The 56,950-nt window shown below is 63.0% G+C and carries 53 protein-coding genes, 1 tRNA gene and 1 rRNA gene (1 of these 55 cut by a window edge); 35 read left to right on the top strand and 20 right to left on the bottom strand.

The annotated features are described in order from the left end of the window. The 5 genes from AB6809_RS14010 to AB6809_RS13990 all read left to right on the top strand — a co-directional run. Nucleotides 1-850 carry the 3' portion of a succinylglutamate desuccinylase/aspartoacylase family protein gene (locus AB6809_RS14010; protein WP_371026844.1) on the top strand. The gene continues 134 nt to the left of window position 1, outside the view, so only the last 850 of its 984 coding nucleotides appear in the window; the start codon falls outside the window, past its left edge; its stop codon occupies nucleotides 848-850. 40 nt (nucleotides 851-890) lie between these two features. Beyond that, nucleotides 891-1,235 carry a cupin domain-containing protein gene (locus AB6809_RS14005; RefSeq protein WP_029966561.1) on the top strand — a complete coding sequence of 115 codons (345 nt, stop codon included), beginning with the start codon at nucleotides 891-893 and terminating at the stop codon, nucleotides 1,233-1,235. Between the two features lie 315 nt (nucleotides 1,236-1,550). Further along, nucleotides 1,551-2,909 carry an MFS transporter gene (locus AB6809_RS14000; RefSeq protein WP_006049117.1) on the top strand — a complete coding sequence of 453 codons (1,359 nt, stop codon included), beginning with the start codon at nucleotides 1,551-1,553 and terminating at the stop codon, nucleotides 2,907-2,909. Between the two features lie 155 nt (nucleotides 2,910-3,064). Beyond that, nucleotides 3,065-3,259 carry a hypothetical protein gene (locus tag AB6809_RS13995; RefSeq protein ID WP_029966562.1) on the top strand — a complete coding sequence of 65 codons (195 nt, stop codon included), beginning with the start codon at nucleotides 3,065-3,067 and terminating at the stop codon, nucleotides 3,257-3,259. A gap of 85 nt (nucleotides 3,260-3,344) precedes the next feature. Beyond that, nucleotides 3,345-3,674, top strand: coding sequence for a hypothetical protein (locus AB6809_RS13990; protein ID WP_006049114.1), 330 nt, complete (start codon nucleotides 3,345-3,347; stop codon nucleotides 3,672-3,674). Between the two features lie 42 nt (nucleotides 3,675-3,716). Here AB6809_RS13990 and AB6809_RS13985 read toward each other — a convergent pair whose 3' ends face one another. The 6 genes from AB6809_RS13985 to AB6809_RS13960 form a co-directional block, all read right to left on the bottom strand. Beyond that, nucleotides 3,717-4,880 carry an arabinogalactan endo-1,4-beta-galactosidase gene (locus AB6809_RS13985; RefSeq protein WP_029966563.1) on the bottom strand — a complete coding sequence of 388 codons (1,164 nt, stop codon included), beginning with the start codon at nucleotides 4,878-4,880 and terminating at the stop codon, nucleotides 3,717-3,719. A 95-nt stretch (nucleotides 4,881-4,975) separates the two neighbouring features. Next, nucleotides 4,976-6,940 carry a beta-galactosidase gene (locus AB6809_RS13980; RefSeq protein ID WP_371026843.1) on the bottom strand — a complete coding sequence of 655 codons (1,965 nt, stop codon included), beginning with the start codon at nucleotides 6,938-6,940 and terminating at the stop codon, nucleotides 4,976-4,978. Nucleotides 6,941-6,977: 37 nt separating this feature from the next. Then, nucleotides 6,978-7,829 (bottom strand): carbohydrate ABC transporter permease, encoded by an 852-nt coding sequence (locus AB6809_RS13975; RefSeq protein WP_006049111.1) that lies wholly within the window; start codon nucleotides 7,827-7,829, stop codon nucleotides 6,978-6,980. Between the two features lie 18 nt (nucleotides 7,830-7,847). After that, a complete protein-coding gene (locus tag AB6809_RS13970; protein WP_029966567.1) occupies nucleotides 7,848-8,753 on the bottom strand; it encodes a carbohydrate ABC transporter permease in 906 nt (301 codons plus the stop codon). 63 nt (nucleotides 8,754-8,816) lie between these two features. Beyond that, nucleotides 8,817-10,070, bottom strand: coding sequence for an ABC transporter substrate-binding protein (locus AB6809_RS13965; protein WP_029966569.1), 1,254 nt, complete (start codon nucleotides 10,068-10,070; stop codon nucleotides 8,817-8,819). A 133-nt stretch (nucleotides 10,071-10,203) separates the two neighbouring features. Next, nucleotides 10,204-11,343 carry an ABC transporter ATP-binding protein gene (locus AB6809_RS13960; RefSeq protein ID WP_029966571.1) on the bottom strand — a complete coding sequence of 380 codons (1,140 nt, stop codon included), beginning with the start codon at nucleotides 11,341-11,343 and terminating at the stop codon, nucleotides 10,204-10,206. Nucleotides 11,344-11,594: 251 nt separating this feature from the next. Between AB6809_RS13960 and AB6809_RS13955 the strand changes: the two genes are divergently transcribed. Both AB6809_RS13955 and AB6809_RS13950 read left to right on the top strand, forming a co-directional pair. Continuing rightward, the gene (locus tag AB6809_RS13955; RefSeq protein ID WP_029966573.1) at nucleotides 11,595-12,611 is read left to right on the top strand and encodes a LacI family DNA-binding transcriptional regulator; all 1,017 of its coding nucleotides are present in this window, start codon (nucleotides 11,595-11,597) and stop codon (nucleotides 12,609-12,611) included. A 275-nt stretch (nucleotides 12,612-12,886) separates the two neighbouring features. Then, nucleotides 12,887-14,359 (top strand): NAD-dependent succinate-semialdehyde dehydrogenase, encoded by a 1,473-nt coding sequence (locus AB6809_RS13950; RefSeq protein ID WP_029966575.1) that lies wholly within the window; start codon nucleotides 12,887-12,889, stop codon nucleotides 14,357-14,359. 18 nt (nucleotides 14,360-14,377) lie between these two features. Here AB6809_RS13950 and AB6809_RS13945 read toward each other — a convergent pair whose 3' ends face one another. After that, nucleotides 14,378-15,382, bottom strand: coding sequence for an ABC transporter substrate-binding protein (locus AB6809_RS13945; RefSeq protein ID WP_035569488.1), 1,005 nt, complete (start codon nucleotides 15,380-15,382; stop codon nucleotides 14,378-14,380). A 127-nt stretch (nucleotides 15,383-15,509) separates the two neighbouring features. Next, complete coding sequence (locus tag AB6809_RS13940) at nucleotides 15,510-16,979, bottom strand: esterase-like activity of phytase family protein (protein ID WP_035569560.1); 1,470 nt, start codon at nucleotides 16,977-16,979, stop codon at nucleotides 15,510-15,512. 1,023 nt (nucleotides 16,980-18,002) lie between these two features. Between AB6809_RS13940 and AB6809_RS13935 the strand changes: the two genes are divergently transcribed. From AB6809_RS13935 to AB6809_RS13865, 15 genes are all read left to right on the top strand, one after another. Continuing rightward, nucleotides 18,003-18,176 (top strand): Flp family type IVb pilin, encoded by a 174-nt coding sequence (locus AB6809_RS13935; protein WP_006049101.1) that lies wholly within the window; start codon nucleotides 18,003-18,005, stop codon nucleotides 18,174-18,176. 114 nt (nucleotides 18,177-18,290) lie between these two features. Then, complete coding sequence (locus AB6809_RS13930) at nucleotides 18,291-18,473, top strand: Flp family type IVb pilin (protein ID WP_006049100.1); 183 nt, start codon at nucleotides 18,291-18,293, stop codon at nucleotides 18,471-18,473. A gap of 86 nt (nucleotides 18,474-18,559) precedes the next feature. Next, on the top strand, nucleotides 18,560-19,093 hold the full coding sequence (locus AB6809_RS13925) for a prepilin peptidase (protein WP_035569490.1): 534 nt from the start codon (nucleotides 18,560-18,562) through the stop codon (nucleotides 19,091-19,093). A 116-nt stretch (nucleotides 19,094-19,209) separates the two neighbouring features. Then, entirely contained in the window at nucleotides 19,210-20,610 is a 1,401-nt protein-coding gene (locus tag AB6809_RS13920) for an ATP-binding protein (protein WP_371026842.1), read from the top strand. 35 nt (nucleotides 20,611-20,645) lie between these two features. After that, entirely contained in the window at nucleotides 20,646-21,482 is an 837-nt protein-coding gene (cpaB, locus tag AB6809_RS13915) for a Flp pilus assembly protein CpaB (protein ID WP_006049097.1), read from the top strand. Between the two features lie 78 nt (nucleotides 21,483-21,560). Then, nucleotides 21,561-23,405, top strand: coding sequence for a pilus assembly protein N-terminal domain-containing protein (locus AB6809_RS13910; protein ID WP_029966584.1), 1,845 nt, complete (start codon nucleotides 21,561-21,563; stop codon nucleotides 23,403-23,405). A 21-nt stretch (nucleotides 23,406-23,426) separates the two neighbouring features. Beyond that, entirely contained in the window at nucleotides 23,427-23,771 is a 345-nt protein-coding gene (locus AB6809_RS13905; RefSeq protein WP_029966585.1) for a hypothetical protein, read from the top strand. 72 nt (nucleotides 23,772-23,843) lie between these two features. After that, nucleotides 23,844-25,055 carry a CpaE family protein gene (locus AB6809_RS13900; RefSeq protein ID WP_371026841.1) on the top strand — a complete coding sequence of 404 codons (1,212 nt, stop codon included), beginning with the start codon at nucleotides 23,844-23,846 and terminating at the stop codon, nucleotides 25,053-25,055. A 19-nt stretch (nucleotides 25,056-25,074) separates the two neighbouring features. Continuing rightward, nucleotides 25,075-26,442 carry a CpaF family protein gene (locus AB6809_RS13895; protein ID WP_006049093.1) on the top strand — a complete coding sequence of 456 codons (1,368 nt, stop codon included), beginning with the start codon at nucleotides 25,075-25,077 and terminating at the stop codon, nucleotides 26,440-26,442. Between the two features lie 43 nt (nucleotides 26,443-26,485). Continuing rightward, complete coding sequence (locus AB6809_RS13890; RefSeq protein ID WP_029966587.1) at nucleotides 26,486-27,469, top strand: type II secretion system F family protein; 984 nt, start codon at nucleotides 26,486-26,488, stop codon at nucleotides 27,467-27,469. 39 nt (nucleotides 27,470-27,508) lie between these two features. Further along, the gene (locus tag AB6809_RS13885; RefSeq protein WP_029966589.1) at nucleotides 27,509-28,465 is read left to right on the top strand and encodes a type II secretion system F family protein; all 957 of its coding nucleotides are present in this window, start codon (nucleotides 27,509-27,511) and stop codon (nucleotides 28,463-28,465) included. Between the two features lie 79 nt (nucleotides 28,466-28,544). Then, nucleotides 28,545-29,048, top strand: a complete 504-nt coding sequence (locus AB6809_RS13880) for a TadE/TadG family type IV pilus assembly protein (RefSeq protein ID WP_029966591.1) — start codon at nucleotides 28,545-28,547, stop codon at nucleotides 29,046-29,048. A 49-nt stretch (nucleotides 29,049-29,097) separates the two neighbouring features. Next, the gene (locus AB6809_RS13875) at nucleotides 29,098-30,180 is read left to right on the top strand and encodes a TadG family pilus assembly protein (protein WP_371026840.1); all 1,083 of its coding nucleotides are present in this window, start codon (nucleotides 29,098-29,100) and stop codon (nucleotides 30,178-30,180) included. Between the two features lie 180 nt (nucleotides 30,181-30,360). After that, nucleotides 30,361-30,942 (top strand): DUF3005 domain-containing protein, encoded by a 582-nt coding sequence (locus AB6809_RS13870; protein WP_029966595.1) that lies wholly within the window; start codon nucleotides 30,361-30,363, stop codon nucleotides 30,940-30,942. A gap of 126 nt (nucleotides 30,943-31,068) precedes the next feature. Further along, the gene (locus AB6809_RS13865) at nucleotides 31,069-32,898 is read left to right on the top strand and encodes an ABC transporter ATP-binding protein (RefSeq protein WP_029966597.1); all 1,830 of its coding nucleotides are present in this window, start codon (nucleotides 31,069-31,071) and stop codon (nucleotides 32,896-32,898) included. 30 nt (nucleotides 32,899-32,928) lie between these two features. On the opposite strand, the gene AB6809_RS13860 is transcribed toward AB6809_RS13865, so the two are convergent. Further along, entirely contained in the window at nucleotides 32,929-33,156 is a 228-nt protein-coding gene (locus AB6809_RS13860) for a hypothetical protein (RefSeq protein WP_006049086.1), read from the bottom strand. Nucleotides 33,157-33,384: 228 nt separating this feature from the next. On the opposite strand from AB6809_RS13860, the gene AB6809_RS13855 reads away from it, so the two are divergent. The 9 genes from AB6809_RS13855 to AB6809_RS13815 all read left to right on the top strand — a co-directional run bounded on the left by AB6809_RS13855 (nucleotide 33,385) and on the right by AB6809_RS13815 (nucleotide 42,178). Continuing rightward, entirely contained in the window at nucleotides 33,385-34,281 is an 897-nt protein-coding gene (locus tag AB6809_RS13855) for a LysR substrate-binding domain-containing protein (RefSeq protein WP_029966598.1), read from the top strand. Between the two features lie 210 nt (nucleotides 34,282-34,491). Next, nucleotides 34,492-35,241: an SDR family NAD(P)-dependent oxidoreductase gene (locus AB6809_RS13850; RefSeq protein ID WP_029966600.1), complete on the top strand. Its 750-nt coding sequence runs from the start codon at nucleotides 34,492-34,494 to the stop codon at nucleotides 35,239-35,241. Between the two features lie 50 nt (nucleotides 35,242-35,291). Continuing rightward, on the top strand, nucleotides 35,292-36,620 hold the full coding sequence (locus AB6809_RS13845) for an MFS transporter (protein ID WP_029966601.1): 1,329 nt from the start codon (nucleotides 35,292-35,294) through the stop codon (nucleotides 36,618-36,620). 36 nt (nucleotides 36,621-36,656) lie between these two features. Then, nucleotides 36,657-37,520, top strand: coding sequence for a transketolase (locus tag AB6809_RS13840; RefSeq protein WP_006049082.1), 864 nt, complete (start codon nucleotides 36,657-36,659; stop codon nucleotides 37,518-37,520). Then, a complete protein-coding gene (locus tag AB6809_RS13835; RefSeq protein WP_029966602.1) occupies nucleotides 37,517-38,518 on the top strand; it encodes a transketolase family protein in 1,002 nt (333 codons plus the stop codon). Before AB6809_RS13840 ends, AB6809_RS13835 begins: the two co-directional genes overlap by 4 nt. 120 nt (nucleotides 38,519-38,638) lie before the next feature. Next, nucleotides 38,639-39,709, top strand: a complete 1,071-nt coding sequence (gene selD / locus AB6809_RS13830) for a selenide, water dikinase SelD (RefSeq protein ID WP_029966603.1) — start codon at nucleotides 38,639-38,641, stop codon at nucleotides 39,707-39,709. A 186-nt stretch (nucleotides 39,710-39,895) separates the two neighbouring features. Next, on the top strand, nucleotides 39,896-40,963 hold the full coding sequence (gene mnmH / locus AB6809_RS13825) for a tRNA 2-selenouridine(34) synthase MnmH (RefSeq protein ID WP_371026839.1): 1,068 nt from the start codon (nucleotides 39,896-39,898) through the stop codon (nucleotides 40,961-40,963). A 25-nt stretch (nucleotides 40,964-40,988) separates the two neighbouring features. Continuing rightward, nucleotides 40,989-42,044 (top strand): permease, encoded by a 1,056-nt coding sequence (locus AB6809_RS13820; protein WP_029966607.1) that lies wholly within the window; start codon nucleotides 40,989-40,991, stop codon nucleotides 42,042-42,044. Continuing rightward, nucleotides 42,044-42,178 (top strand): hypothetical protein, encoded by a 135-nt coding sequence (locus AB6809_RS13815; RefSeq protein ID WP_006049077.1) that lies wholly within the window; start codon nucleotides 42,044-42,046, stop codon nucleotides 42,176-42,178. The genes AB6809_RS13820 and AB6809_RS13815 overlap by 1 nt, the downstream gene beginning before the upstream one ends. An 81-nt stretch (nucleotides 42,179-42,259) precedes the next feature. Here AB6809_RS13815 and AB6809_RS13810 read toward each other — a convergent pair whose 3' ends face one another. Both AB6809_RS13810 and AB6809_RS13805 read right to left on the bottom strand, forming a co-directional pair. Continuing rightward, entirely contained in the window at nucleotides 42,260-43,570 is a 1,311-nt protein-coding gene (locus AB6809_RS13810) for an MFS transporter (RefSeq protein WP_029966609.1), read from the bottom strand. A 149-nt stretch (nucleotides 43,571-43,719) separates the two neighbouring features. Further along, the gene (locus AB6809_RS13805; protein WP_029966611.1) at nucleotides 43,720-44,463 is read right to left on the bottom strand and encodes a GntR family transcriptional regulator; all 744 of its coding nucleotides are present in this window, start codon (nucleotides 44,461-44,463) and stop codon (nucleotides 43,720-43,722) included. Nucleotides 44,464-44,627: 164 nt separating this feature from the next. Between AB6809_RS13805 and AB6809_RS13800 the strand changes: the two genes are divergently transcribed. Continuing rightward, the gene (locus AB6809_RS13800; protein ID WP_006049073.1) at nucleotides 44,628-45,950 is read left to right on the top strand and encodes an MFS transporter; all 1,323 of its coding nucleotides are present in this window, start codon (nucleotides 44,628-44,630) and stop codon (nucleotides 45,948-45,950) included. Nucleotides 45,951-45,952: 2 nt separating this feature from the next. After that, nucleotides 45,953-46,846, top strand: a complete 894-nt coding sequence (locus tag AB6809_RS13795; RefSeq protein WP_029966613.1) for an amidohydrolase — start codon at nucleotides 45,953-45,955, stop codon at nucleotides 46,844-46,846. 100 nt (nucleotides 46,847-46,946) lie between these two features. Here AB6809_RS13795 and AB6809_RS13790 read toward each other — a convergent pair. The 8 genes from AB6809_RS13790 to AB6809_RS13755 form a co-directional block, all read right to left on the bottom strand. Beyond that, nucleotides 46,947-47,023: transfer RNA gene (locus tag AB6809_RS13790), tRNA-Val, on the bottom strand. Between the two features lie 55 nt (nucleotides 47,024-47,078). After that, the gene (locus tag AB6809_RS13785) at nucleotides 47,079-48,581 is read right to left on the bottom strand and encodes a M81 family metallopeptidase (protein ID WP_029966614.1); all 1,503 of its coding nucleotides are present in this window, start codon (nucleotides 48,579-48,581) and stop codon (nucleotides 47,079-47,081) included. Further along, a complete protein-coding gene (locus AB6809_RS13780; protein ID WP_307258639.1) occupies nucleotides 48,578-49,876 on the bottom strand; it encodes a Zn-dependent hydrolase in 1,299 nt (432 codons plus the stop codon). The genes AB6809_RS13785 and AB6809_RS13780 overlap by 4 nt, the downstream gene beginning before the upstream one ends. 33 nt (nucleotides 49,877-49,909) lie before the next feature. Further along, on the bottom strand, nucleotides 49,910-50,611 hold the full coding sequence (locus tag AB6809_RS13775) for an ABC transporter ATP-binding protein (RefSeq protein WP_029966616.1): 702 nt from the start codon (nucleotides 50,609-50,611) through the stop codon (nucleotides 49,910-49,912). Beyond that, nucleotides 50,608-51,375, bottom strand: coding sequence for an ABC transporter ATP-binding protein (locus AB6809_RS13770; RefSeq protein ID WP_006049068.1), 768 nt, complete (start codon nucleotides 51,373-51,375; stop codon nucleotides 50,608-50,610). Before AB6809_RS13770 ends, AB6809_RS13775 begins: the two co-directional genes overlap by 4 nt. After that, nucleotides 51,372-52,454, bottom strand: a complete 1,083-nt coding sequence (locus AB6809_RS13765; protein WP_029966618.1) for a branched-chain amino acid ABC transporter permease — start codon at nucleotides 52,452-52,454, stop codon at nucleotides 51,372-51,374. The genes AB6809_RS13770 and AB6809_RS13765 overlap by 4 nt, the downstream gene beginning before the upstream one ends. Further along, the gene (locus tag AB6809_RS13760; protein ID WP_029966620.1) at nucleotides 52,451-53,311 is read right to left on the bottom strand and encodes a branched-chain amino acid ABC transporter permease; all 861 of its coding nucleotides are present in this window, start codon (nucleotides 53,309-53,311) and stop codon (nucleotides 52,451-52,453) included. Before AB6809_RS13760 ends, AB6809_RS13765 begins: the two co-directional genes overlap by 4 nt. A gap of 88 nt (nucleotides 53,312-53,399) precedes the next feature. Next, nucleotides 53,400-54,608 (bottom strand): ABC transporter substrate-binding protein, encoded by a 1,209-nt coding sequence (locus AB6809_RS13755; protein WP_029966622.1) that lies wholly within the window; start codon nucleotides 54,606-54,608, stop codon nucleotides 53,400-53,402. Between the two features lie 249 nt (nucleotides 54,609-54,857). Between AB6809_RS13755 and AB6809_RS13750 the strand changes: the two genes are divergently transcribed. Beyond that, on the top strand, nucleotides 54,858-55,721 hold the full coding sequence (locus AB6809_RS13750) for a FadR/GntR family transcriptional regulator (RefSeq protein ID WP_029966624.1): 864 nt from the start codon (nucleotides 54,858-54,860) through the stop codon (nucleotides 55,719-55,721). A gap of 209 nt (nucleotides 55,722-55,930) precedes the next feature. Further along, nucleotides 55,931-56,395 (top strand): hypothetical protein, encoded by a 465-nt coding sequence (locus tag AB6809_RS13745; RefSeq protein ID WP_029966626.1) that lies wholly within the window; start codon nucleotides 55,931-55,933, stop codon nucleotides 56,393-56,395. Between the two features lie 216 nt (nucleotides 56,396-56,611). Here the strand turns inward: AB6809_RS13745 and rrf are convergent. Further along, nucleotides 56,612-56,725, bottom strand: a 5S ribosomal RNA gene (rrf, locus tag AB6809_RS13740). Between the last annotated feature and the right edge of the window lie 225 nt (nucleotides 56,726-56,950).

Genomic DNA, 56,950 nt, shown 5'->3' with positions numbered 1-56,950 from the left:
CGGCAATGAAGTGTGCGGCGCGATTGTTGTCGATGAACTCTTGCGCCTGAAGCTGCGCCCGCGCCGCGGGCGGCTCACGCTCGCGTTTGCGAATGTCGACGCCTACCGGAGCTTCGATCCCGCGAAGCCGGACGCGGCCCGTTTCGTCGATCAGGACTTCAACCGCGTGTGGACCGCGGCGGTGCTCGACGATGCCGCGCGCAACTCGAGCGAACTCGCGCGCGCACGGGCGATGCGGCCGGTGATCGACAGCGTTGACGCGCTGCTCGATCTTCATTCGATGCACGAAAAAAGCAAGCCGCTGATCGTGGCCGGGCCGCTGCAAAAAGGCATCGACCTCGCCGTGCAGCTCGGCACGCCTGCCACCGTGATCTGCGACGAAGGCCATCCCGAAGGCCGCCGCATGCGCGACTACGAAGGCTTCGGCGACCCGGCGAGCGCAAAGAACGCGTTGCTGATCGAATGCGGGCAACACTGGGAGGCGAGCGCCGTCGCAGTGGCGCGCGACACCACCGCGCGGTTTTTGCTGCTCGCCGGCGTGACCGACCAAAGCGATCTGCCGTCGGACTGGCTCGCGCCGTTACCGCCCGTGCAGCACATCGTGCGCGTCACGCAACCGGTCGTCGCGACAAGCATGGATTTTCGTTTTGCCGGTCCTTATACCGGGCTCGAAATCTTTCCCGAAGCCGGCGCCGTGATCGGCTGGTCGAACGGCGAAGCCGTCGCCACGCCTTACGACAACTGCATGCTCGTGATGCCATCGTTGCGGCAATTGCGCCCCGGCGTCACCGTCGTACGACTCGGCAAGGTCGAGCAGACCATTGCGAACTCATCAACCCGCGGCCTGTGAGCAGGCTGCGTGCATTCATCGGATAAAGGCGCTGAAAGCCATGAAGGTTCAACAAATCAAACAGAGCGTGACTCTGCCGAATCTCGAGGATTGGGGCACGGCCGGCTTGCCGGGCACCACGCCGATCCGCGTGTCGGGTGTGCAGCGCGTGCTCAGTAGCGCCGAGGCGATTGACACCGGCATCTTCGAATGCTCGGCCGGCACGTATCGCCGCTCGGTGAAGCAGGCGGAGGTGATGCACATCCTCGCTGGACGCGGACGCTTTACGCCGGACAATGAAGAGACGGTCCATTTCGCGGGCGGCGACACGTTGTTTTTCGAAGCGAATACGGAAGGTCTCTGGGAAGTCGAGGAGACCATGCGCAAGGTGTACGTCATTCTCTGATTTAAACCGCTGTATCTGCTCTTCAGTCGGCGCGCGCGAGCGCGCGCCGCGGCTGCCTCGCCCTTCCCCATTGTCCTTTCGACGCCAACCGGCCACAGTGTCGGGTAATCCCGCGTTGACCCTTCGTCGGGAAATTCCTTACAGTGTCGCTTGTTCGCTGAGAGAATCACAGTTCTATATACGAACAAATCAAAACTGATGGCGACAGGCACACCGTCCGCATACCATGCATGAATGAAGCGGACCGTGCGACGCGCATCGTAAGGTAAGACAAGGCTCGCTCCGACGAGCCTTTTTGCAGTCAGGAGACCCATCATGAATCGCAGCGACGCTGTGAACGTTCAGACCTTCCTCAACGAGCATCCGTTTTCGCCGTTCCAGTGGCTGGTCTTTGCCATGTGTTTCGTGATCGTCCTGCTGGATGGTTTCGACACGGCCGCCATCGGCTTCATCGCGCCGTCGCTGCTCGCGGAATGGGGCATCACCAAACCGGCGCTCGCGCCCGTGCTGAGCGCGGCGCTGTTCGGCCTCGCGTGCGGCGCACTGGCCTCCGGGCCGCTGTCCGACCGGCTCGGGCGGCGCTCGATGCTGCTCGGCTCGGTGCTGCTGTTCGGCGCCGCGTGCCTCGGCTCTGCGTTCTCGACGAGCATCGAATATCTGACGGTGCTGCGCTTCGTTACCGGCGTCGGCCTCGGCGCGGCCATGCCGAACGCGGTCACGATGATGGGCGAATACTGCCCGGACAGCCGCCGCGCGACGATCATCAATCTGATGTTTTGCGGCTTTCCGCTCGGCGCGGCATTCGGCGGCTTCCTCGCCGCGTGGATGATTCCGCACTTCGGCTGGCGCAGCGTGCTGTTGCTCGGCGGCATCGCACCGCTCGTGCTCTTCGTGCTGTTGCTGATCAGGATGCCGGAATCGGTGCGCTACATGGTCGCCAACAATCAGCCGGTCGCGCGCATTCGCGCGGCGCTCGGGCGCGTCTCCAGCACGGCCGCCGACGCGGAAGCGTTCACGATGACCGAGACCGCGCCGGCAACCGGCGGCAAGGGCGCGGCCGTCGTGCTGTCGCGTGCGTACATCGTCGGCTCGGTAATGCTGTGGATCACCTACTTCATGGGCCTCGTGATTTTCTACGCGTCGATCAACTGGATGCCGATTCTGCTGAAGGACGCCGGCCTCACGCCGCAACGCGCGACGCTCATCTCCGCGTTGTTCCCGCTGGGCGGCGTGGGCGCCGTGGTGTGCGGCGTGCTGATGGACCGCTTCAACGCGAACCGGATCATCGCGGCCTGCTATGCGCTGACCGCCGTGAGCGTGTACTTCATCGGCCAGGCCGCGGGCAATGTCGGCGCGCTCGTGTTCATCGTGTTCGTCGCGGGCGTGCTGATGAACACCGCGCAATCGTCGATGCCCGCGCTCGCCGCCGCGTTCTACCCGACGCAAGGCCGCGGCACGGGCGTCGCGTGGATGCTCGGCATTGGACGTTTCGGCGGCATTGCGGGCTCGTTTCTCGTGGCCGAACTGACACGCCGTCACTTCACGTTCGCCGGCATCTTTGCGACGATCGCGGTCGCCGGCATCATCGCGTGCATCGCGTTGCTGATCAAGCAGATGGCGCGGCCGTATGTGGCGAACGCGCCGGTGTCGAAGGCGGAATCGTTTGGGCATTGATTGATGCGTAGCGCGCGAGAGCGCGTGCCGGTTTGCTTGCTTCGAGTTTGTTCAAAGCCGCCTTTCGAGGCGGCTTTTTTATTTGGCGGATCAACGTGCGTGAGCGGGCTCGCGGCTTGCTGAATTCAAGCTGACTCTCTTTTGGAGCGCACGTCATGAACCTGAATCCGATTGCCAATACGCTGCCCGCTCGCCACATTCTGTCGACGATGACAGCCGCCGAATCCGACCCGCCCGCCGGCGAAAACGACGACGACCTCGACGACGAACTCGATGAAACCGGCGCCGTCACGAACAGAAGCAACGGCAAAAGCGGAACGAACACCGAAGCCGAGCCCGACAAGAAATAGCAGCAGCCAGCGACGAATCGACGCGGGCAGCTATCGCTTGCTCGCGCGTAAACTGCGGGCTTTGCGCCCAACAGGATTCGTCGTCATGAAACGCGTAGTCGTATCGGCATTGCTTGCAACGTGTCTCGCACAAGCGGCGACTCAGGCCGCGGCACAAACGGTCAGCAATCAATGCTTTGCAATCGGCGATATTGCCGGTCAGGTGGCGTCGTGGCGCGCGCACAAAAAGACCAAAGCGCAGGCGCTCGATCAAGCCGCAAAGTACTATCGCGACGATGCGGACCGCCAGACCTTCGCCGCGATCATCGAGAAGATCTATGCACCGAACGCGCCACGCATGACGCCGGATCAGGCCAGCATGGCGTTCACATCCGACTGCGTGAAGGCGCGCACGCAGCAGACGTCAGCGCGCTAACGCCTGCTTTGCGATGCAATGCGTTGACGGCTTTACGCCCGTTTAAAGTTTGCGAAACGCATCCAGCGAACTCAGCACGTTGCCGTGAAAATCGAACAACGTGTTGTTGTCCCACTGATCGCCCGCGCCGACTTTCCAGCCGACATTCGGCGTCGGAATCCATTCCGGCTCCCACCAGAACACGCCTTTGCCGTGGCCGTCGGGTATTGCCTTCACGATGTCGGCGACAGCCGCAAGAAACTGCGCCTGGCCTGCGGGCGTTTGCGGGAAAGTCGTTGAACCCGTGTTAGTCATCGCATTCGGCTCGGAGTCGCCGTCGCTCGTCGTCCACGGATACGCGGTTTCCACCACCATCACATCCTTGTCGTAGCGCGTCGCGAGATCGTTCGCATTGGTTTGCAGATCGCTCAGCGCGCCCTGCCATTGCGGGTAATACGACAAGCCGATCATGTCGAAGCTCACGCCTCGCTGGATCGCGCTGTCGAACCACCAGCGACTCGTCGCGTTGTTGCCGCCGCTGTCGATATGCAGCATGACCTTGATGCGCTGATCGACCGATTTGACCGCATCATGACCCGCCTTCAGCAATTGCGCGAGGTTGTCCCACTGATCGTATTTGCCGAGCGGCCACAGCATGCCGCCGGTGATCTCATTGCCCACCTGCACCCACTCGGGACGAACGCCGTCGCGCTTGAGCATATTGAGTACATTCGACGTGTACTCGGACAGCAATGCACAAGTCTCCGTAATGTTCTTGCCGGCCCACGCATGCGGCGGGTACTGCTTGCCCGGATCGGCCCACCAGTCGCTATAGTGAAAGTCGATCAGGATGCGCATGCCGAGCGCCGCAGCACGCCGCGCCAGCACACGCACATGTTCCGCGTTGTTGTAACCGGCGCGCGGGCTTTGATCGGCTGGAAAATAGTTCGGATTGCCAGGATCATTCCAGACCTTGATACGAATGGAGTCGACGCCGTGACTCCTCAGAAGCAGCAGACAGTCGTGCGGCACGCCATGATCGTAGAACTTCGCGCCGTTCGCTTCGAGTTCGAGCAGCGTGGAAACGTCCGCGCCCTTTGCAAACCAGCCGCTACGTGAAGCCGTTTTGACGTCGTCAGCGGCCATTGCCGGCGTGCCGATCATCGAGCCCGCGCCGGCCGCTGCCGCCGCGGACGCGAGCCATCCCAGCATTTCTCTTCTGTTCATCTGTCATCCTCCATCTATTGAATGGCGACTCGTCGTGGCTCGCCTGGTTCAGATTGAAGCTGCTCAATGCCACTACTGACTTGCTGCTCGGTACTTCATACGTCTTTCCATGCGCAGACATCGCCGGTGCGCAGTTGCGGCTGTCCAAGCACGAACGTTGCATTGGCCGGCGCGGGAACCTGCACCTGCTGCGCGCCGAAGTTGAACGCGAACGTCAAATCCGCACGACGCCGAATGCGCAAGCCTTCCGGCAGCAATTGCGTCGCAATGCCGGCTTCTTGCGCCGCCCGCTGCAATACCGCGCGATGCAATGCGTGCGAAAGCCAGGCCGCCACGTAACGAACGCGCCCATGAGTGAGAATGGCGGGCCACGTGTCCGCGAATTGCGCATCGACGCGCGTCTCGCTATTAGCGCGCACGTGTTCGCGCCAATGCATTGCGATACCCTCGACACCATCAATAGAAACAGCGGGTGCGAGCGATGCACGCAGCGACTCGACTTCGAGCACTTGCATCGGCAGTACACGTTGCAGCGCGCCGGGCGGCAGTTGCTGTGGAATCGCAAACGCCGCGGTCTTTGAGCCGCTGCGCGGCCCGAATACCCATTGCGCGGAACCACGCTCGATTTGCGCGACCAACGCATCGTCGATCACAGCGACACTCGGCACGACCACGAGCCGGTATGAGGAAAGATCGGCCTTACTCGAAACAATGTCCACGTCGAGCCCAAGTTCGCGCAGCGACTCGTAGTAGTCGAACACGAGCGTTTGATAATCGAAGCCCTTGCCGTGACGCTGAATCTCGAACATCCACTGCGTTTCGTAATCGAATACGATTGCAGTCGCCGCACGCGCGGGAGCGCCCAGTCGTGCGAACTCCGGGATAGAAGCAATCTCACGCGCCGCCTGTTGCACCTCCATGCCGCCCGGCGACAACTCGTTGTTCGGCAGATTGAGGCCAGAATGCATCTGCTCCTGCGCATACGGGCACTGACGCCAACGGAAATACGACACCAGTTCGGCGCCGTGCGCGAACGCCTCGTAGGCCCAGAGTCTGACCATGCCTTTCGCGGGCACCGGATTCCACGGCGCCCAGTTCACAGGGCCCGCCTGCTGCTCCATCACCCAGAAACGCCCGCGTCCGATTGCACGGTAACGGTCGTGATCGAATGCGGATACATCGGGATGCGCGGTGCGCGCGTAACGCGCTTTCTGCTCTTCAGGCAACGCAATCGATTCGGTGCGCGCAATCGGATAGCTGTCCCACGCGGCGACATCGAGTGAATTGTTTTCTGCGAAGCGGTAGTGATCGAACGTGGTGAAGAAGCCCATGAAGTTATGCAGTACATCGGCCGTAGGTGCATAACGGCGCAATACATCGACTTGCTCGCGATGAAAACTCGCCACCTCGTCGGACATGAAACGGCGAAAGTCGAGCAGATGAATCGGGTTCGCGTCCGTCGGCGTGAGATTCGGCAATTCGATTGCTTCGAACGACGCGTACTCCATGCTCCAGAACACGTTGCCCCATTCACGGTTGAGCGCATCGACCGTTTCATAGCGTCGACGCAGCCATGCGTGAAAGCGTGCTAAAGCAGCCGGCGAATAGCTCGGCACGGTTTCATGACAACCGAGTTCGTTATCGGTTTGCCACGCAATGATCGACGCATGCCGTCCGTAACGCTCCGCCATTGCACTGACAATACGCAAGCACTCTCGCCGATAAATCTCACTGCAAACATCGTAATGACGGCGCGAGCCGAAATTCCAGCGCGTGCCGTCGGCGCGTACAGGCAACACGTCCGGATGCGCGTCGATCAACCACTTCGGCGGCGACGCGGTAGGCGTGCCGAGCACGAGTTTCAGTCCGGCATTCGCGAGCGTGGCGACCGCTTCGTCGAGCCATTCCCATACGAATTCGCCCGCGCGCGGTTCCATCCGGCTCCACGCGAATTCAGCGATACGTACGTGCGTGATGCCGAGTTCGACCATACGCTTCGCGTCGTCGGCCCACATCGTGTGCGGCCATTGTTCGGGGTAGTAGCAAACACCAAGTTGCATGTGAAAGTCTCTTTATGAGTGACGTCGAATAGCCGGATCAGCCCTTGCTTGCACCAAAAGTCAGGCCGGCGACGAAATGCTTTTGCATCGCGAAGAACATCAACACGGAGGGCAGCGCGGCAAGCACCGAGCCGGCCGCGACCAGATTCCATGCGGTCGTCCATTGCCCTTTGAGTGCGGCGACGCCGACAGTGATCGGCGCGGCTTCATCGCCTTGTGTGAGACATAGCGCCCAGAAGTAGTCGTTCCAGACGAACGTGAACACGAGAATGCCGAGTGCGGCGAGCGCGGGACGAATCAGGGGCAACACGATGCGCCAGTAGATCGCCCATTCGCTCGCGCCTTCCACCCGTGCGGCCTCGATCATTTCAAACGGCAACTGCTTGATGAAATTGCGCAGAAAGAGCGTGCAAAAGCCAGTCTGAAATGAAACGTGAAAGATCACGAGCGCCCATACGCTATTAAAGAGGCCGAACTTCAGGGCCATGTCGCGCACCGGAATCATCAGGATCTGGATCGGCACGAAATTGCCGGCGACGAAGCCGAACAGGATCACGGTATTGCCGGGGAAACGATAGGTGGCCAATGCAAAGCCCGCCATCGACGCCAGCACGATCGCACCGAGTACTGAAGGCACCGTAATGAGCACGCTGTTCGCGAAGTAATGCAGCATCGGCGTTTGCGTAAGCGCGGTGCCGTAGTTTTCGATCAGCGCAAAGTGTTTGGGCCAGGTCCAGTACTCGCCTTGCGAGAGTTCGTCGGAAGAACGAATCGACGTGACGAGTACAGCAAGCATCGGCAATAGCCAGATCAGCAATGCAATCGGCAAAGACGCTTTATATAGCCTGCGATTCAGGGGTTTCCAGCGTTGTACGGGAAGTGGATACATGACGCGTGACTCCGGTAATCAACGTTCTTCGCGCAGCATGCGGCGCAAATGGAACACGATGTAGACGAGCATGATGGCGAACAGCACGACGGCAATCGCCGCGGAATAGCCTTCGCGGTAGTACTTGATCGCCTGGTCGTACATGTAATAGGCGAGCACGGTTGAACTGTCGAAAGGACCGCCGCCGCTCATCACGGCAATCAGATCGAAGCTGCGCAGCGCGCCGATTACCGTCAACACCACCGCCATGAAAGTGGCGGGCCGCAATTGCGGCAAAATCACGTGCCACAAAAGACGCAATCCTTTCGCGCCTTCCATGCGCGCGGCCTCCACTACTTCCGGGTTAATGCCGGTGAGACCGGTGAGATACAGCACCATGCAAAACGGCGTTTGCGGCCACAACGCAGCGAAGATAATGCCGAACGTCACGGTCTTCGGATCGCCGAGCACAGGAATGCCGTGACCGACAATCAGTCGCAGCAGGCCGAAGCCTGGGTCGTAGAACCAGCTAAACACGAGACCGACTACCACGCCCGACAGCACGAACGGCGCGAAGAAAAGCGACTTCACGACACGCATGCCGCGAATGTGCTGATTCAGATAAAGCGCGAACAGCAGGCCGAGCGGCGGGGCCAGCAGAAATAGCGCGAGCCATATCAAGTTGTTCTTTAGCGCCGTATAGAAGGTATCCGCGTGGAATAACTCGACGTAGTTGTCGAAGCCGGCGAAGGTCTTCGGCGTCATGCCGTCCCAGTGATAAAAGCTGAGCGATATGCTGCTGATAATCGGATAAATCACGCATAGACAGAACAACGCACAGCCCGGCAACAGGAACAGCAATGCGGCGCGATGCTGATGACGGCGCGTCGTGGAGACGTGACGATGCTGGGCCGCGGGTAGGCGGCGCGCTGCGGAATGAGACATGGATCGAGCCTCGTCGAAAGTCGAAGGCGTACGCCGGCGCCGCATGGCGCCGGTGCGGTGGACTTACTTCTTGTAGATACGCTTGCGCGTCGTTTCGAGGCGCGCGAGTATCGCGTCGAGTTGCGACGGATCGCTGTAGAACTGCTGCATCGCTTTCATGCCCTCGTCGGCCATTTCTTTTTGCATGTCGCGATCGTAGAACTGTGCAATGCCGCCTTTCGTATTCGCGAGCGTCTGAAAGCCAACTTTGGAAATTGGGTCTTCCGGCTCCGCTGCCTGACTATTCGAAGGCAACTGGCCCCAGCCGCGCGCGAGATCCGCATTGATCTGCGGCTGCTCCATGAAAGCGAGCAGTTTGCGTGCGTCGGTCTTGTTCTTCGCTTTTGCCGGAATCAAAAGTACATTGACGGGACCGTCTTCGGCCATTGGCACATTGGCGTCGATCACGGGGAAGCGGAAGAAGCCCGTTTGCGGCTTCACGGATGCGGGAATGCTCGCCGAGAAGAATGTGCCCATCAACATCATCGAGGCTTTGCCGCTCACGAGAAACGGTGCAATGGAATCGAGATCATAGGAGAGTGCGTTGTCGATGTAGTAATGATCGTCGATCAACGTTTTCCACGCGGTGTAGACCTTTTTCACGCGCGCGTCCGTGTACGGAATCTCGCCTGCCATCAGCTTCTGATGAAACTCGTTGCCGTTGATGCGCAAATCCAGATAGTCGAACCATGCGGCGAGTGTCCAGCTATCGCGAGCAGCGACTGCAATAGGCGCGACGCCACTCGCCTTCAGCTTTTTGCAGGCATCGAGAAATTCATCCCATGTCTTCGGCTCGCTTTTAACGCCCGCCTTCTCGAACAGATCCTTGCGATAGAAGAAGCCATACGCGTCATAGCCGAGCGGCGCCGCGTACTGCTTGCCCTTATAGGTCGATGCTTCCTTCACCGACGCATATTGCTGCGACCAGCCGTTCTTGTTCCAGTCCGGCGTGAGATCTTCCAGCAGGCCGCGCTGCGCGTAATACGCCATGCGCTCGCCGTCGTGCCAAGACACGACATCGGGCGGATCGGTCGCCAGCCAGCCGCCCATCTGTACCTTGTACGCTTCCTCGGTGATGTAAGTCACTTTCAGATCGACATCGGGATTGGCTTTCTTGAACTTGTCGAACGCGTCCTGCCATGTCGAGCGCTGATTGCCGCGCGCTGACACGTTGACGGTGAGCGTAGCGGCGTCGGCTGTCACGTAGCCGAGCGTGCCGGCAACGAGCGCGGCTGCAACCGACACGCGCGCTAGACGGCGAAGGCGTAGAGCAATCATCTTTTGTCTCCTTGACTACCTTGTTGGCTGGCAGCGATTCACTGCCAACGTGGTGAACCGCTCTATGGCGGCATCCTGCTTTAAAAAATCGACTACTGCTATGGCTTGCGGTAATGCATGAATCGCGGCCTGTTCACGCGGCAATGCGCTCAGGGTCGAACGTGCTACGGCGCAGCGCGACACCTTGCGCGTCGAACAGATGACACGCCTCAGGCGGCACGTGAACGCGAATGCGCTCGCCGGAACCGATCGGCGTATCGCCCGGTGCCTTCGCGACAAGCGAGCCGCCTGCATGATCCGCGTGAATGTAGCTGTGTTCGCCGAGTCGTTCCGACAAAACGGTTGCGCACTCAATGAACTGCTCGTTGCCATCGAGACGCAAATGCTCGGGGCGCACGCCAAGCGTGACCGGCTGGCCGCGCTGCAGGCGACGGCCATCCACGTAAGCGGTCAACTGCTCGTCTTGTCGAGCGAGCGTGACCGACACTTTGCCTGGCTCTATCGAGTCGACGACACCGTCGATAAAGTTCATGCGCGGCGAGCCGATAAAGCCCGCGACGAAACGCGAATTCGGGTGGTGGTACAACTCGAGCGGCGCACCGCTTTGCGCGATGCTGCCGAAGCGCTCGGCATCGGCGCCCGCATGCAGCAGCACGATTCTGTCCGCGAGGGTCATCGCTTCGACCTGATCGTGCGTGACGTACACCACGCTCGCATTCGCAAACCGCTGATGCAGGCGTGCAATCTCCACACGGGTTTGCCCACGCAATGCGGCGTCGAGATTCGATAGCGGTTCGTCGAAGAGAAACACACCCGGCTCGCGCACGATCGCGCGGCCAATCGCAACGCGCTGACGCTGGCCGCCGGACAGCGCTTTCGGATAGCGGTCAAGCAAGCTGTCGAGTTGCAGAATGCGCGCAGCTTCGCGGACCTTGCTGTCGATCACGCTCTTCGGCTGCTTCGCGAGCTTGAGACCGAACGCCATGTTGTCGAACACCGTCATGTGCGGGAACAGCGCGTAGCTCTGGAACACCATCGCCACTCCGCGGCCGGCTGCGGGCACGTCGTTCATCAGACGGCCGCCGATGCGCAGTTCGCCCGCGCTGAGATCCTCGAGACCCGCGATCATGCGCAGCAACGTCGACTTCCCGCAGCCCGACGGGCCGAGAAACACGCAGAACTCGTGCTGCGCGACTTCCAGGTTGACGCGCCGGATCACCGGCGCGTGGTCGCCGTATGCCTTCTCCACGTCGGTTAAACGAATCGTAGCCATCTTGTCTCCTCTTCATTTAACCGCTTAAATCGCGCGAAAAAATAGTTCGCCGGGTCTTGCGCACGCGGCATTTAATCGCTTAAATTCGAGGTCGAGCGGGAAAGCCATTTGACTGTCTCCTTGTTCACCGCGGTTCGTGTGGAAGGCGGCGCTGCGGGTTATCGAAGTTGTGTTTTCCAGCAAGTTATCAACGTCGCTCGCTGCTTGCAACATTTGAAGCGCGCTCCCTGAATTTGGGATAAACGAGAAAAATGGTCACCCTGTCCGAAGTCGCGAAGCGCGCACATGTCACTGCCGCGACGGTCTCCAACGTGTTGCGCAACCGCGAGAAGGTGCGTCCGGAAACAGCGGAGCGCGTGCTGAAGGCCATCGAGGATCTCGGCTACCGGCCGAATCTGAACGCGCGCGCGTTGGCCGAGGGCCGCTCGTCGACACTCGCGTTGATGCTGTCGAATATCTCGAACCCGTTCTACCCCGAGTTCGTGCTGGCCGCCGAACGTGCGGCGCGCAAAGCCGGCCATTTCCTGATGGTCTGCAATACCGACGACGACGCCGAGATAGGCCGCGCGTATCTGAACCAGATCGCGGGCACGCTGGCGGACGGCGTGCTCGTCATGAACACGGACATCGCGATCAACGACTTGTGCGCGTCGGCCACGCATAGCGCGCCGATCCTGCTGGCGATGTGGGAGCACCCCGAGACGCCGCCCGCGCTGCCGTGCATTGCCGTGGATTTCGCGCGCGCCGGCGAACTCGCCGCGCAGCATTTGCTGGAACTGGGCCATCGCGAAGTCGGGCTGCTGGTCGGCGATGGTTGCGGCGGCTTGCAGGACGCGCGCTCCAATGGTTTTCGCGCGACGATGCGCGCCGCCGGCGTCGAAGCGGACACGGCCGCGGTACTGCAGGTGCGCGACTCGATCGACGCCGGCTACACCGCGTGCATGCAGTTGATGGCCGTGCGGCCGTTCGTCACCGCGATCTTCGCGACCAACGACCTGCTCGCGATCGGCGCGGCGCAGGCCTTGATCACGCTCGGGCGCGCGGTGCCCGACGACGTGTCGGTTATCGGCATCACCGACATTCAACTCGCGCATCAGGTGCACCCCGCGCTGACCACCGTCGCGATCCAAACGGCGCAGATCGCGGAGTTATCGATCAACAGTCTGATCCGCCTGATCCAGACGCCCGAGCGGCAACCGTCGATGGTGCTCGGCCCGCCGCCTCAACTCGTCGTGCGCGCGTCGACAGGACCGCGCCGCAGCCGCTGATTGCAACGCTCGTTGCAGCGCTCTTTGCAACGCTCTTTGCAACGCTCGCGCTCCAACGGCAAGCAACGCATTCAGCAGAAAATGCTGTAGCGGCTCGAAAAAAACCATACGCACACCGTGGGCCGCTTTTTGAGGCGATTCATTGATCGCGCGACACGCGTAGCATCGATCTATCGCATCGCCGTGCATGACCGCATGCATGCCGCCGCGCCGCCCGGCGCAATGGCGAAAAACGCACGCCCGATTCCGTCAAAAGGCCACCAAGGAGCAACGCAATGTCTCTCGCATTGACGCGCAATGAACTGATCCGTCCGCTGAATTTTATCGACGGCAAATGGATCGCCGCCGCGAACGGCGCGCGCTTTCCCGTCACGAATCCGGCGACGGGCGAGACGATCGTCGAGGTCGCGAACAGCAGTGCCGCGGATGCGCGCGCCGCCACCGACGCCGCCGCTCGCGCGCTGCCCGCATGGCGCGACACGCTGCCGCGCGAGCGCGCGGAGATTCTGCGCCGCTGGCATGCGCTGATCGTCGCGAACACCGAAGATCTCGCGAAGCTGATGTCGACGGAACAAGGCAAGCCGCTCGCGGAAAGCCGCGGCGAAGTCGCTTACGGCGCGTCGTACGTCGCGTGGTTCGCCGACGAAGCCACGCGCATCTACGGCGACATCATTCCGCAGCAGCAGCGCGGCAAGCGCATGAGCGCGGTGAAGGAGCCGATCGGCATCGTGGCCGCCATCACGCCGTGGAATTTCCCGCTCGCGATGATCGCGCGCAAGATCGCGCCCGCGCTCGCGGCCGGTTGCACGGTGATTGCCAAGCCCGCCGAAGACACGCCGCTGACCGCGCTTGCACTCGCCGCGCTCGCGCAGGAAGCCGGCGTGCCCGACGGCGTGCTGAACATGCTGTCGGCTTCGCGCGAACAAGGCATTGAAGCCGTGGCCGACTGGCTCGCCGATGCCCGCGTGCGCAAGATTACATTCACCGGTTCGACGCCGGTCGGCAAGCATCTTGCGCGCGAATCCGCGGCCACCTTGAAGAAGCTGTCGCTCGAATTGGGCGGCAACGCGCCCTTCATCGTATTCGACGATGCGGACCTCGACGCGGCCGTCGCGGGACTGATGGCCGCCAAGTTTCGCAACGGCGGACAGACCTGCGTATGCCCGAATCGCGTCTACGTGCAGGCCGGCGTTTATGAACGTTTCGCCGATCTGCTCGCCAAACGCGTTGGGGCGCTGAAGGTTGCGCCCGCAACGGACGCCGGCGCGCAAATCGGCCCGATGATCAACGAGCGCGCGATCGACAAAATCGCGCGTCACGTAGAAGATGCCGTAAAACAAGGGGCAAACGTGTTGACCGGCGGCAAGCGCCTCACGGAGCTCGGCCCGAATTACTATGCGCCCACCGTGCTGACCAACGCGCAGGACGACATGCTGGTGTGCTGCGAAGAGACCTTTGGACCGGTCGCGCCGCTGTTCCGCTTCAACGACGAAGCCGAAGCGATCCGTCTCGCGAACGATACGCCCTTCGGTCTTGCCGCTTACTTCTATACGCAGGACGTGCGGCGCATCAACCGCGTGGCCGCGCGGCTCGAAGCAGGCGTGATCGGCATCAACGAGGGCGCGGTGTCGAGCGAAGCCGCGCCGTTCGGCGGCGTGAAGGAATCGGGCTATGGCCGCGAAGGCTCGAAGTACGGACTCGACGATTATCTGTCGATCAAGTACTTGTGTCAGGGCGGCCTCGATTAACAAACGTCGCGTAATGCGTCAGCCGGTGGCCGACTGCGCGATACGCGTCTCGGAGATCGCGCGAACGTCGATGCGGCGCGGCAAGATCGCGTCGCGGTTCGCACTGTCGGCAACTTTCTGAAGCGCGGCGATATCCGCGTCGCTGACGAAATGCTGCTTGAGCGACGCGCGGCGCGTGATGGTTCTCGCCGCATCGAGCGGAGAGCGCGTCAGCGTTGCATAGATCTGCGCGTAGGCGTCCGGGTTCGCAAGCGCCCACTCGCCCGCGCGTTGCAGTCTCAACAGAACGTCCGCGATTGCCGCGCGCTTGCGTGTGTCGGCAAGCGACGCGCCCGATGCGGTGATAAAACCGAGTCCGCTATTGATGCCCGTGCCGTCGCGCAAGATGCGCGCGCCGCGTTGCACGGCGATGCCGTAGTACGGATCAAACGTTGCCCACGCTTCGATCGAGCCTGACGCGAACGCCGCGAAGCCATCCACCGGCAAGATGAAGCGCACGGTCACGTCGTCTTTCGACAAGCCTGCTTCGGCAAGCGCGCCGTATAGCTGGAATTGCGAAATGCTGCCGCGCGCCGACGAAACGAACACGGTACGCCCTTTCAGTTGCGCGACGCTGCGTATCGTCGAATCCGGCGCGATCAAGATGCCGAGTTGTGCGCCGGAGCCCACGCGCGTCGCTACGATTTTCAACGTCGGATCGCCGACCGCTGCGGCGAGCACGGGCAGATCGCCTGCGGGCGCGAGATCGACGGCGCCCGCGCGTTGCGCTTCGAAGAGCGGCGCCGCGCCCTGAAAATTAGCCCATCGATACGCATACGGCGCACCGTCGAGCATCTTGGCGGCCTCCACGAGCGCGCGCGTGCCGCCGGCCTGGTCGCCGAGTACGAGCGTGGTCGACGCGAGGTCCGCGGCCTGCGCAGAATGCGATTGAAAGAGGCTCGCCGCGGCGAATGCGGGCGCGGCGCCGAGCAGCCTGAGTGCGCGCCGCCGCGTTGAAAACGATGTGGGAACAGACACTGCGATAAGCCCTCGCGTTCGGTTGATGCGTCAGCGTACCGAGCCGCGAGAGCCAAGGGAATGAAGCGATTTTTATAACGTTATCTAGCGACGCTCTTTAGCGTCGACGGACGCACTGTGCGCGCCCATTGCGTTAATGATCGTCGTCGTCGCGCTCGGCTTCGCACACATGCTCATCGTGACCGCGCCCTTTGCCCGCCGCAGCGCCCGTCAGTTTTTGCGCGACGTAGGCCGGCAGTTCGCTCGCGTCCCATGCGAAGACGAAGAACTGATTCGGATTGGCAATGCCCGCCGGATGATTCGAATCGGTGACCGTGCCGATAAAGTCGTTGTCGTTAGCGATAAAAAGCGTGTGCTTCTTGACGCCGCCGACCACGACGTCCGGCCCGAATGCGAGTCCTTCGAGCTTCGCGGGAATGTCGTTCGCGTTGTAACCGTGCGCGGTCAGTTGCGCGACGACATCGAGGAACAGCGTTTTTTGCACCGCATACGGCGCGAGCCCGGCTTGCCCGCTCGTGTTGCTCACGTCCTGCGCGTTCGCCAGATCGATATGGAAAACACGCTTGAAAACAGCGGTCGAATTGTCGCCGAGACCTTTGCCGTCGCGTTCGTCCACCAGCAGTTCATGATCGTTCACGGCGACCACGTCGCTGATGGTCGGATACTTCGGTTTCGCTGTCGTGCCGATGTTCGTGAGCGGATACGCGAACTGTGTGGTTTTACCGCTGCGCACGTCGATCTTCACGATGCGCGTGAACGCGCCGTCCGTGCCGCCGTCCTGAATCAACGGGCTTTGCATCGCGCCGAACAGCGTCTTGCCGTCGGGCGAAATGGCGAGACCTTCCATGCCTTTGTTCGCGACGCGCCCCGTCGTGTTCTGCGCAATTTCATTGCTGCCGATCGGGCTCAGCGTGGACACCGCAAACGTGTCGGGCAGCTTGTAGGTGTCGATGCGCCGGCCACTGCGCCGATCGAAACGATAGACATACGGACCGTACTCATCGGAGATGAACACGCTCTCGCCGTCATTGCTCACGCGCACGCTTTCGGGATCGAAGCGCGCGTCGCGGTCGTTGGTGGACAGACGCGTGGGATCGAAATTATCCGAACGGCCCGTGAAGTAGTACGTGTGGTTACGGCTGCTGAGCGCGGGTGCGCCATCGGGCACACCCGCGGCGGCGCCCGTGCCATAGACCAGTTTGTCCGACGTATGCAGGAGCGTCGTGGCGATCAGCTTCGGCGTGAGCGAATACGGCAAGGCGGAGCCCGCTGCGTTGTGCTGCAGACGCAGGCGCAAGGTCTGGAAACGGTTGATGTACGACGCCGTGTCGTCGATGGCCGCGTTATACGACACCGCGTTCGGCCCGCGATCAGGCACCGCGACGAACGTATGGCAGCCCGCGTACGCAATGCCCGAACCGAGGCCGCCGAGCAGATTGCCCGCCACGCCGTTCTCCAGCGGCGCCGCCGTTTCCTTCGACAAGTCGCCGGTGAGGCCGCTCAGCTGACCGACCGCAATGAGGTCGACCGCGGCGTGTGCGGCCGTCGCGAATAGAAGCGACGAAGCGATTGCCGTCAGTGCAAACAGTCTTGAACGAGACACAATGTCATCCTTAATGGAATGCTTGTTGTAGACGTGTCTGGCGCCGGGCCTCATCCAGAAACTTGCCGGCATGGATGTTCGCAACATGAGAGGAATAGCCGGCGCGCAGCCGTTGGCCGAGGGATGGCCGTCGGCAATATTGCGCGACGTATGTGACGCAACGGTGACGCAGCAGTGACCGCATGTGTTGTATGTGCGTGCTGCAGTCCACATGCAAAACCGCCAGCAGGTCGCGATGAATGCCGCTTTCGGCTACCTGCGTTTCAGGCTTGCAACGAATCGGTCCGAAGCGAGCCGAAAAAACCGCCGCAAATTAACGGCAGCATTCACTTTCGGCTCACCTGGGTTAAATCCCTAAGTCTGGGTTTGAAGTCATGCCCATAGCCGACGAGCGCCATATTCCGCAGCGGCAACGATGACCTGCCGATGATGCAGTTCTGAGCCAAGTCGGTCAAATTTCCGCGGGCTGTCATTCGAAAGAAGGCGCTTGTCGGGCTACAAGTCCGATGGCTCCGTGAACCTGACGACGCTGGCCTACTCCTTGCCTTTACCTTTTTACGCAGCCGGCGACATGACACATGACCAGGTCGATGCCGTCGGGGGCTTCTCCGATACATGCCCGCCAACGGCACGGAGAAGAACAATCCGGCTGCGAAAGAAGAAAACAAGGAGTAGTGGAAGATGCACTCTTTCATTCGGATTCAAACGCGGTTGCAAACGCGGTTGCAGACGCGCTTGCGGTACGCAGTGCGCTTTGCGCAGCGCCTGATGGCGCTGCATGCCGAAGCGTTCTTCGACGCGATGTTCCCCGCTCTGGCTTGCCGCCAGCTCATCCCGCTGCGTGTCACGCAGCACCATCCTTTGCACACGAATCCCAGCGAGCCGCTTATGGCTCCTGCCCAGCCGCGCTCTCACGGGGCGTCCGCGCGCCATTTCCTGTAGCACCCTGTAGTCAAGCAGCACGCAGTACCCACCGTCGTCATCCGATGACAATTAAGTTAGCCATCCTAAGGGAGATAAACCATGAAATCCATCATCAACAGCACGAAAGCATTCATTCGCGACGAAGACGGCGTGACCGCCATCGAGTACGGCCTGATGGCCGCCCTGATTGCAACGGCAATTCTCGCCGGCTACACCACGCTCGCCAATGCAGTCAGCGCCAAGTTCACCGCAATCGCGGGGAAGCTGGCTTAACCCCGAGCGATGCGACAGACGACTTGGGCCTGCCTGCCCGTCTGTCGCATCACGGCTTTTTGCAACACGCTGCAGCGCTCAACACGCCGTGGCAAGTTCAAATGGAGAGTAATGATGCAATCGTTCATCAACAGCACTGGTGCATTCATTCGCGATGAAGACGGCGTGACTGCCATCGAGTATGGCCTGATGGCCGCACTGATCGCGACGGCAATCCTCGCAGGGTACTCGACCCTCGCGACGGCGGTCAGCGACAAATTCACTGCTATCGCCGGGCACGTGACATCAGGAACCTGAGAGGAACGGCGGGCGAACCGCCACGCTGGTTCGCCCGCCGCATCCGCGCTTGTCCTGACCGCTGCCCACACCAACGAGGCCTTGTCATGTTCATTGCCGCAACTGCACCACTACCGCCGATCATTCCGTGCGTCATTGCACTGGTGATCGCTGCCGCAAGCACAGACATCCAGTGCCGCCGCATTCCCAACGTACTCGTCGGCGCCGGTCTGCTCGGCGCGCTGCTTGTGCAGTGCTGGCTGCAAGGATTCGCGGGCGGCGTTGTGGCATGGCTCGCGGGCGCTGTCGTCGGACTGCTTCTGTTCCTGCCGCTCTATCTGCTGCGCGGAATGGCTGCGGGAGACGTCAAGCTGCTCGCGATGGTAGGCGCATGGATCGGACCCCTACTGGTTTTTGAGGCCGCACTGGCGACATGTCTGATTGGTGGCGTGTGGCTGCTGGCACTGACTGCGCGACGCCGGCAGTTCAGGAAGGCGCTGGGCAACGTGTTGAGCCTGGTCCATCCGGCGATGCGCGGCGGCGGTGCCGCTTCGATCGAGTCGGTCGGATCCGTGCCGTACGGAGTCGCGATTGCGACAGGAACCGTAGTCGTGCTGCTCGCGACGGCGGCACAGCTATAGAACGAAACGTAGAACAAAACGCACAACGAAAGTAAGCCGGCCACATGCGATCCGGCTATCAGAATCACATACCGTGCCGCACCGAAATCGGTGGCGCCGCACCCGGGGAGCGACAGATGGACCAGCACAGCACACAGCAGTCCAAGGCAGGGGGCACGACATGCCTCGATGATTCTGCCGTAACGGGCGCCGACCGGGCGCAAACGCCGGCACTTCAGCTACGCGCGCCGCGCACTGTCGCGGACACCGGCCTGCCCGCGCTTTTCATCGCGCATCTGCTACTCAAATCGATTCTGCAGAACGGCAAATCGTCGCTGGGCGATCTCATCGCGAGACACTGTCTGACGGCCGCGGTACTCGACGAAACGATTGGCTTTCTCGTGCGCGAGCATCTCGTCGAGATCGCGCATCGCGGCGCGGCCGATGTCGATATGCATGTGCGCCTCACCGAAGGCGGCCGCGAGCTCGCCGCTCACGAAGCGCGCCGCTCGACGTATTGCGGCCCCGCACCGGTCTCGCTTGAAGCGTATATGAGCGTGATCGGCGCGTACTCGGTGAAGCGCATCCACGTCGCGCAATCGGACGCGCGCGCGGCCTTCGCAGACTTCATCGGCGATATGTCGCTGCTCGATTCGGCAGTGGCCGCGTTGAATGCCGGGCGACCCGTCATGCTGTACGGCCCGGCGGGCAGCGGCAAAACCTATCTCGCCGAACGCCTCGGCAGCTTGCTGCGAGGCGCGGTGCCCGTGCCTTACGCGCTTTATGTCGCCGGCGACGTGATCCAGTTGCACGACCCGCTGATTCACAAGGACGCGGAACCCGGCGCGCTGCCCGCCGTGACGGATCGACGCTGGCGCGTGTGTGAACGGCCGATGGTTATGTCCGGCGGCGAACTGACCTTGGCGATGCTCGATCTTCAGTACAACGCCAACAGCGGCTTCTATCAGGCGCCGCCGCATATGAAGGCCAACATGGGCCTCTATGTCGTCGACGACCTCGGCCGTCAGCGCGTCGCGCCAGGCGAACTGCTCAACCGCTGGATCACGCCGCTCGACCGCGGCGTCGATCAGTTCGCGCTGCAATCCGGCGCGCGCTTCGTGAGCGCATTCGACGTGTGGCCCGTCTTCTCGACCAACCTCACGCCCGCCGAACTGAACGACAACGCGTTCCTGCGCAGGCTCGGCTCGAAGATCCATATCGGCGCGCTCAGCGCTGAAGACTACCGGCGCCTCTTCGAAACGCAATGCGCGGCGCTCGGCATCGAGATCGCGCCCGGCGCATTCGAGTATCTGCTGCATCAATTGCATCTGCGCAATCGCACGCCGTTTCTCGCGTGTTATCCGGCGGACCTGCTCGGCGTACTGCGCTCGTTCGCGCTGTATCACGGCGGCGTGCCGGCCGTCACCGAGTATCAGCTGACGCATGCATGGCACAGCTACTTCGGCAGCGCGCCGGAGCTTGACCAGACGTATTCCTCACACAGCGGGCAATCCGACAAACGATTTGCCGGCGCTTGATCCGCAGCCGCCTAGCACCTGAAAGGAGTTTCACCATGAAAACCAGTCGCGCAATTGTGATGTTAGGGATGGCCTTGCTCGCGGGGCTCGCCGCTGTCGGCTTCGCGTCGCGATGGCTGTTGCAGACGTCGTCGTCGGCTCTGACGCCCGTTGCCGTCGCGACCGCCGAGGTGAGCCTCGGCCAGCCGCTCAATTCGACCATGATCCGCACGGTGAACTGGCCCACCGCGAGCGTGCCGCCCGGCGCGTTCAAGGACCCGAAGGCGCTGGATGGACGCGTCGTGCGCGCGAGCCTCGAACCGGGCGAACCGGTGATCGAGTCGAAGCTCGCACCGCAAGGCACGAAGGGCGGGCTGTCGGCGGTTATCGGCGAAGGCAAGCGCGCGATCACGGTACGCGTGAACGATGTTGTCGGCGTGGCGGGTTTTGCGCTGCCGGGCAACTACGTCGACGTGATCGTCAACACTCAGGAACCCGAAGCAAAGACGGCCGATCCGCAGCAAAGCATTTCGAAGATCGTCCTCGAAAAGATTCTTGTGCTCGCCGTTGCACAGCAAGTCAGCCGCGACGACACGCAGCCGAAAGTGGTCAACGCGGTCACGCTCGAAGTCACGCCGGACCAGGCGGAGAAGCTCGACCTCGCGCGCAGCGTCGGCAGCCTGTCGCTCGTGCTGCGCAATCAGATCGACGACCGCGCATTGCCCACCGGCGGCGCGACCAAGTTCACGCTGCTCGGCAAGCCCGCTGCACCGGCATCGGCACCGGTTGTCGCGGCGGCGCCCACACGCGTGAAATACACGGCGCGGCCGGCGCCGAAGCGCGACTGCGTCGGCGTACTGTCGGGCACGCAAGGTAGTCAGGAATGCTTTTAATTACACACACCATCACGCGATGCCGCAGCGTCTGACGCACGACGGTTCGCTCGCAGCGGGCTACGGGGAGACACGGAAATGAAATCGAATCGGATAAAGATCAAGCAGGGTAGCGCGATGCGCACGGCGTTGCTGACCACAACGGTATGCGCATCCCTGCTCGCCGCGCACGGCGTGCGGGCACAGGAAGCGGTAGAGAACGCGAGGGCCGGCGCGGCGCCCATGCCGCACGGTCCCGTGCAAATGACCATCAGCATGAACGCGGCCCCGACTCAGCCCTCGAGCGCCATGCAAAACGCCGCCGCGCGCGGCCCGGCATGCACGCGCACGCAGAGCGAACAGAGCACGGTGGTGGTCCCCGTCGGCAAGTCCACGCTGATGCAAACCGCCGAACCCGTGCGCAACCGCACGCTCGGCAATCCGCTGATTGCGCAGGCAACCATGGTCTCGCCGAAAACACTCTACGTGGTCGGAATGGCCGTGGGCACCACCAACATGATCGTGCAAGGCAAGAGCGGCGCGTGCGAAGTCATCAACGTGGTGGTGAACGCGGACGCCGGCGGCCTGCAAACTTCGTTATCGCAACTGATGCCCGATGAGCCGAACATCCGAGTGTCGACGGTCGCCGGCGATCTCGTGCTGGCCGGCCGTGTATCGAGCGCGCAGGCCGCGGCCCAGGCGCAGGAAATCGCCAAGGCGTATGCGCGCACCACACTGCCAAACCCGAACGGCGCTGCAAACGGAAACGGCAACGGCAAAAGCGCGACCGTGCTGAACATGATGAGCGTCGACTCGCCGCAACAGGTGATGCTCGAAGTGAAGGTCGCCGAAGTCTCGAAGACGGTCCTCAACCAGTTGGGCGCGGCGATGAACATCCAGGGCGGCTTCGGCTCGTGGAGCGGCGCGCTCATCAGCAGCCTGCTCGCGGGCGTGTCGAGCATCGTTGATGTGAACAAGGCGAACAACCGGCCGTTCAATGTCGCGATAGACGCCCAGCACGGCGACAACCTCGTGAAGATTCTCGCCGAGCCGAATCTGGTCACGCTGAGCGGACAGGAAGCGACGTTCCTCGCGGGCGGCAAGGTGTTCATTCCGATTCCGCAGAGCAACCTGAACGGCGTGTCGACCATCATCCTGCAGGAAGAGGAATTCGGCGTCGGCCTGAAGTTCACGCCGACCGTGCTCGCGGGCGGCCGCATCAACCTGAAGGTCGCGCCCGAAGTGTCGGAGCTGTCGTCGACCGGCGTCACGGTCGGCGCGACGAATACCAACAACCTCACGGTGCTGCCGCTCATCACCACGCGCCGCGCATCGACCACGGTGCAGATGAACGACGGCGAGACCTTCGCGATCGGCGGCCTCATCAAGAGCAACGCGGCGGGCACGCTGAAGGCGATACCGGGTGTCGGCGAAGTGCCGGTGCTGGGCGCGCTCTTCAGAAGCACGTCGTATCAGCAGGACCGCACGGAGCTCGTGTTCATCATCACGCCGCATCTGGTGAAGCCGCTGCAAACGGCGACGAATCTGCCGCTGCCCACGGACCATTTGAAGACGCCTAACGAAGCCGACGTCTATCTGATGGGCAACATGGAAGGCCGCGATCCGGCCGGCAGCAAAAAGCCCGCGCCGCCGATGCCTGCCCCGGCGCCCTCGCCCGCAATGGCTCCCGCACCGTCGCTACCGCAGGCTCCGGCCACGCCGAGCGCTGCTGAACCGCCCGTCTCCGCGATGGTGCCGACGCCCGCTGCAAGCGCCGCGCCGCTGCCCGAGCCGCGGGCCGTCACGCCCGCGGATACGGGCAAGCCCACCGATAACGCCACCGCTCGCGCCGCACAAATAGAAGCACGAGCCGCGCAGATCGCCGCACGCGAAGCGCCGCCATCCGACAAACCGCGCTCGCCGTCCGCACGCGCTCACAACTAATGCACTCCTCGGGAGAACGTCATGACCAATCGCATCCTCTTCTTTTCGCGCTGGACTGCACTGCTCGTGCCGGCGTGCCTCGCGCTCAACGGCTGCATGTCGACGACGCCGAACTTCGACCGGCACTTCGGCGAATCCGTGAAGAGCTTCACGGCGGCGCAGATCATCGATCCGGACGCGGCGACCAAGAATCCGTCGACGCAGGGTGTCGACGGTAAAGCCGCCGTCGGCGCCATGTCGAACTACAACGCGTCGTTCAAGGCGCCGCCCGCAACCGCTAACGCCTTCGTGATCGGCGTGGGCGGCAGCGGAGCCGGCGGCGCGGGCGGAGGCGCGGCGATGCCTGCGCCTGCGAACGGCGAATAGCCAACGTGGGCGACGCGACGGCGCGAGCCGTCGCAAGACCAACCCCGCAACGATTCCGCGGATGACAACATCATGATCAATATCCTCATCAACTCCGAGCACGCGGGCCGAATGTCCGAGATCGTTCGGCTCCTGACGGACTGCGGCAATTGCACGACGACTCGCACGCAAGGCGCGCCTTCCGCGCTGCTCGAGCGGGGCGACAGTCTCGATGCGTTCGATGTCCTGATCATCGACGCGTCGTCGCCCGAACGCGCCGGGCTCGATTCGGTCAACGCGCTCGTGCATCGCTATCCGCGCCTGACGTGTTTGCTGCTGTTGCCGCAGACGTCGCCCGACACGCTGATCGCCGCGATGCGCGCCGGCATCCGCGACGTGCTGAACTGGCCGCTCGACGCACGCGCGCTCGGCGCCGCCGTGCAGCGCGCGATGGCTCCGCATGCCGGCGACGCACGCCACGAAACGCATATGGTGTCGTTCATTTCGTGCAAGGGCGGCGCTGGCACGAGCCTGATCGCGGCCAACGTCGGCCACGCGATCGCGACGCTGCACGGCAAGCGCGTGCTGCTCGTCGATCTGAACCCGATGTTCGCGGACGCCGCGTTTCTCGTCAGCGATCAGGAACCGCCGTCAACGTTGCCGCAGATGTGCGCGCAGATCGAGCGCATCGACGCCGCGTTTCTCGATGCATCGCTCACGCACGTCACATCGGGTTTTCATGTGCTCGCGGGCGCGGGCGATCCGTTGAAGGCGCTCGAGATTCATGAAGAGCAACTGGAATGGATTCTCGGCGTCGCGGCGCCGCGCTACGACGTCGTGCTGTTCGATCTGGGGCAAAGCATCAATGCATTGTCGATCGTCGCGCTCGATCGCAGCGCGGAGATTCACATGGTGCTGCAGGCGAGCATGCCGTATGTGCGCGCGGCGCGCCGTCTGCAGGACATGCTGGTGTCGCTCGCCTATTCGCCGGAACGGCTGCGTCTCTTGCTGAACCGGCATCGCCGTCACGACGAGCGGGCCGCGAGCGCGCTCGAACAGGTGCTCGGCAAGCGCCCTTCGCATGTGATCGCCGACGACCCGCACGCGGCGAGCGAAGCCGTGAATCTCGGCGAACCGTTGTTGAAGGTCGCGCGCAACAGCGCGCTCTCGCGCGGCGTGCAAGCGCTCGCGCAAAGCATCGTCAATCAGTCGACGGGCGTCGTGCCGCGGAAGAAACAGGGCGAGCCACTGCTCGGCCGGCTATTCGGCCGCTCGGCCACGCAGCGCCAGTCGGCGGCGTCATAACGTCAGCGAGGAGAATTTCATGTCACTACGCGAACAGATGTCGTCACAGGCGGTGCATGCGCTGCCCGAACGCCAGCCAGGCATGCGCGCGCCGTCAGGTCTCGCGCGCGCCGCCTACCAGACGCTCAAGCGCAAGGTTCACGAGGCCGTGCTCGACCGCGTCGAACTCGAACGTCTCGCGCGGCTGCCCGCCGAACAGGTTCGCCAGGAAATCGGCGGGCTGATCGCGCGCATCCTCGAAGAAGACAAGGCGCCCGTCAACGATCTCGAACGCCGGCAGTTGACCACCGACATTCACGACGAGATGTTCGGCTTCGGTCCGCTCGAGGCGCTGCTGCGCGACCCGACCGTGTCGGACATTCTCGTCAACACGCACCGCACGACTTACGTCGAACGGCGCGGCCGTCTCGAGTTGACGGACGTGACCTTTTACGACGACGCGCATCTGATGAAGGTGATCGAGAAGATCGTCTCGCGCGTCGGACGGCGCATCGACGAGTCGAGTCCGATGGTCGATGCGCGGCTGCCCGACGGCTCGCGCGTCAATGCGATCATTCCGCCCTCCGCCGTGGATGGACCGCTGATGTCGATCCGGCGTTTCGCCGTGAATCCGCTGCAAATGAGCGACCTGGTCGCGTCGCAAAGCCTCACGCCGCCGATGGCCGAACTGCTCGACGCGCTCACGCGCGCGAAGGTCAACGTGCTCGTTTCGGGCGGCACAGGCAGCGGCAAGACCACGTTGCTGAACATCCTGTCGGGTTTCATTCCCGAGGGCGAGCGCGTCGTGACCATCGAGGACGCGGCCGAACTGCAATTGCGCCAGCACCATGTACTGCGCCTCGAAACGCGGCCGCCGAATGTCGAAGGACGCGGCGAAGTCACGCAACGCACGCTTGTGCGCAACGCGCTACGGATGCGCCCCGATCGCATCATCCTCGGCGAAGTGCGCGGCGCCGAAGCTCTCGACATGCTCAACGCGATGAACACCGGCCACGAAGGCTCGCTCGCGACGATTCACGCGAACACGCCGCGCGACGCGTTGACGCGCCTTGAAAACATGATCAGCCTCGCCGGCCTGTCGTTGCCGCCGAAGAACCTGCGCCAGCAGATTTCGTCGGCGATCTCGGTGGTCGTGCAGGTCGCCCGCCTGACTGACGGACGCCGCAAGGTCGTCAGCATTCAGGAATTGACCGGCATGGAAGGCGAGATGGTGAACATGCAGGAGATCTTCACGTTCAAGCGAACCGGCGTCGATCAGAACGGCGCGGTGCGCGGCCACTTCTGCGCGACCGGCGTGAGACCGAAATTCACGGAGCGGCTGCAGGCGTTCGGCATCGTGCTGCCCGATCAGCTATACGACCCGAACCGGCACTTCGACACCGCATGACGCCGGCCGCCGGCGGCACGCCGCTCACTTTTCCGAGGCTTCCATGAATCCGATCTTCTACGCCTTCGCTTTCCTGCTGTTCATTGCCGTGGTCCTCGGGATCGAGGGGATTTATCAGTGGTGGAACAGTCATCACGGGCCCGCCGCGCGACGCCTCGATCAGCGCATTCGCGCGCTGTCGGCCGGCGCGCATGCGAACGGCGAGCGCCTCTCCATCCTCAAGGAGCGCATGCTGAGCAACTCGGCGTCGGTCCATGCGCTGATGATGCGCGTGCCGCGCATCCATCTGCTCGATCGCATCATTCTTCAGTCCGGCTCGAGCCTCACGATGGGCCGGCTCGCGACGCATAGCGTGGTGGCGCTTGTGCTCGTTCTGCTCGCAGCGAACTTCTCGCCGGTGCAGGTGCCGACGCTCGTGACCGTGCTCGCCGCCGTTGCGGCTCTCGCCTTTCCGACGCTGCGCATGCTGCGCGCTCGCCGCAAACGTCTGCGGGTTCTCGAACGCCAGTTGCCCGAAGCCGCCGACATGATCAGCCGCGCACTGCGAGCCGGGCATTCGTTCTCAAGCGCGCTCGGCATGCTCGGCAGCGAGTTCGCGGAGCCGATGGCCGGCGAGTTTCGCATCGTCTTCGACGAGATCAATTACGGCGTCACCCTCAATGAAGCGCTCCTGAATCTGGCGACGCGCGTGCCGGTAGGCGACCTGCGCTACTTCGTGATCGCGGTGCTGATCCAGCGCGAAACCGGCGGCAACCTTGCGGAGATTCTGGACAGCATCGCGTCGCTGGTGCGCGCGCGTCTGCAGTTGTTCGACAAGGTGCGGGTCCTGTCCGCCGAGGGACGTCTGTCCGGGTGGATTCTCGCGCTGTTGCCGTTTGCATCCGCTGGCGCCATGCAGGTGGTGAACCCGACTTTCTTTTCGGTGCTGTGGGAAGACCCGGCCGGGCTTCAGATCATCGAAATGATGCTTGTCTCAATGGTGTTGGGAATCCTGTGGATGCGGCGCATCGTGCAGATCCGCGTGTGAACGCGGGCCCTTTGCGCATCAACGAACCGGAGAACCGTAATGGAAGCGTTCTATTCAACAAACATGCTGTTGCTTGCGGGTCTGTTTGCAGCGGCATTCTGCAGCGTCGTCGCGCTGATGTGGTGGTTGATGCCACGCGACATGCAGCGGCGCATCGAACAGGCGGGCGGCGTGTCGCTCTCACCGGAAGCGCGGCCTTCGGCCGTGTCGGGATGGGCCGAGAGAATCGCCGACATTTCGCGTCCGATCTCGCAGTTGTCGATTCCGAAGGAAGGCTGGGAAGACTCGCCGCTGCGGCTGCGTTTGATGAATGCGGGCTGGCGTTCGTCGACGGCGGCCGGGCTCTATTTCGCGGCGAAAACCGCGCTTGCGCTGCTGCTGCCTTTGCTCGGCCTCGTCGCGTTGACGCACATGCCGTCGATCAACACAGAGTACACGGTTATCGCGCTGATTCTCGCGCTGCTTGCCGCGTTCGGCTACTACGTGCCCAACGCCGTGCTCGCACGCTGCCGCGCGCGGCGTCAGCGCAGGATTGTCGAAAGCTTTCCGGATGCGCTCGATCTGCTGACCGTCTGCGTCGAAGCGGGCCTCGGCATGGACGCCGCGCTGATGCGCGTGGCCGACGAAATGACGCTCGCCAGTCCTGAAGTCGCAAACGAACTGCAATTGATGCTGCTCGAACTGCGCTCGGGCTTCACGAAGGAAAAGGCGCTGCGCAACTTCGCGTTGCGCACGGGCGCCGAGGACATCGACACGTTTGCGTCGATGCTGGTGCAGGCGGAACGCTTCGGCACGAGCATCGGCGCTTCGCTGCGCGTGATGTCGGACACGCTGCGCACGCGCCGCAGAATGCGCGCGGAAGAACGCGCCGCGAAGATCGCATTGAAGCTGCTGTTTCCGCTGATCTTCTGCATCTTTCCGGCATTGATGACGGTGCTGATCGGACCGGCCTTCATTCACATCTACCGCGTGCTGTTGCCGACGATGGGAAGCTGATGGTCAGCGGTATTGAGGCATAGAACGCGGCGCTCACCAATCGGATGACCGAACGAGCAGCGCCCAGAGGGGAATATAAATGAGCCACACAACGAGACCGTTCGCTGCGCATGCCGCATCGAAAAGTTCGGCTGCATCACGTCATGCGCCTGCGCTGCACGCGTCGGGCCGGCGACGATCGCGCCGTCAGGCAGGCGTGGCGGCAGTGGAATTCGCGTTGATCCTGCCGCTGTTGCTGCTGCTCATTTTCGGAACCGTCGAACTGGGGATTGCGCTTTACGACAAGGCGGTGATTACGAATGCCAGTCGTGAAGGAGCCCGTGCGGGGATTGTGCTCAAGAGCCCGAAGCCCACCAGCGCGGACATTAAAAACGTCGTCCAGAACTACACGTCTTCCTTCTTGGTGACATTCGGAACGGCCAACACACCGACAGTCACGCAGACAGGTCAGGGCGGCGCCTTTGGCACTCCGCTCTCCGTCACGGTTTCCTATCAGTATGCCGGGCTCGGACTGGGCGCAATGCTATCCGCGGTGACGGGGCCGATCACGCTGACCGCCACCACGGTCATGAACAACGAATAAGGGGACTGTCATGCGCACGGGAAAAAGCAGACGGAAACAGGAAGGGGCAGTGGCCGTCACTGTCGCGCTTTGCATGCTATTCCTGTTGGGGATTGCAGCTCTTGCCATCGACATCGGCAATCTGCTGGTTGCACGCAGCCAGCTTCAGAATGCGGCTGACGCCGCGGCGATGGCCGGCGCCGGATGCCTGATGCGGCGCACGGAATGCGGGAACACCACTGCCACGCAGCCGGATTGGATCACGGCATCCGCAAAGGCGTCGTCGTTTTCGACGTCGACCGCGACAAACCAGGTGCAAGCTGACTACGTAAAAGCCAGTACGGTAGCGACCGGCTACTGGAACGCCACGGGGACGCCATACGGTCTCGAGTCGCTGCCGTTCACACCCGGCGCGTCCGACTTGCCGGCGGTCCAGGTGACCATTCACAAAGATGGCTCGAACGCGAACGGAGCAGTGCCGGTGTTTTTCGGCAGCGTGCTTGGCGTCCAGATTCTGAAAGCCAGTGCGGTGGCGACGGCGGTGCTTTCCACGCCCGGTAATGTGGGCCCTGGCGGATTGTTTCCGTTGGCCATGTCCAAGTGCCTATATGACAACTACTGGAACGCGGCCACCAGTTCCCCGAAGTTGTCGCCGAACAATAATACGTTGCCTGGGACAAGCGTTGCACAACAACAGGGCCAACCTTACTTCTTTCAGATCGGATCGAGTTACCACTACGGCGCCTGTGAGTCGGGACAGTGGACCACGTTTAATGTCAATGACAACAGTGCTAGCTATGCCAGAGGACTCTTGATGAGTGGCAACAGTACGACTTTCTCCATTGGGGCTTCACCGGGTACGTGGATCCAGACCGGCACGGAAAATACGCTCTTTAAGGGCGCGGGCGACTGTAGTGCCGCCGGCAATGGGCAGTGCGCGTGGGCGACCGTGGCGGTGGTGAACGATCCGGCGACCAGCGGATTTCAGCCCGTCGTGGCGTTCGCCTGCGTGCACATTCTGGATGCGAAGAATGGCTCGAGTCCCTACGTTCTCGTGCAGATGTCGAACGACATGAGCCATTGCCGCACGCCCAACTCGGGAGGAGTGGGACCGAATTACGGCGCCTACACTCCCCCAAGGCTGGTGCAGTAGGAGTGACACGTTTGCAGCGAACCCACCTGCCGGGAACGTTCGCTGCGGAGATCAATCAGGAACCCGCGTTCGCGACGGCGCAAGCCGTCCGCGAACGCCAGGCGCCAGTCACTTTTTTCAACGCTTCATGTAAGGCTTTCACGGGCGCTTTGGCGTGTCACTAACGGCAGGAGTATCGATATGCAAAACGCGGAACAGAATCCCACCCAGAAGCAGCAGAACGAGATGGCCGCAAAAAGTCCGGCGCGGACGCCCGCCACCGGCACGGCTTCTCCCGACGCCCGCACCCAGGCGAAGGAGTTCGGCAGCACGAGCAACGCCGGCGCGGCCGAGCCGACGGGACGCACGAACAACGCGGCGAATCTGCCGCCCATCGATCTCGATGCAATCACCACCGATTCTCCCGATCCGGTGCAACGCGCGAAGAGCCGCACGGTTTCCGTCGACGCCGCGAACACCGCTTCGACCGACAACACGGTCGACACCGACGGCAAGAGTCTCGAAGCCGCCAAAGAACAGTCGTCGTGGCACGACAACGTGATTTCATCGAACGCGACGCTCGAGAACAATGTGCCGGCACCGGCGGCTGGACTGGGCGGCATCGACAGCCGACCCGGCGGCAATTTTCCTCTCGTCGCGCCGCGCGACGGCTGGCGCGTCAGCTATCACGGCACGGTGTATATCGAGCGAAGAAACGGCTCGTTGGCGGAGCACGTCATTCAGTTCGACTCAACGGGCGCGATCGACGATACCGCCAGGTAAGCGCACGACTCACGCCCCGCCCCAAGGCATGCCCCTTGCGCAACTCCTTCGCCGGACACATGGAACCCTTTCCCGCATGGAAGGAAAACCTGTCGCCTGCCGGCGCGCAAGTTCGGGAAGGGCACCATGGAACTCGTCGACCACAGCGATCGGGGCCGCGCGAGCCGCGTGCGCGGGCGGCGGCATTCGCGCGTTCTGTCGCGCTACGCCGGCCGGCCGATTCGTCTCATCTGGCGCTACATCGCGCGCCGTAAAACGGCTCATGCCATCGTGCTCGCGAGTGTCGTCGCCGCGGTCGGCTTCGCGCTGGCGTCGCAATACGGCATCCGCAATCTGATCGACGCACTGCCTCAGGGACGCGCGCATCCGCAGACGGTCGCGTATGCGTTCGCCGTGCTCGTCGGGCTCATTTTTGCGGACAACCTGATGTGGCGCGTCGCCGGCTGGGTCTCCTCGCGCGCGTTCGTGCGCGTGACGGGCGACATTCGCCAGGACATGTTCGACTATCTGATGGGCCACGCGCCGACCTTCTTCGCGGACAAGCAACCGGGCGTGCTGTCGAGCCGCGTGTCGGCCACGGCGAACGCGGTCTACGTAATCGAAAACACGGTGGCGTGGACCGCATTGCCGCCGACGCTCACCGTGATCGGCGCGATCGTCATGGTCGCAACCGTAAGCCTGCCGATGAGCATCGCGCTCGTCGCTATCTCCGCGCTGCTCACCGCGTGTCTGTTCTGGCTCGCGCGCAAAGGCACCTCGCGGCATGAGGCGTTCGCGAGCCAGGCCGCTTCGGTGGACGGCGAACTCGTCGACGTGATCGGCAATATGGGCCTGGTGCGCGCGTTCAGCGCGGTGCCCGCGGAGTTGCGGCGCTTCGACGGCCATCTCGAAGCCGAAGCCGTGGCACGCAGGCGCAGTCTGTTGTATCTGGAGAAGCTGCGTCTCGTGCACGCGTTCGCGACTGCGTTGCTGTCGGCGGCATTGCTCGGCTGGACGATCTGGCTGTGGACGCAAGGCCGCGCGACCACCGGCGATGTGGTTCTGGTCGGCTCATTGGGCTTTGCGATTCTGCACGGTTCGCGCGACGTCGCCGTGGCATTCGTCGATTTGACGCAGCACGTCGCGCGTCTCGCGGAAGCATCGCAAACCTTGCTGACGCCTCACGCGATGCCCGAAGCGCCGAAAGCGATACCGCTGATCGTGCGCGAGGCGACCGTCGACTTCGACAACGTTTCGTTCGCTTATCCGGGGCGCAGGCGTGTATTGAGCGACCTCACACTGCATATCGAAGCAGGCGAGCGCGTGGGACTGGTCGGGCCGTCCGGCGCGGGCAAATCGACGGTGCTCGCGCTGCTTCAGCGCTTCTACGATCCCGCCAACGGATGCGTGCGCATTTCGGATCAAGACATCTCTTACGTGACGTTGCAGAGTCTGCAGGCGGCGATTTCCGTCGTGCCTCAGGACGTCACGCTGTTTCATCGCTCGCTGCTCGATAACATCCGCTACGGCTGTCCCGATGCAACGGAAGCCGACGTGAAGCGCGCGTGCGAGGACGCGAGCTGCATGGACTTCATCGCCGCATTGCCGGACGGCCTGAACACGATAGCGGGCGATCGCGGCACGAAGTTGTCCGGCGGACAGCGTCAACGCATTGCGATTGCGCGCGCGATCCTGAAGGACTCGCCGATCCTGCTGCTCGACGAGGCAACGTCCGCGCTCGACACCGCATCGGAGATCGTCATTCAGGCCGCGCTCGAACGCCTCATGAAAAATCGCACGGTGATTGCGATCGCGCATCGACTGTCGACGTTGCAGTCGTTCGACCGGATCATCGTGATGAATCGCGGCCGCGTCGTTCAGGAAGGCACGCCCGCGAAACTGGCGATGGTGCCGGGCATCTATCGCGATACGCTTGCGCGCCATAACCGCCGGACACCTGCGCCTACGATGAATTGACACGTCGTGCATCGGGGCTCGCGGCGCGCATTAATCGCCGATGCGTTCGCCCTCTGTCCTGATCAACTCGATCAGGCGTTTCGCAGGCATCCGGTAACTGGTCTGCTGCTGCACGCCCCATTCGGAACGCTCGGTTTCCACGAGCAGAACGAACTCGCCGTCAGGGCTCGCTTCGAGATGCTGCATGTTGAGCATTTCCTCGCCGGCAACGTCTTTTTCGTGCCCCAACGTCATGACACCCTTCGCGCCGCATCCCATGTCACGCCTCCATGCCCGAGGTTCGGCTTGCCGCCCGCATCGACCCGAACTGAAGGCAGCAAAGCGCGTACCGGCGAGGCACTTTCCGACGATTGACGGATAATCGCGGCTGCGCTCGCGCACTTGCTGCACCGCACGAGGCGCTTCATGGTTTACCGCACTACTGCCCTCGTGTGGCCGGGGTCAGCATCGGGAACACTTCATAACGAACAGCGAACCAGACTTCACATGCGCATCCCACCCGTCAAAGCCATCATCGCTTTCGAGAGCGTGGCCCGCACCGGGAGCGTCAACCGCGCGTCGGAAGAACTCGGCCTGACTGCTTCGGCGGTGAGCCATCAGATCAGCAATCTCGAGTCGGTCATCGGCCAGGCGCTGTTCTATCGCTCGGGCCGCGGCCTCGTGCTGACACCGACAGGCGAGCGCTATCTATCCGACGTGACAGGTTCTCTCGCGGATCTGAGCCGCGCGACCGAACGCGCATCGAGCCGCACCGAGGTGGAGATTCTGCGCGTGCATTCGAGCCCGAGTTTCGGGCTCATGTGGCTGCTTCCGCGGCTCGCATCGTTTCAGGAAGCCAACGGCGATATCCAGTTGAATCTCGCCTGCTCGTATGAAGACGTGCCGTTCACGAGCGGCTATTACGACATCGACATACGGCACGGCTACGCGAACTGGCGCGATCTCGAAGTCCGCACGCTGCGCAACGAATTCATCGCGCCGCTCGCGTCGCCCGCTTATCTGCGCGAGCACCCGGTCAACGCGCCGGAAGATCTGCTTGCGCATCGGCTGATTTACTCCGAAACACCGCTCGTTCAGTGGAAGCAATGGTTCGGGCGCACCGGCGTGCCGGCCGCGCATAAGACCTTCGATTTCTCGTTCGACCGCTCGTATATGTCGCTCGAAACGGCGGCGCTCGGGCTCGGCATCGCGCTCGAAAGTCTGATGCTCGCGTCGGTTCGCATCCGCGAAGGCGCGCTCGTGCCGGTGTTCGACCATTCGCATGCGGTCGAAGTCGGCGCGCATCATCTGGTTTATCCGCCGCAAAATGCGGAGCTGCCGCGAGTCGCACGATTCATCGCGTGGATCGAGCGGGAAATCGGTCATCAGGCGCGCGCGGCCTGACAATCGCGGGCGTTTCGGCACCAGGGTATTCCATCATCGCCCGTACACCGCTTGCTGCCTTGCTGCCCGCAAACCGCCGCGCAGCAAGCGTCGCGCTTCCCCGCACGAACACCTGAAAATTTCTCAAGCATAGTTGAGCCGTACCGCGTTGATGCGGGTTGCGGCCTGCCGGACACTTGCGCCATCACATCAACATTCAGGAGACAAGTGATGCTGCTCGAGAACAAGGTGGTTATCGTCACGGGCGCGGCTTCGCCGCGCGGCATCGGCAAGGCGACGGCGAAAGCGCTCGCCGCGCAAGGCGCGCATGTCGTGATCCTCGATTTGCGCGAAGAAGATGCGAAAGCGGCCGCCGCCGACCTCGGCGCCGGACATCTCGGCCTCGCCTGCGACGTCACCGACAAAGCCGCCTGCGTCAGGGCCGCGAAGGCGGCGCTCGAACGCTATGGCCGCATCGACGGTCTCGTCAACAACGCGGGCATCACGCAGCCGGTGCGCACACTCGACATCAGCGCCGAAGGCTTCGACGCGATCGTCGACGTCAATCTGCGCGGCACGCTGTACATGTCGCAAGCGGTGTTGCCTGCGATGAAGGAACAGAAAAGCGGCAGCATCGTGTGCATGTCGTCGGTGTCGGCGCAGCGCGGCGGCGGCATTTTCGGCGGCCCGCATTACAGCGCGGCGAAGGCCGGCGTGCTCGGTCTCGCGCGAGCGATGGCCCGCGAATTCGGTCCCGACAGCATCCGCGTGAACTCGATCACGCCGGGCCTGATCCAGACCGACATCACCGGCGACAAACTCACGCCCGAGATGCGCACCGACATCATCAAGGGCATTCCGCTCGGCCGGCTTGGCGATGCGGCCGACGTCGCGAACGCGTGCCTCTTTCTCGTGAGCGATCTGTCCACTTATCTCACGGGCATCACGCTCGACGTGAACGGCGGCATGCTCATTCATTGACGGACGCCTCGCACCCGGGACTCACCCAGGGCACATGGAAGGAGACAAACATGAAATCGAAATACACCGCCTCGCCTATCGACGGCGAGCTGCTCGCGCCCGCGGACTCGACGAGTTTCGAGTCGCGAACCTACGCGAAAGTCAGCCGCCGGCTGATTCCGTTTCTGATGCTGTGCTATCTCGGCGCGTATCTGGATCGCGTGAACGTGGGCTTCGCGAAGCTGCAAATGCTCAACGATCTGCGCTTCAGCGAAACCGTCTACGGCATGGGCGCGGGCATCTTCTTTCTCGGCTACTTTTTGTTCGAGGTGCCAAGCAATCTGATTCTTCATCGTGTCGGCGCGCGCAAGTGGCTCGCGCGAATCATGCTGACATGGGCGGTGATTTCGGCGTCGTTCGTTTTCGTGAAGACGCCCACCGCGTTCTACGCGCTGCGCTTTCTGCTCGGCGTCGCCGAAGCGGGCTTTGCGCCCGGCGTAATTCTTTATCTGACGTACTGGTTTCCCGCCACGCGCAGAGCGAAGGCGCTGTCGCTCTTTTTCATGGCGATTCCGCTTGCCGGCATACTCGGCGGCCCGCTGTCCGGATGGATCATGCATTCGCTTCACGGCGCGATGAATATGTCCGGCTGGAAGTGGCTGTTTCTGCTCGAAGCGCTGCCTTCGCTCGTGCTGGGCGTCGCGATTCTGCTGTATCTCGACGACAGCATCGCGAAAGCGAAGTGGCTCACCGAGTCGGAAAAGAATCTGCTTGCCCGCAATGTAGCCGGCGACAACGCGCATACCACCGCTCATGTTTCGATTCGCTCGTTCATCGGCGACCGCCGGTTGTGGCTGATGGCCGCGATTTACTTCTGCGTGGTGCTCGGCCAGTACGGCCTGACCTTCTGGCTGCCGACCATCATTCGTAAATCGGGTGTCGCCGATCCGCTGTGGGTGGGCGTATTCACCGCGATTCCGTATCTGTGCGCGATCGTTGCATTGCCGCTGGTCGGCATGAGCGCGGACCGTCGCCGCGAACGCCGGCTGCATCTCGCCATTCCGATGCTGATCGCCGCCGCAGGCTTCGCGATTCTGCCGACGCTCGGCAGCGTGCCCGCGTCGATCGTCTGCTTGAGCGTGGCGGCGGCGGGCATTCTCGCGTCGTCGTCGCAATTCTGGTCGCTGCCGACGGCACTGCTCGGCGGCATGTCGGCCGCGGCCGGCATCGCGGCGGTGAACTGCTTCGCCAATCTTGCGGGCTTCTTTTCACCGGCCATCGTGGGCTGGCTCAACGACCTGACAGGCCGTTCGACCGCGGGGCTCATCTTCATCTCGGCCGCGGTCACGCTCGGCGCGTGCCTCGTGTTCCTCGTGCCCGCGAAGTCCGTGAACCGCTGATCCTTTTCAACTATTCGACTGATCTCAGGAGACGACATGAACAGTCCACTCAATGCGCCGGCGGCATCGCTTGCCGAGCGCGCCTATCGCATCCGCAGAAACGCGTTGTTAATGGGCGAAGTGCAGGGCCAGGGTTATATCGGCCAGGCGCTCGACATCGCCGACGTGCTGGCCGTCGCGTACTTCGGCGCAATGCGTTATCGACCGGAAGATCCGGAATGGGAAGAGCGCGACCGCTTCCTGCTTTCCAACGGACACTACGCGATCGCGCTGTACGCGGCGCTGCTCGAAGCCGGCATTCTGCCCGCCGCCGAACTGGAAACCTACGGCAGCGACGACAGCCGTCTGCCCATGTCCGGCATGGCGAGCTACACGCCCGGCATGGAGATGTCCGGCGGCTCGCTCGGCCACGGCCTGACGATCGCGGTAGGCCGCTGTCTCGGCCTCAAGCGCAAGGGCTCGAAGTCGTTCGTGTACACGCTCTTCTCGGATGGCGAACTCGACGAAGGCGCGATCTGGGAAGGCATCATGTCCGCGAGCCACTGGAAGCTCGACAACCTGATCGCTATCGTCGACGTCAACAATCAGCAGGCCGACGGACCGTCCACCCAGGTCATGGCGTTCGAGCCGCTCGTCGAAAAGCTCGAAGCATTCGGCTGGTTCACGCAGCGCGTCGACGGCAACGACATTGGCGCAGTGGCCGCCGCATTCGACGCGGCCCGCAAGCATCCTGGCGCGCAGCCGCGCATGATCGTCGCGGATACGCGCATGGGCTGCGGCGTGCCGTTTCTCGAAGAGCGCGAGAAGAACCACTTTATCCGCGTCGACGCGCACGAATGGCAACTCGCGCTCGAAGCACTGGAAACAACGAAATCGCATGAGATCGGGAGTCACGCATGAGCAACGTCACCGCAAGCAAACCGCGCCTGAAGACCTCGGCGATGATCGCGTCGATTGCAGGCGAAGGCCAGCTCACTCGCTCGGCGCCGTTCGGTCACGCGCTCGTCGAACTCGCGCGGCAGAAGAGCAACGTGGTCGGCATGACGGCCGACCTCGGCAAGTACACGGACCTGCACATCTTCGCGAAGGAATTTCCCGAGCGCTACTATCAGATGGGCATGGCCGAGCAATTGCTGATGGGCGCGGCGGCCGGCCTCGCGCACGAAGGCGCGCAGCCGTTCGTGACGACGTATGCCGTATTCGCGACGCGCCGCGCGTATGACTTCATGCATCAGGCGATCGCCGAAGACAATCTCGATGTGAAGATCGTCTGCGCATTGCCGGGGCTCACTACGGGTTACGGTCCAAGCCATCAGGCCGCTGAAGACCTCGCGTTGATGCGCGCGATGCCGAACATGACTGTGATCGATCCGTGCGATGCGCTCGACATCGAACAGATGGTGCCCGCGATTGCCGCGCACAACGGTCCCGTTTATGCGCGTCTGTTGCGCGGCAACGTGCCCGCCGTGCTCGACGAATACGGCTACACGTTCGAGCTCGGCAAGGCGAAGATGCTGCGCGACGGCGCCGACGTTCTGGTGATCTCGTCGGGCATCATGACGATGCGCGCACTGGAAGTCGCGAACGCGCTGGAGAACGACCGCATCGGCGTCGGCGTGCTGCATGTGCCGACCATCAAGCCGCTCGATACGGCGACGATCGTGCGCGAGGCGAAGCGCTCGGGGCGGCTCGTCGTGGTGGCCGAAAACCATACGACGATCGGCGGCCTGGGCGAAGCGATTGCGGCCGAGTTGATGCGCGCGGGCGTGTCGTGCCCGTTCCGCCAGGTCGCGCTGCCCGACGCGTTTCTCGCTGCGGGCGCGTTGCCGACGCTGCATGACCGCTATGGCATTTCGACGTCCGCGATGTCGGCGGCGATCAAGGGGTGGCTTGGCTGAGCTTTCGAAGTTGCGTGAAAATTCGGCGTGACGCGTGCGTGCATTAGCAGCACGGCCCGCAGCGCGCCGCGCCGACAAGCTTCATAATGCGATCATTCGAAGCCACAAATTCGCGCCACAATGATCGACGCTCAAGCCCAAGCTCAGTCCACGCCCTCGCCCCGCCTCACCAGCCTGTCGCACGGCGGCGGCTGCGGCTGCAAAATTGCCCCCGGCCTGCTCGCCGACCTGCTCAAGCGCAGCGCGCCGCTGCCGTTCTTTCCCGACCTGCTGGTCGGCAACGATACCGCCGATGACGCCGCCGTCTACAAGCTCAACGACGAACAGGCGATTGTCGCGACGACGGACTTCTTCATGCCGATCGTCGATGATCCGTTCGACTTCGGCCGCATTGCCGCGACCAACGCGCTCTCCGACGTCTATGCAATGGGCGGCAAACCGCTGATGGCGCTCGCCATCGTCGGCATGCCGATCAATGTCTTGCCGCACGACGTGATTGCGGCGGTGCTCAAGGGCGGCGAATCGGTGTGCGCGGACGCAGGCATTCCGCTCGCAGGCGGCCATTCGATCGACTCGGTTGAGCCCATCTACGGTCTGGTCGCGATCGGCGTGGTCGATCCGCGGCGCGTCAAGCGCAACGCGGGCGCGAAGGCCGGCGACGTGCTGATTCTCGGCAAGCCGCTCGGCGTCGGCGTGCTGTCGGCGGCGCTGAAGAAAGACCGGCTCGATGCGAACGGCTACGCGGCGATGATCGGCGCGACAACCAAACTCAACCGCCCAGGCGCGCAACTCGCCGCGCTCGACGGCGTGCACGCGCTGACCGACATCACGGGCTTCGGGCTGCTCGGCCACACGCTCGAACTGGCGCGCGGCTCGAAGTTGACCGCGCGCGTGCGCTATGCCGATTTGCCGTGGCTGCCGGGCGTCGTCGAATTTGCCGAAGCCGGCGTTTTCACGGGCGCGTCGGGGCGCAACTGGGATGCGTATGGCAAGGACATTGCATTGCCCGCGACGTTGCCTTCGACCGCGCGCACGCTGCTCACCGATCCGCAAACCTCGGGCGGCCTGCTGGTGTCGTGCTCGCCGGACGCCGTCAACGACGTCCTCGCCCTCTTTCATGCCGACGGTTTCGGCGATGCCCGCGTGATCGGCGAGATGGTTGCCGGCGACGCACGCGTGGACGTCGTCTAAAAGGAGCCGGCGGCCCACAAGCCGGCCCGTAAGGATCCAGAAAGCCGCGCCCTGCCGCCACTCGCGGCGCATGCGATAATTTCGGTCTTTCCGGCGGCCTTGTGACGTTGCGGCGCCCCTTGGCACGCGTTGCTGCCCGGTTTCCGTCGTTCTCCGCTTTTTGTCCCGTTTCGTGTCGGCACGCCCTTGAAAAACCTACTCGTCAGCCTCGATCAAGCCGGTGATTTCGATGAAATCATCGACGTGCGCACGCCTCTCGAGTTTGCCGCGGATCATATGCCGGGCGCCATGAACGCGCCGGTGCTGAGCAACGAGGAACGGGTGATCGTCGGCACCATGTACAAGCAGGTGTCGCCGTTCGAGGCGACGAAGGTCGGCGCGGCGCTGGTCGCGCGCAACATCGCGCGGCATCTGGAAACTACCTTCGCGGACCGGCCGCGCAACTGGCGGCCGCTCGTTTATTGCTGGCGCGGCGGCAAACGCTCGGGCTCGGTCACGTCGCTGTTCAATATGATCGGCTGGCCGGCGCGTCAACTGGACGGCGGCTACAAGACTTATCGGCGGGCGACTGTCGAGGCGCTCGTCACGCTGCCGACGCAGTTCCGTTACGTCGCGCTGGTCGGCCCGACCGGCAGCGGCAAGACGCGGCTGCTCGCGGCGCTCGACGAAGCCGGCGCGCAAACGCTCGACCTGGAAGCGCTGGCCGCGCATCGCGGCTCGCTGCTCGGCGCATGGGCGGGTGTTGCGCAGCCGTCGCAGAAACGCTTCGACACGTTGCTCGTGAGCGCGCTGCGCGGCTTCGACGCCGCGCGTCCGGTGTTCGTGGAAGCGGAGAGCCGCCGCATCGGTGCGATTACGCTGCCGCTCGCGCTGCTCGAGACGTTTCATCGCGGCGCGTGCGTCGAAGTGGCGACGAGCCGCGAAGACCGCTCGGCGTTTCTGCTTCACGACTACGCGCATCTGTTCGACGACCCCGCGTTGCTGAAGACGCAACTGGAACGCCTGATCGGCTTGCATAGCCGCGAGCGCGTGGCCGGCTGGCAGAAACTCGTCGACGAAAACCGGCGCGAGGAACTCGCGAACGCGCTGATCGAACTGCATTACGATCCCGCTTACGCGCGCAGCAGCCATCAGCATTTCGTGCACTTGCCGCAGGCGCTGCAAATCGAATTCCGGCCGAACGACGCCGACGTCGTCGACCAGGCCAAAGCGCTTCTCGCGCAACTCGACAAGCGCTCGTTCGCGCTTGTTTGACTCAACATCAACGTTTGAAAACAACATGCAATCAACCCTTCGCCAGCCCCGCGTCGCTCTTGGCTGGATCGTGTTCCTTGCGATCGCCGTCGTCGGACTCTTCTATGTGAAGTGGTTTCCGTATTACAACCGCGCGTTCGTCGCCGCGAGCCAGCATTCGATCGGCAAGTCCATTCTGATGGGCACGTCGGCGAGCGCGCCGGAAGCGTCGTGGCAATCCGCAATCGACTACGCGTTCGCGTACGGCAAGGCGATCTGGCAAGCCATGGTGCTGGGGTTGCTGCTCGGCTCCGCGGTGCAGGCGCTGATTCCGCCGCAATGGGTCGCACGCGCGCTCGGCCGCAGCGACTTCAGCAGCGTCGTGAAAGGCGGCCTCATGTCGTTGCCCGGCATGATGTGCACCTGCTGCGCGGCGCCGGTGGTCGCGGGACTGCGCGCGCGTCAGGCGGCGCCCGGCGCGGCCATCGCCTTCTGGCTCGGCAATACCGCGCTGAATCCGGCTACGCTGGTTTTCATGGGCTTCGTGCTCGGCTGGCAATGGATGGGCCTGCGGCTCGCGCTCGGCCTCGTGATGGTGTTCGGCCTCGGCTACCTGGTGAACCGCATGGTTACGCCGAAGGAAGCCCAGGCGTCGCGCGAAGCCATCGCGCAACTCGTCACCGAAGACGAACCGGGCAACGCCTTCACGCGCTGGGTGAAAATCCTCGGCACGATGACGCTGCGTCTCGTGCCCGAATACATCGTGCTCGTGCTGATTCTCGGCGCGGCGCGCGTGTGGCTCTTTCCGCATGTCGGGCCAGATATCGACAACAGCGTGTTGTGGATCGTCGCGTTGTCCATCGCCGGCACGCTGTTCGTGATTCCGACGGCCGGCGAAGTGCCGATCATCCAGGCGATGCTGTCGTTCGGCGTGGCCGCCGGTCCGGCCGGCGCGCTGCTGATGACGCTGCCTTTGATCAGCGTGCCGTCGATGGCGATGCTCGGGCGCTCGTTCCCGAAGCGCGTGCTGAGCGTGGTCGCGCTGGCCGTGGTGATCTGCGGCGTAGTGAGCGGCCTGCTCGCGGCGGTGTTGAGGTTCTGATGAAAAAGCTTGCGGTGTTTACGCTGGCGTCGTGGTCGGCGGCGGCGCTTCTCTACTTCGGCCAACATTCGGTGGCGCTCATCGCCGTGACCGGAGTGTTGGTGCTGGCGAGCTTCGATCTGCTTCGTCCTTGAAGCCGATTTGAGCGTGCGTGATTCAGGCTCGTAAATGCATACGGCCGCGCAGTTGCGCGGCCGTTTTTTTGTACCCGTCAATCAGTTCGAACGCAGCGGCGCTGTTTCAAGTGCTACGCGGCGGCGCGCGCCGATCAACGCGGCAATGCCGGTGCCGATTCCCAACGTCAGCAAACATGCGGTCGGCACCAACATCGGTGCGATCTGGCTGTGCGCCGTCTTGCCGACGTAAGGCATCAGGTTCTGTCCCGCGAAGCCGCCGAGATTGCCGATCGCATTGATCGCAGCAACGCTCGCCGCGGCGCGCGCGCCCGAGAAAAAGCGCGGCGGCAGCGACCAGAAGCACGGATAGAGCAACGGAATGCATGCGCCGCCGAGGCACAGCGCCGCGAAGCGCAGGGTTGCGGTGGGCAGCACGAGGCTGGACGCGAAGCCCACCACGCCGACCGCTGCAACAAGGCTCATCGCCTTCAACACCACGCGCTCGCGCTTGAGTTTGCCGGGAAGCCACAGCAGCAGCAGCGTCGCGAGCGCCCACGGAATCATGTTGAGCACACCGTTGAGCGACGACGACACGCCGTCGCTCTTCAGCAGCGTGGGCATCCAGTACGTCACGCCGTACAGCGACGTCGACATCAGCATGTACGTCAGCGCGAACATCAACACCTTGGGATCGAGCAGCGCCGCCCACGGATGCGTCGCCTTCGCGGCGTCCGAGGCCTCGCGTTTCAGCGCGGCGAGCACGACGTCCTTCTCCTGTTGCGACAGAAACGGCGCGTCGCTAACCGAATTCGGCAGGTACTTGAGCGCGACGAAGGCAACGATCACCGCCGGCAAGCCGGTCGCGATGAACACCCACTGCCAGCCCGCGAAACCCCACGTGCCGCCGAGCGTCAGCAGGAGCCCGCCGATCAGCGAGCCGAGCATGTTCGCGAGCGAGCTGCCGAGCGTGAAAAAGCCCAGCACTCTCGTGCGATAGCTCTGCGGAAACCACTGTGTGAGGTAATAGATGACGCCCGGATAAAACCCGGCTTCCGCGACGCCCAACGCGAAGCGGAACGAGTAGAACACCGGCAGCGAACGGGCAAACGCCATCAATACCGTCACGACGCCCCACGTCAGCATGATGCGCGCAAGCCACGCGCGCGCGCCGAAGCGATGCAGCGCGAGCGTGCTCGGCACTTCGAACAGCAGATAGCCGATGAAGAACAGCGACGCGCCCAATCCGTACGACGCCTCGGTCATACCGAGCGCGTGCACCATCTCCAGCTTGGCGAAGCCGACGTTCTGCCGGTCGATAAACGAAATCAGGAACATGATGATGAGAAGCGGCATTAACCGCCACGCCATCTTCTTCATGACCTGCTGCTCGAATGTGAGTTGTGTGGACATCGTTTCTCCGCTTGCCGGATTGCATCGGCAATATTGATACAGTCATATATATGATTGTATGAATCGCGATGCGACGCCATGAGGTGATACCCGCATAGCGCGGGCACACGGGGTCTTGCGTGAGAGAGAAGAAAACGCCGGCGTGGCGTTTAGCGGATGTCGACCTGATACTGGAACGTATCGGCCGCGCCGCGCGTGCTGCGCCATTCGAACGGCGCGCCGGCGAAGTCGGAAGCCACGCGGTGAACCAGAATCACCGGGCTGCCCGTTTTGATGCCGAGCAGCGTGGCGGTTTCGGCGGTAGCCTGTTCGACGCGGAGAATTTCCGTCGCCGATGCGACCATCTGTTTGCACAGCCGTTCGTACAGCGGATACAGCAGGTCCTCGAACTGATCGAGCGGCAACGTGGCGAGCGCTTCGAAACGCGCGCGCGGCAACCAGATTTCTTCGGCGAGAACCGTTCGGCGTTCGATCATGCGCACGCGCGACAAATGAATCGCTTTTTCGGAAGTCTTCATGCGCAACGCGTCGCGGATCTCCTCGTTCGGTTTGACCATCTCGCGCTTGAGCACACGCGCCGTGGGAAGCACAGGTTGGCCGTCGCGCGAAACGAAGCGGAAAAAGCGGAACAGCGACGAGTCGAAGCGCGGCCGCCGCACGAACGTGCCCTTGCCCTGGGTTCGCGTGAGCACGCCGTCGCTGACCAGCAGATCGATTGCCTTGCGCACGGTGCCGGTGGAAACGTTGTAGAACTGACCCAGTTCGGCCTCGGTGGCGATGGCCTCTTCGGGCGCCCACTCGCCGGCGGCAATGCGGCTGACGAGGTCGTCGCGCAATTGCTGATAACGGGGCAGCCGGTCGTCCGGCCTTGACGCGAAAGACGCCGTATTCATGGATTCATACAGTTATGCAGAGGAGTCACCACTCTACCGCATCGCGCCGGTTTCAGGCGAGCAAGGGTTATTACCCAATGACCGCGCGCCGGATCGAGTGCAAGATTCATACATTCATATATATGACTGCATGAATTCGGACAGAACAACGGACGGAGATGGCTATGTTCAGATGGTACAAAGAGAGTACGCCGGTGGAGCGCAACACCTTCTGGGGCTGCTTCGCCGGATGGGGACTCGACGCGCTCGACGTGCAGATGTTCACGCTCGCCATTCCGGCGATCATCGCGGCCTATGGCATCGGCCATACGCAAGCGGGCGCGATCAGCAGCGTCACGCTGATTTCGTCGGCGCTCGGCGGCTGGATTGCGGGCGCGCTGTCGGACCGCTTCGGCCGCGTGCGCACGTTGCAGATGACGATTCTCTGGTTCGCCGGCTTCACGTTCCTGTGCGCATTCGCGCAGAATTTCCCGCAACTGCTGCTGCTCAAGGCGCTGCAAGGCTTCGGCTTTGGCGGCGAGTGGGCCGCGGGCGCGGTGCTGATGGCCGAGACGATCCGCACCGAGCATCGCGGCCGCGCGATGGGCGCGGTGCAAAGCGCATGGGCCGTCGGCTGGGGCGGCGCGGTGCTGGTCTACGCCGCGGTGTTTTCCTGGCTGCCCGGCGACACCGCGTGGCGCGTGATGTTCGCAGTCGGCCTGCTGCCCGCCGGGCTCGTGCTGTTCGTGCGGCGCAATCTGAAGGAACCGGTGCGGGTCGCGCCCGTCGGCGTCGACGCGCACGCCAGGGTATCCGCGCTCGGTCAGATCGTGCAGGTGTTCCAGCCGCGTGTGCTGCGCACGACGCTCATCGGCGCGGTGCTCGGCACGGGCGCACACGGCGGCTACTACGCGATCATGTCGTGGCTGCCCACGTTTCTCGCGAAGGAGCGGCATCTGTCGGTGCTGAACACGGGCGGCTATCTCGCGGTCGTGATCGTTGCATTCTGGTGCGGCTGCATGCTGAGCGCGTATCTGCTCGATCGCATCGGCCGTCGACGCAATATCGCGTTGTTCGCTTTCTGCTGCATCGTCACCGTGCTCGCGTATGTGATGCTGCCGTTGACGAACACGCAAATGCTGGTGCTCGGCTTTCCGCTCGGCCTCTTCGCGGCGGGCATTCCGGCGAGCCTCGGGCCGCTCTTCAACGAACTGTATCCCGCCGACATGCGTGGCACCGGCGTCGGCTTTTGCTACAACTTCGGGCGCATTGCGTCGGCGGGTTTTCCGGTGCTGGTCGGCTACATGAGCCATTCGATGTCGCTCGGCGCGGCCATCGGCATCGACGCGGCCATCGCGTACGGGCTCGCGATGATCGCCGTGCTGCTGCTTCCCGAAACGCGCGGCAAGCGTCTGCGCGGCGCGGCGCCGGATCAGTCCGCCGATCGCACTGATGCGACGGACGCCACTGACGCCGCGCATTTCACCCTGAATTCCCCGCGTAGTTGAATATGAACGCATTGGCCTCCTCACTCCCGTTTGCACACAGTGGTGTCGACACGCACGCGCACGTTTTCGAGCGAGGCTTGCCGTTGAGCGGCGAGCGGCGCTACGCGCCCGCCTACGATGCAACACTCGACGACTATTTGCCGCTGCTCAACGCGCACGGAATGACGCATGCGGTGCTGGTGCAGCCGAGCTTTCTCGGCACCGACAACGGCTATCTGTTGCAAGCGTTGGCCGCGCAGAGCGAGCGACTGCGTGGCGTCGTCGTCGTTGCGCCCGACATAAGCGCGAGTGAATTGGCGGACATGCACCGCCGCGGCGTGACGGGCATTCGCCTCAATCTGATGGAACAGACGCTGCCGGATCTCGGCGCCCAACCTTGGACGTCTCTCCTCGATAACGTCGCGCGGCTCGGCTGGCATGTCGAGCTGCACAGAAACGCAGTCGATCTCGCGCCGATGATCGACCGGCTTCTCGAGCGCGGCGTGCGAGTCGTCGTCGATCATTTCGGCCGGCCCGATCCCGCGTTGGGCACACAGGACCGCGGTTTCAAAGCGCTGCTCGGTTATGGCAGCACGGGCAGCGTGTGGGTCAAGGTGTCGGGCGCGTATCGCTGTGCGGCGCCGGGCTCGTCGTTCGTTGCCGACGCAACGGCGCAATTGATCGAGCACTTCGGCGCGCATCGCCTGATGTGGGGCAGCGACTGGCCGCACACGCAATACGAAGCGGTCACGAGCTACGGCGAATCGTTGTCTGCGCTGCTCGATCTCGGCCTTCATGCGGAGGAGTTCGATGCAATCGTGCGCAAAACGGCCTTGTCGTTCTATGGATTCGATACTGAATCTGCCGCGCCGCAGGACGCAAGCGCATCGAACGCCGCTTTGCAACGCGCGATCTAAGCCTGAGCCGGATTCGAAAGGGAAAAGAGAACTGAAGCGACTTGCTTCTGATAGGACAGTAGACGAAAGCGAAGCCGCTTTCGTCTACGTCACAATGCGTTGGTAGGCTCGATTGGATTCGAACCAACGACCCCCACCATGTCAAGGTGGTGCTCTAACCAACTGAGCTACGAGCCTGTAGAGGCGCGAATTATAGAGAGTCTCTCGAAACTGCACAAGAGCCGGACGTCATTCAATGCGCCGGGTTCCATTCGGCGTCGGCATCGAGCGGGAACACGGGGCGCTTCACGTTTTTGAAAGCGAAGAGCCCGTAGTCCGAACTCGTCACGCCGCGGCTATCGCACTCCACGAGTCCCGCCGAAATCGGCACGAAAACCGGACGGCAATACATGCGCGATTTGAGCAGCAGAAAGCGCGCGCGACGCGGATCGATGCCGACGCTTTCGAATACGCCGAGGTCCCACGGTTCGTGCGTGTGCTCGGTCACGACGAGCTTCACCGTGCCGGTGTCGAGCACCGCCGCGCGCCCCATATGCGCGCGCTGGCCGGTGTAGGTCGGGCCGCTGATCACGTATTCGCCGTCCGTCAACGCTCGCACGACGCCGGTCATCGCGACCGGCGCACGCGGCGCGCCCGCGCCGCTCCCGACCTTGTTGCCGATCGTGATGGTGACCGTGCTGCCGACGCCCGCGGCCATCAGCGCGGCCACCGCCTGCGGATCGCACAACGGCCCGGTGACGATGCCGTCGAGCTGCTGCGCAAGCGCTTCTTCGAGCAGATCCATCGTGTCGCACGTACCGCCCGACATGCAGTTGTCGCCATGATCGAGCAGCAGCACCGGCTTGTCGGCGTCTTTCGCGAGCGCCGCGGCTTCTGCAACCGATTCCGCGAGCGGCGCGCTGCGGTAGACGAAATCCTCGCGCTCGTTCCAGATCTGCCGCGCGATGCGCTCGGCGACCGCTTCCGCTTGCGCGTGATCTCCGTTGCCGACCACCACGACGCTGATGCAGGGCGCCTCGATATCGGCGAGCGAAAAGCCCGACAGCACCGAGACCGCGAGCATGCCGTCCGCTTCGGCGGCGCGGGCGGCATCGACCGCACGCTTCATCGCGCCTTCGGCCGTCGAGCTGCGCAGCGTATGCGTGAGCAGCGGCGGCTGACGCCACGCGATCACCGGCTTCACGTCGCCATGCATCGACGCGAACAGCAAACGCGCGGCGTGCGCGCCGGTCTCGTACATATCGACGTGCGGATAAGTCTTGAAGCTGACGATCACGTCCGCGTTGTCGATCATCTTCTGCGTGACGTTGCCGTGCAGATCGAGTGCGACGGCGATCGGCGCATTCGGCAATGCGGCGCGCACGCGTTCGAGCAGATCGCCTTCGCCGTCGTTCGAATTTTCCGCGACCATCGCGCCGTGCAGATCGAGCATCACAGCGTCGCATCCGTTTGTGGCTGCAACGATTGCATCGCAGATCGCGTCGTAGGCCGCAGCGTCGACGGGTCCGCTCGGGTTCGCCGCCGCGGACACGGGCGTCACGATCTGCGCGCCCTCGCGCTCGGCGGCGTCGATGAACGCGGCCATCGCGGTCTGCATGCCCTTGTTGTCGTTGAACGCGTCGTCGCCGAAACTTGGGCCGAGCTTCCCACCGTTCAGACCGAAAGCGGACAACGGAGTGGGCACCGGCGAGAACGTGTTGGTCTCGTGATTCATCCGCGCGATGAGGATTTTCATACGCACGAGCCCTCCGGCACGGGCGCGCTCGGCACGGTTTGCGCCGCCTTCAGCATCGCGTGCAGCAATACGTTGCAGCCGGCTTCGAGATGATCCGTGCGTGCGTCCTCGATCTCGTTGTGGCTGATGCCGTCCTTGCAGGGCACGAAGATCATCGCGGCCGGCGCGACGCGCGCAAGATAGACCGCGTCGTGGCCCGCGCCGCTGATGACGTCCATCGAAGAAAAGCCGAGCATGTCGGCGCCTTCTTTCACCGCTGCCACCAGGTTCGCTGCAAACGGTTGCGGCGGGAAGTACACGACTGGCTCGATAGTCACGTCGATGCCCGCTTGCTCGCCAGCGGTCTTGCACGCTTCACGCAGTGCGCTGTCCATTGCGGTGAGCGTGGCGTCGTCGGCGGCGCGCAGGTCGACCGTCAGCTTCACGCGACCAGGAATCACGTTGCGCGAGTTCGGATGCACGTCGACCCAGCCGACCGTGCCCCGGCCATGCGGCGCATGATCCAGCGCGATGCGGTTCACCGCGTGGATCAGATCGGCAGCGACGAGCAATGCATCGCGGCGCAACGCCATCGGCGTGGGTCCCGCATGCGCTTCCATGCCTTGCACGGTCACGTCGTACCAGCGCTGGCCGAGTGCGCCCTGCACGATGCCGATGGTCTTGTCATGCGCCTCGAGCACAGGACCCTGCTCGATGTGCGCTTCGAAATACGCTGCAACGGTATGCGGTTTCGTGTTTTCGCCGACGTAGCCGATGGCCGCCAACGCGTCGCGCACGGAAATGCCCTCGCGGTCGCGCTGATCGAGCGCATGCTCGAGCGTGAACGCGCCGGCGAAGACGCCCGAGCCCATCATCACCGGAACGAAGCGCGAGCCTTCCTCGTTGGTCCACACGGCGACTTCGAGCGGCGCGAGTGTCGTGACGTTTGCATCGGCCAGTGTGCGCAGCACTTCGAGGCCGGCGAGCACACCGTAGTTGCCGTCGAATTTGCCGCCGGTCGGTTGCGTGTCGATGTGGCTGCCCGTCGTGACGGGCGGCAGGTCGTCGCGCAAACCCGCGCGGCGCGCAAAGATATTGCCGATCGCGTCGACGCGCACCGTGCAGCCGATTTCCTTCGCCCACGCGACGAACCGGTCACGCGCGATGCGATCGAGTTCGGTGAGCGCGAGCCGGCAAACGCCGCCCTTCTCCGTCGCGCCGATCTGCGCGAGTTGCATGAGGCTGTTCCAAAGCCGTCCGCCGTCGACGCGCAGACGAGCAAGCGCGTCGCCGCGTTGTGAGTCATGAACTTGCATCAATGCTTCCTCATAGTGAAGTCGAACGTAGCTTCAAACGACGCCGACGCCGAGATAGCGGTCCTTGATCGAATCGTCGGCGGCGAACGATGCGTTATCGCCCGAATAAACGATCACACCTTGCTCGATGATGTAGTGGCGATCCGCGAGTTGCGTGCAGACCTCGAGGTTTTGCTCGACGAGCAGAATCGCGACGCCCGCCTCGCGAATCAGCTTGAGTTGCGCGACGATTTCTTCGACGATGACGGGCGCCAGACCTTCGACAGGTTCGTCCAGCATCAGAAGACGCGGGTGGTTCATCAGCGCGCGGCCGATGGCGAGCATCTGCTGTTCGCCGCCCGACAACTGTCCGCCGCCATTCGTGCGCCGCTCCTTGAGCCGCGGAAAAATCCGGTAGATGTCGTCGAGTTGCCACGGCGAGTCTTTGCGCGCGCCGAGCCGCAAGTTTTCCTCGACGGTGAGCAAACGGAAAATGCCGCGATGTTCGGGCACGAAGCACACGCCGCGCGACGCGATCTTGTGCGGCTGGAGGCCGCTTATCGTCGTGCCGTTGAATGCGACGCGCCCGTTCTTCGGCGCGACGATGCCGGCAATCGCCTTTAATGTGGTGGACTTGCCCGCGCCGTTGCGGCCCAGCAGCGTGACGGTCTCGCCTTCGCCGATCTGCAAGGAAACGCCTTGCAGTATGTGACTTTTGCCGTAGAAGCCGTGAATGTCCTGCACGTCGAGAATCATGCGCGGCCTCCGGTGATCATGTTGCCGAGATACGCGCTGCGCACGCGCTCGTCGCCGCGAATTTCGTCGGGGCGTCCTTCCACGAGCACGCGTCCTTGCTGCATGACGGTGATCGTGTCGGAGATGTCCATCACGATGCCCATGTTGTGCTCGATCAGCACGACGGTGTAGTCGTCGCGCAAGCCGCGAATCAGATGCTTCATATCGTCAAGATCGTCGATACCCATGCCGGACGTCGGCTCGTCGAGAAAGATCGCCTTCGGTCGAGCGGCGAGCGCCATGCCGACTTCGAGCCGCCGCTGCTGACCATGCGACAGCGCGCCCGCCGGTATTTGGCTGAAGCGCTGCAACGCGAGACGTTCGAGCACACTGTCGACGGTATCGGTGTGCGCCAGCGCGCCGCGCGGCGGCGTCCATGCATTGAGCGCGCGCACGGCATCGACGCCTTGTGCGGCAAGCCGCAGATTTTCGCGCACGCTCAGATTGGCGAACAGGCTCGTCACCTGAAACGATCTCGCGACGCCGCGGCGCACGCGTTTGTGATCGGGCTCGTGCGTCACGTCGTGGCCGTCGAACACGATCTTGCCTGCGGTGATCGGCAGCGTGCCGGTAAGTACATGAAAAAGCGTGGTCTTGCCCGCGCCGTTCGGGCCGATCACCGAATGCACGGTGCGCGGCATGATGCGCAGGTTGACCTCGGAGAGCGCCGTGAATTTGCCGTAGCGCTTCATCACGCCGCTTGCGTTGAGAATGGGCTCGGTCATGTGCGCTCCGTTGCGGTGTCGTCGCTGCTACCGGTTGCGGGAACTGTCTGGGCGTCGTCTTGCGGATGACGGCGCAGCGCTTGCCAGATTCGCTCGCCAAGACCCCACAGACCGCGCTGCATGTAAAGGCTCACCGCCATCAGCACGATGCCGAGCAGCAGCAGCCAGCGCGGCCACAACGTGGAAAGCCAGTCGGCGAACAGCACATAGAACGCGGCGCCCAGCACCGACGCAAACAGATTGCCGGTGCCGCCGATCACCGTCATCACGAGGATCATTTCGCTCGTGTGGTAATCGATATTGGACAGCGGTGCGATGCCCGTCATCAACGCATGCAATGCGCCGGCGAGCCCCGTCACCGCGCCCGAGATCACGAACGCCATGAGCTTGAACCGCTTGACGTCGTAGCCGACCGCGGCGGCGCGCGCTTCGTTGTCGCGAATCGCGAGCAACGTGCGGCCGAATACGGAGTGCGAGACGCGCATCAGCAGCCAGAACACGATGAGGAACAGCACGGCGACGAATCCGTAGTACTGCCACGGAGACGTCAACGCGATCAGTTCGTGGCCGAACAACCTGAGCGCGGGCCGCGGAATATCGAGCAGGCCGTTATCGCCGCCGGTCAGCTCGGGCGTGGTGTAGGCGAGAAAGTAGAACAGTTGTCCGAACGCGAGCGTCAGCATCACGAAGTAGGTGCCGCGCTGTCTGATCGAAAACCATCCGACGAGCGCAGCCGCTGCCGCGCCGACCACGAGCGCCGCAAGCAACGCAACGGGCACCGGCAAGGCGGCTTTGGTCAGCACGAGCCCCGCGCTATAGCTACCGAGTCCGAAGAAGATGCCTTGCCCGAACGACAACAGTCCCGTGTGGCCGAGCAGAAGATTGCAGCCTAACGCGGCGAGCGCGAATACGAGGACTTCGGTGGCGAGCGAGCCGGAGCGCAGCGTCAACGGCAGAATGCATACGACCAGCAACGAGAGCAAAAGAAAACGGTAGCGATGCAGCGTGTGGCCCAACGCGCGCCCGCCGGATGCCTGCGGCGCCGCCTTCGCGACGCCGGATTTGGAAGTGTCGATCACGCGGCTCTCCCCAGTAGGCCATTCGGCCGCAACAGAAGAACGGCGGCCATCGCGACGTAGATCATCAGGCGCGCGCCCTCGGGCCACAGCGTGCTCATCACGCTTTGCACGATGCCGACCAGCAGGCCGCCCACCAGCGCGCCGAGAAAGTTGCCCATGCCGCCCACCACGACGACGACGAACGCGACGCCGAGCGCCTCGATGCCCATGAAGGGATCGACGCCGCGAATCGGCGCGGCGAGCACGCCGGCGAGCGCAGCCGTTGCAGCGCCGAGCGCGAACACGAGGCTGAATACACGCAACACGTTGATGCCGAGCAGCGACACCATTTCCGTCGATTCACTTCCCGCACGCACCGCGCTGCCAAGCCGCGTGCCCTCCAGCACCCACCACAGTAACGCGGCGAGCACAGCCGTGAAGCCGATCACGAACAGCCGATACTTCGGATAGACGAAGCTGCCCCAGATCACCACGCCGTTCAGCATGTCGGGAACCGGCACGTTATCGCCGAGCGGTCCCCACACGAGGATCGCGCACTCCTGCACGACGAGCGCAAGGCCGACCGTCACGAGAATGTGGAACTCGTGCTGCTGCGCGTAGACGTGCCGCAAGATCAGCTTTTCGACGACCCATGCCAATGCGCCGACTGCTATCGGGACGACGACGAGCGCTGTCCAGAAGTTCAGCGACCACTGCATCGCCTGATAGCAGAAATACGCGCCGAGCAGATAAAAGGCTCCGTGCGCGAAGTTCACGAAGCGCAGCAGGCCGAACACAATCGACAAACCGACCGCGAGCAGGAAATACAGCATCCCCACTCCGATACCGTTGACGATCTGCAGAAGATAAACGTTCATGGCGACTGTGTGGTGATTGAGCGCAACGTCGCTGCATTCATGGATGCCGGCACGAGGTGGCCGGCGCTGCTCGGCGCGGCGTTGCGCGTCAGGTCAGTTTGCAACCCGTCTTGTCGAGCGGCAGGAACGATTGACCGGAGCTCACGATATCCGCGTAGTCGTCGGCGTTTTTCATCTTGTTCTTCGCCTTGCCCTTCAGCAGATAGTAGTTCTTCAGCACCTGATGATCGCCCTTGCGGACTTCTTCCGGACCTGTCAAACCATCGTATTTCATGCCTTCGAGCGCCGCAGCCACTTTCTTCGGATCGACATTGCCGGCCTTGACGATGCCATCCAGCAGAATCTTCGTGCAGACGTACGAGCCTGCGAGGCTGTAGTTGGGATTCGTCTTGAACGCCGCCTGCGTGCGCTTGACGAGATCGCGGTTCAGCGGCGAATCGATACCATGCCAGTACTGCGCGCCGAAATACACGCCGTCGCACAGATCCGCACCGAGCGACTCGAACTGCTCGAGACCCGAAGCCCACGCGAGCAGAATCGTGCAGTTGTTCTTCATGCCGAAGCTCACGGCCTGGCGCAGCGTGTCCGACGATTGCGAGCCGAAGTTGAGGATCAGCAGCACGTCGGGCTTCGCGGCAACCGCGTTCGTCAGATAGCCGCTGAACTCTTTTTCATTCAGCGAGTGATAACTGTTGCCGACATGCTCGATGCCCTTCTCCTTGAACACCGCTTTCGCCGCGGACAGAAGACCGTCGCCGAACACGTATTGCGGCGTGATGGTGTACCACCGCTTGGCCTTCGGCAGCATCTGGATCAGTGGGCGCACCGTCTGTTCGATCGCGCCATACGTGGGCACGGACCAGCGGAAAGTTGCGTCGTTGCAGTCCTTTCCTGTGATTTCGTCGGCACCTGCCGTCGTGATGAAAACGCCGCCGGCTTTCTGCACTTCCTTGCCCATCGCCAATGCTTCGGACGACAAAATACCTCCAGCGAAGAAGCGCGCGTTCTTCTGCTGGGCGATTTCCTGCACGCGGCGAACCGCCGTTGCCGGCTTGCCTTCGGTGTCGAGCACGGAATAAGCGAGCGGTTCGCCAAGCACCTTGCCGTATTGTTCGATCGCGAGCTTCATGCCGAGGTCGGCGTATTTGCCGTTGGCCGCGAACGCGCCGGACATCGGCACGGGACACGCGAATTGCACGCTGCCCGCCTGCGCAGAAGCACTGCGCGCGACGAGCGAACCCAGCGTCCCCGGAACGGCCGACAGCGCGGCCAGCTTCAATATATTTCGGCGATTCAAATCACGCTCCTTGGAGAGACACGCAGTGAACGACTACGAAAAGTGGCTGGCCGCGGTGTAGTCTTTGGTCTTAGTGCCGCGGTTCGTGCTATTTATCATGATAAATAGGATTGACTTGATCGTAGGTACAATAAATTCCAGTGTCAATAAGGCAAAATTCCTGGCGGCGACGCGGCGGCTTGTACTTGCGCCTCCGGTTGACGTCCGCGAAACACCGACGGTGCAGCACACAAAATTGGAGTACGAAACATGGCCATTGACCGAGCCAAGGCTGGCGCCGCGATCGAGATCAAGCAGCAAAAGCGCGGCGATCTGGTCGCGGAGGAAATCAAGCGGTTGATCACGGAGAAGGATCTCAAGCCGGGCGATCGACTCCCGCGCGAGGTCGAGTTGCAGCAGCTGTTCTCGGTGAGCAAGAGCACGATTCGCGAGGCGCTGAAGTCGCTGGAGGTGCAAGGGCTTATCAAGGTGACGACCGGACCGAGCGGCGGCGGGATGGTCGTTGAAGTGCCGCTCGACCGGACGTTGCAGCTTCTGCAGAACTATCTGTTCTTTAAGGACGTGTCCATCGACGACATTTACACCGTGCGCAAGCTACTTGAGCCCGAGCTCGCGGCGGGCGCGGTGCCGCATCTGACGGAGCAGGACTTTGAGGCGCTCGAGGCGAGCATCGCATGTTGCGATCGGCCGGCTTCCGCGCATGGCGGGCAGGACATCGTGCGTCAGCGCCAGGAGGACGTGAATTTTCACGACATTCTTGCGGCCGCGAATCCGAATCCTTTTTTGCGCTTCAGTTGCGAGCTCATCAACGAAATGATCCGGCAACTGATCGAGTTTCGTAACGATACGCCGCAGGCGGAACACGAGCGATTCGGACAGGCCAACGTCAAGATTCATAAGGCGATCACGAAGGCGGCACGCGAGCGTGACGTCGAGAAAGTGCGCGAGTTGATGACGGTGCATATGACCGAGGCGCCGCGGTACGTCAAGCGGATGAAAGGGAAGCTGCGGGGGCGATTGATTCTCGACTCGGAGATCCGTCGGCGGGTGCGGGCGCGAAGTGTCAGTCCTGTGGGTTTGGACGAGGTAGATTCGGCGGGCAGTGGAGAATGATGCGGTTTCGGCTTACGGTGGGCGGGGATTGCTCGCGGAGGATAGATCTCGACGGCTTGGCCGCACGTTGTTTGACGGTTTGTGGCGTCTGACAGGGGCTTCTTGATGCGCCGCGGCGCGGTGGTTTTTTCGGCCTGGGCGGCGGGAAGGCTCAATCTTTTATCGCGCGCGCCGTTATTGCATCTGCACAGGCAAAATCTCGAACCTTCATGGCACAACCTATTCCGTTTTCCCGACACACCGGCGCCGCGCGCGCCCGGCATGCCAAGGCAATGCTGCTGCCCATCGCCCGGCAAATCGCCGATGACCTCGCGCTGCGCGTGCATCTGGCGCTCGACGCGTTGCGACGGGGCGACGGCGGAGTGAGCGATGCGCAGACGCTCACGCAGGCCATGCTATTGACCGGGTTCCTGGCCGAAGCCGGCTACGGGTCGACGACCGGCGAGCAACTAGGCGCAGCCGAGCGCGAGATAGCCAAGGTGTTCGATACCGGACGAGATACCGGAAGATGGGCGATAGATGAAGGCGGATTCGCGCTTTTCGCCGACATTGCGACCCACTACGATCGGCAATTGCACGGCGCACCGCTATGGGCAGTCACCGATGCCAGCGAACGACTGGACCGCTTTACTGCCGGTCTGCCGTATCAGCTTCCGATGCGCAAGAGGGCTTGACGGCCTGAGGTTGATTGAAATGGACCGCGTGTGGGCGCGATGCGCACGGGCGGGTCTTTCTGAAATGGCTGCTGATCGGCTGCCGGTGTCCTGTTCTGGACGCCTGCGTTTGGCGCAGCGTTTGCGAGCTTGCCGGTTGCGAGGTTGCGTCCTTTGCAGCCGTGTAAACGCAGAAACCCCACCTTTTCGGGGTGGGGTTTCTGACACTGCTGGGGAGCCTGACGATTACCTACTTTCACACGGGTAATCCGCACTATCATCGGCGTGGAGTCGTTTCACGGTCCTGTTCGGGATGGGAAGGGGTGGGACCGACTCGCTATGGTCATCAGGCTTTGACGGGTTGCTGTAGCGCTCAGGGAGCAGTACAGCCAATCGGGAAGAAGTAGTTTCTGGTGATGCTCACCAGGGTAAAGCTGTTTGGGCTGTGTTGTTCGAGGCACAACATCGATCACTCAACCGTGCGTCCTGTTCTCCCTGTCGGGGAGTTCCAGCGCATCCCCTTCGGGGATCGGACCAGTGTAAGCGCCAAAGCGCCAACGCTGGTCGAGACACACC

Source organism: Paraburkholderia sp. RCC_158, from assembly GCF_041355255.1.
GTDB classification, from domain to species: Bacteria; Pseudomonadota; Gammaproteobacteria; order Burkholderiales; family Burkholderiaceae; genus Paraburkholderia; species Paraburkholderia graminis.
The sequence above is the reverse complement of the archived record's forward strand: the minus strand, read 5'-3'. Positions and strand labels throughout refer to the sequence as shown.

Excerpts from the sequence above, each read along its gene's own strand:
- AB6809_RS14005 (WP_029966561.1), top strand. The coding sequence starts at position 891 with ATGAAGGTTCAACAAATCAAACAGAGCGTGACTCTGCCGAATCTCGAG.
- AB6809_RS14000 (WP_006049117.1), top strand. The coding sequence starts at position 1,551 with ATGAATCGCAGCGACGCTGTGAACGTTCAGACCTTCCTCAACGAGCAT.
- AB6809_RS13995 (WP_029966562.1), top strand. The coding sequence starts at position 3,065 with ATGAACCTGAATCCGATTGCCAATACGCTGCCCGCTCGCCACATTCTG.
- AB6809_RS13990 (WP_006049114.1), top strand. The coding sequence starts at position 3,345 with ATGAAACGCGTAGTCGTATCGGCATTGCTTGCAACGTGTCTCGCACAA.
- AB6809_RS13985 (WP_029966563.1), bottom strand. The coding sequence starts at position 4,880 with ATGAACAGAAGAGAAATGCTGGGATGGCTCGCGTCCGCGGCGGCAGCG.
- AB6809_RS13980 (WP_371026843.1), bottom strand. The coding sequence starts at position 6,940 with ATGCAACTTGGTGTTTGCTACTACCCCGAACAATGGCCGCACACGATG.
- AB6809_RS13975 (WP_006049111.1), bottom strand. The coding sequence starts at position 7,829 with ATGTATCCACTTCCCGTACAACGCTGGAAACCCCTGAATCGCAGGCTA.
- AB6809_RS13970 (WP_029966567.1), bottom strand. The coding sequence starts at position 8,753 with ATGTCTCATTCCGCAGCGCGCCGCCTACCCGCGGCCCAGCATCGTCAC.
- AB6809_RS13965 (WP_029966569.1), bottom strand. The coding sequence starts at position 10,070 with ATGATTGCTCTACGCCTTCGCCGTCTAGCGCGCGTGTCGGTTGCAGCC.
- AB6809_RS13960 (WP_029966571.1), bottom strand. The coding sequence starts at position 11,343 with ATGGCTACGATTCGTTTAACCGACGTGGAGAAGGCATACGGCGACCAC.
- AB6809_RS13955 (WP_029966573.1), top strand. The coding sequence starts at position 11,595 with ATGGTCACCCTGTCCGAAGTCGCGAAGCGCGCACATGTCACTGCCGCG.
- AB6809_RS13950 (WP_029966575.1), top strand. The coding sequence starts at position 12,887 with ATGTCTCTCGCATTGACGCGCAATGAACTGATCCGTCCGCTGAATTTT.
- AB6809_RS13935 (WP_006049101.1), top strand. The coding sequence starts at position 18,003 with ATGAAATCCATCATCAACAGCACGAAAGCATTCATTCGCGACGAAGAC.
- AB6809_RS13930 (WP_006049100.1), top strand. The coding sequence starts at position 18,291 with ATGCAATCGTTCATCAACAGCACTGGTGCATTCATTCGCGATGAAGAC.
- AB6809_RS13925 (WP_035569490.1), top strand. The coding sequence starts at position 18,560 with ATGTTCATTGCCGCAACTGCACCACTACCGCCGATCATTCCGTGCGTC.
- AB6809_RS13920 (WP_371026842.1), top strand. The coding sequence starts at position 19,210 with ATGGACCAGCACAGCACACAGCAGTCCAAGGCAGGGGGCACGACATGC.
- cpaB (WP_006049097.1), top strand. The coding sequence starts at position 20,646 with ATGAAAACCAGTCGCGCAATTGTGATGTTAGGGATGGCCTTGCTCGCG.
- AB6809_RS13910 (WP_029966584.1), top strand. The coding sequence starts at position 21,561 with ATGAAATCGAATCGGATAAAGATCAAGCAGGGTAGCGCGATGCGCACG.
- AB6809_RS13905 (WP_029966585.1), top strand. The coding sequence starts at position 23,427 with ATGACCAATCGCATCCTCTTCTTTTCGCGCTGGACTGCACTGCTCGTG.
- AB6809_RS13900 (WP_371026841.1), top strand. The coding sequence starts at position 23,844 with ATGATCAATATCCTCATCAACTCCGAGCACGCGGGCCGAATGTCCGAG.
- AB6809_RS13895 (WP_006049093.1), top strand. The coding sequence starts at position 25,075 with ATGTCACTACGCGAACAGATGTCGTCACAGGCGGTGCATGCGCTGCCC.
- AB6809_RS13890 (WP_029966587.1), top strand. The coding sequence starts at position 26,486 with ATGAATCCGATCTTCTACGCCTTCGCTTTCCTGCTGTTCATTGCCGTG.
- AB6809_RS13885 (WP_029966589.1), top strand. The coding sequence starts at position 27,509 with ATGGAAGCGTTCTATTCAACAAACATGCTGTTGCTTGCGGGTCTGTTT.
- AB6809_RS13880 (WP_029966591.1), top strand. The coding sequence starts at position 28,545 with ATGAGCCACACAACGAGACCGTTCGCTGCGCATGCCGCATCGAAAAGT.
- AB6809_RS13870 (WP_029966595.1), top strand. The coding sequence starts at position 30,361 with ATGCAAAACGCGGAACAGAATCCCACCCAGAAGCAGCAGAACGAGATG.
- AB6809_RS13865 (WP_029966597.1), top strand. The coding sequence starts at position 31,069 with ATGGAACTCGTCGACCACAGCGATCGGGGCCGCGCGAGCCGCGTGCGC.
- AB6809_RS13860 (WP_006049086.1), bottom strand. The coding sequence starts at position 33,156 with ATGGGATGCGGCGCGAAGGGTGTCATGACGTTGGGGCACGAAAAAGAC.
- AB6809_RS13855 (WP_029966598.1), top strand. The coding sequence starts at position 33,385 with ATGCGCATCCCACCCGTCAAAGCCATCATCGCTTTCGAGAGCGTGGCC.
- AB6809_RS13850 (WP_029966600.1), top strand. The coding sequence starts at position 34,492 with ATGCTGCTCGAGAACAAGGTGGTTATCGTCACGGGCGCGGCTTCGCCG.
- AB6809_RS13845 (WP_029966601.1), top strand. The coding sequence starts at position 35,292 with ATGAAATCGAAATACACCGCCTCGCCTATCGACGGCGAGCTGCTCGCG.
- AB6809_RS13840 (WP_006049082.1), top strand. The coding sequence starts at position 36,657 with ATGAACAGTCCACTCAATGCGCCGGCGGCATCGCTTGCCGAGCGCGCC.
- AB6809_RS13835 (WP_029966602.1), top strand. The coding sequence starts at position 37,517 with ATGAGCAACGTCACCGCAAGCAAACCGCGCCTGAAGACCTCGGCGATG.
- selD (WP_029966603.1), top strand. The coding sequence starts at position 38,639 with ATGATCGACGCTCAAGCCCAAGCTCAGTCCACGCCCTCGCCCCGCCTC.
- AB6809_RS13820 (WP_029966607.1), top strand. The coding sequence starts at position 40,989 with ATGCAATCAACCCTTCGCCAGCCCCGCGTCGCTCTTGGCTGGATCGTG.
- AB6809_RS13815 (WP_006049077.1), top strand. The coding sequence starts at position 42,044 with ATGAAAAAGCTTGCGGTGTTTACGCTGGCGTCGTGGTCGGCGGCGGCG.
- AB6809_RS13810 (WP_029966609.1), bottom strand. The coding sequence starts at position 43,570 with ATGTCCACACAACTCACATTCGAGCAGCAGGTCATGAAGAAGATGGCG.
- AB6809_RS13805 (WP_029966611.1), bottom strand. The coding sequence starts at position 44,463 with ATGAATACGGCGTCTTTCGCGTCAAGGCCGGACGACCGGCTGCCCCGT.
- AB6809_RS13800 (WP_006049073.1), top strand. The coding sequence starts at position 44,628 with ATGTTCAGATGGTACAAAGAGAGTACGCCGGTGGAGCGCAACACCTTC.
- AB6809_RS13795 (WP_029966613.1), top strand. The coding sequence starts at position 45,953 with ATGAACGCATTGGCCTCCTCACTCCCGTTTGCACACAGTGGTGTCGAC.
- AB6809_RS13785 (WP_029966614.1), bottom strand. The coding sequence starts at position 48,581 with ATGAAAATCCTCATCGCGCGGATGAATCACGAGACCAACACGTTCTCG.
- AB6809_RS13780 (WP_307258639.1), bottom strand. The coding sequence starts at position 49,876 with ATGCAAGTTCATGACTCACAACGCGGCGACGCGCTTGCTCGTCTGCGC.
- AB6809_RS13775 (WP_029966616.1), bottom strand. The coding sequence starts at position 50,611 with ATGATTCTCGACGTGCAGGACATTCACGGCTTCTACGGCAAAAGTCAC.
- AB6809_RS13770 (WP_006049068.1), bottom strand. The coding sequence starts at position 51,375 with ATGACCGAGCCCATTCTCAACGCAAGCGGCGTGATGAAGCGCTACGGC.
- AB6809_RS13760 (WP_029966620.1), bottom strand. The coding sequence starts at position 53,311 with ATGAACGTTTATCTTCTGCAGATCGTCAACGGTATCGGAGTGGGGATG.
- AB6809_RS13750 (WP_029966624.1), top strand. The coding sequence starts at position 54,858 with ATGGCCATTGACCGAGCCAAGGCTGGCGCCGCGATCGAGATCAAGCAG.
- AB6809_RS13745 (WP_029966626.1), top strand. The coding sequence starts at position 55,931 with ATGGCACAACCTATTCCGTTTTCCCGACACACCGGCGCCGCGCGCGCC.